49 protein-coding genes and 1 pseudogene are annotated in these 57,106 nt (G+C 72.1%); 32 read left to right on the top strand and 18 right to left on the bottom strand.

Annotated features, from left to right (window positions below):
• Positions 1–22 precede the first annotated feature (22 nt).
• The gene (locus ABD714_RS03860) at positions 23–1,024 is read right to left on the bottom strand and encodes a DUF4192 domain-containing protein (RefSeq protein ID WP_344810945.1); all 1,002 of its coding nucleotides are present in this window, start codon (positions 1,022–1,024) and stop codon (positions 23–25) included.
• A gap of 150 nt (positions 1,025–1,174) precedes the next feature.
• Here ABD714_RS03860 and ABD714_RS03855 point away from each other — a divergent pair, with 150 nt between their 5' ends.
• Positions 1,175–1,855 carry a DUF4352 domain-containing protein gene (locus tag ABD714_RS03855; protein ID WP_344810944.1) on the top strand — a complete coding sequence of 227 codons (681 nt, stop codon included), beginning with the start codon at positions 1,175–1,177 and terminating at the stop codon, positions 1,853–1,855.
• A 56-nt stretch (positions 1,856–1,911) separates the two neighbouring features.
• A complete protein-coding gene (locus ABD714_RS03850; RefSeq protein WP_344810943.1) occupies positions 1,912–2,883 on the top strand; it encodes an aldose epimerase family protein in 972 nt (323 codons plus the stop codon).
• Between the two features lie 36 nt (positions 2,884–2,919).
• On the opposite strand, the gene ABD714_RS03845 is transcribed toward ABD714_RS03850, so the two are convergent.
• From ABD714_RS03845 to ABD714_RS03835, 3 genes are all read right to left on the bottom strand, one after another.
• Positions 2,920–3,936: a Gfo/Idh/MocA family protein gene (locus ABD714_RS03845; RefSeq protein WP_344810942.1), complete on the bottom strand. Its 1,017-nt coding sequence runs from the start codon at positions 3,934–3,936 to the stop codon at positions 2,920–2,922.
• 11 nt (positions 3,937–3,947) lie between these two features.
• Positions 3,948–5,090 (bottom strand): Gfo/Idh/MocA family protein, encoded by a 1,143-nt coding sequence (locus ABD714_RS03840; RefSeq protein ID WP_344810941.1) that lies wholly within the window; start codon positions 5,088–5,090, stop codon positions 3,948–3,950.
• 84 nt (positions 5,091–5,174) lie between these two features.
• The gene (locus ABD714_RS03835) at positions 5,175–6,260 is read right to left on the bottom strand and encodes a hypothetical protein (protein ID WP_344810940.1); all 1,086 of its coding nucleotides are present in this window, start codon (positions 6,258–6,260) and stop codon (positions 5,175–5,177) included.
• 145 nt (positions 6,261–6,405) lie between these two features.
• Between ABD714_RS03835 and ABD714_RS03830 the strand changes: the two genes are divergently transcribed.
• Positions 6,406–7,035, top strand: coding sequence for a rhomboid family intramembrane serine protease (locus tag ABD714_RS03830; RefSeq protein ID WP_344810939.1), 630 nt, complete (start codon positions 6,406–6,408; stop codon positions 7,033–7,035).
• On the opposite strand, the gene ABD714_RS03825 is transcribed toward ABD714_RS03830, so the two are convergent.
• The gene (locus tag ABD714_RS03825; RefSeq protein ID WP_344810938.1) at positions 7,032–7,412 is read right to left on the bottom strand and encodes an Hpt domain-containing protein; all 381 of its coding nucleotides are present in this window, start codon (positions 7,410–7,412) and stop codon (positions 7,032–7,034) included. The two genes, ABD714_RS03830 and ABD714_RS03825, sit on opposite strands and share 4 nt — an antisense overlap.
• The gene (locus tag ABD714_RS03820) at positions 7,409–7,789 is read right to left on the bottom strand and encodes a response regulator (protein ID WP_344810937.1); all 381 of its coding nucleotides are present in this window, start codon (positions 7,787–7,789) and stop codon (positions 7,409–7,411) included. Before ABD714_RS03820 ends, ABD714_RS03825 begins: the two co-directional genes overlap by 4 nt.
• Positions 7,790–7,874: 85 nt before the next feature.
• Here ABD714_RS03820 and ABD714_RS03815 point away from each other — a divergent pair, with 85 nt between their 5' ends.
• Both ABD714_RS03815 and ABD714_RS03810 read left to right on the top strand, forming a co-directional pair.
• The gene (locus tag ABD714_RS03815; RefSeq protein WP_344810936.1) at positions 7,875–10,028 is read left to right on the top strand and encodes a sensor histidine kinase; all 2,154 of its coding nucleotides are present in this window, start codon (positions 7,875–7,877) and stop codon (positions 10,026–10,028) included.
• A gap of 68 nt (positions 10,029–10,096) precedes the next feature.
• Positions 10,097–10,882 (top strand): response regulator transcription factor, encoded by a 786-nt coding sequence (locus tag ABD714_RS03810; protein ID WP_344810935.1) that lies wholly within the window; start codon positions 10,097–10,099, stop codon positions 10,880–10,882.
• Positions 10,883–10,939: 57 nt separating this feature from the next.
• Here the strand turns inward: ABD714_RS03810 and ABD714_RS03805 are convergent, their stop codons facing one another.
• Positions 10,940–11,359 carry a hypothetical protein gene (locus ABD714_RS03805; protein ID WP_344810934.1) on the bottom strand — a complete coding sequence of 140 codons (420 nt, stop codon included), beginning with the start codon at positions 11,357–11,359 and terminating at the stop codon, positions 10,940–10,942.
• A gap of 361 nt (positions 11,360–11,720) precedes the next feature.
• On the opposite strand from ABD714_RS03805, the gene ABD714_RS03800 reads away from it, so the two are divergent.
• Positions 11,721–12,254 carry a Dps family protein gene (locus ABD714_RS03800; RefSeq protein WP_344810933.1) on the top strand — a complete coding sequence of 178 codons (534 nt, stop codon included), beginning with the start codon at positions 11,721–11,723 and terminating at the stop codon, positions 12,252–12,254.
• A 72-nt stretch (positions 12,255–12,326) separates the two neighbouring features.
• Positions 12,327–13,700: an MFS transporter gene (locus ABD714_RS03795; protein WP_344810932.1), complete on the top strand. Its 1,374-nt coding sequence runs from the start codon at positions 12,327–12,329 to the stop codon at positions 13,698–13,700.
• Positions 13,701–13,721: 21 nt separating this feature from the next.
• Here the strand turns inward: ABD714_RS03795 and ABD714_RS03790 are convergent, their stop codons facing one another.
• Complete coding sequence (locus ABD714_RS03790; protein WP_344810931.1) at positions 13,722–14,555, bottom strand: pentapeptide repeat-containing protein; 834 nt, start codon at positions 14,553–14,555, stop codon at positions 13,722–13,724.
• A 165-nt stretch (positions 14,556–14,720) separates the two neighbouring features.
• On the opposite strand from ABD714_RS03790, the gene ABD714_RS03785 reads away from it, so the two are divergent.
• From ABD714_RS03785 to ABD714_RS03760, 6 genes are all read left to right on the top strand, one after another.
• The gene (locus ABD714_RS03785) at positions 14,721–16,265 is read left to right on the top strand and encodes a S8 family peptidase (protein WP_344810930.1); all 1,545 of its coding nucleotides are present in this window, start codon (positions 14,721–14,723) and stop codon (positions 16,263–16,265) included.
• The gene (locus tag ABD714_RS03780; protein ID WP_344810929.1) at positions 16,240–18,858 is read left to right on the top strand and encodes a CHAT domain-containing protein; all 2,619 of its coding nucleotides are present in this window, start codon (positions 16,240–16,242) and stop codon (positions 18,856–18,858) included. The genes ABD714_RS03785 and ABD714_RS03780 overlap by 26 nt, the downstream gene beginning before the upstream one ends.
• A 133-nt stretch (positions 18,859–18,991) precedes the next feature.
• Positions 18,992–19,987 carry a Gfo/Idh/MocA family protein gene (locus tag ABD714_RS03775; protein ID WP_344810928.1) on the top strand — a complete coding sequence of 332 codons (996 nt, stop codon included), beginning with the start codon at positions 18,992–18,994 and terminating at the stop codon, positions 19,985–19,987.
• 60 nt (positions 19,988–20,047) lie between these two features.
• On the top strand, positions 20,048–21,091 hold the full coding sequence (locus ABD714_RS03770; RefSeq protein WP_344810927.1) for a Gfo/Idh/MocA family protein: 1,044 nt from the start codon (positions 20,048–20,050) through the stop codon (positions 21,089–21,091).
• On the top strand, positions 21,088–21,612 hold the full coding sequence (locus ABD714_RS03765; protein ID WP_344810926.1) for a gamma carbonic anhydrase family protein: 525 nt from the start codon (positions 21,088–21,090) through the stop codon (positions 21,610–21,612). Before ABD714_RS03770 ends, ABD714_RS03765 begins: the two co-directional genes overlap by 4 nt.
• 51 nt (positions 21,613–21,663) lie before the next feature.
• Positions 21,664–22,635 carry an aldo/keto reductase gene (locus tag ABD714_RS03760; RefSeq protein ID WP_344810925.1) on the top strand — a complete coding sequence of 324 codons (972 nt, stop codon included), beginning with the start codon at positions 21,664–21,666 and terminating at the stop codon, positions 22,633–22,635.
• Positions 22,636–23,018: 383 nt separating this feature from the next.
• On the opposite strand, the gene ABD714_RS03755 is transcribed toward ABD714_RS03760, so the two are convergent.
• Both ABD714_RS03755 and ABD714_RS03750 read right to left on the bottom strand, forming a co-directional pair.
• Complete coding sequence (locus tag ABD714_RS03755; protein WP_344810924.1) at positions 23,019–26,432, bottom strand: DEAD/DEAH box helicase; 3,414 nt, start codon at positions 26,430–26,432, stop codon at positions 23,019–23,021.
• 51 nt (positions 26,433–26,483) lie between these two features.
• Entirely contained in the window at positions 26,484–27,953 is a 1,470-nt protein-coding gene (locus ABD714_RS03750) for a mannitol dehydrogenase family protein (protein WP_344810923.1), read from the bottom strand.
• 165 nt (positions 27,954–28,118) lie between these two features.
• On the opposite strand from ABD714_RS03750, the gene ABD714_RS03745 reads away from it, so the two are divergent.
• From ABD714_RS03745 to ABD714_RS03720, 6 genes are all read left to right on the top strand, one after another.
• Complete coding sequence (locus tag ABD714_RS03745; RefSeq protein WP_344810922.1) at positions 28,119–28,442, top strand: hypothetical protein; 324 nt, start codon at positions 28,119–28,121, stop codon at positions 28,440–28,442.
• Positions 28,381–29,652, top strand: a complete 1,272-nt coding sequence (locus ABD714_RS03740) for a cupin domain-containing protein (protein ID WP_344810921.1) — start codon at positions 28,381–28,383, stop codon at positions 29,650–29,652. The genes ABD714_RS03745 and ABD714_RS03740 overlap by 62 nt, the downstream gene beginning before the upstream one ends.
• Positions 29,649–30,554 carry a ferredoxin family protein gene (locus tag ABD714_RS03735; RefSeq protein ID WP_344810920.1) on the top strand — a complete coding sequence of 302 codons (906 nt, stop codon included), beginning with the start codon at positions 29,649–29,651 and terminating at the stop codon, positions 30,552–30,554. The genes ABD714_RS03740 and ABD714_RS03735 overlap by 4 nt, the downstream gene beginning before the upstream one ends.
• Before the next feature lie 366 nt (positions 30,555–30,920).
• Positions 30,921–32,267: a phospholipase D-like domain-containing protein gene (locus ABD714_RS03730; protein WP_344810919.1), complete on the top strand. Its 1,347-nt coding sequence runs from the start codon at positions 30,921–30,923 to the stop codon at positions 32,265–32,267.
• Positions 32,268–32,390: 123 nt separating this feature from the next.
• The gene (locus tag ABD714_RS03725) at positions 32,391–33,413 is read left to right on the top strand and encodes an Rv2578c family radical SAM protein (RefSeq protein ID WP_344810918.1); all 1,023 of its coding nucleotides are present in this window, start codon (positions 32,391–32,393) and stop codon (positions 33,411–33,413) included.
• Positions 33,414–33,456: 43 nt separating this feature from the next.
• A complete protein-coding gene (locus tag ABD714_RS03720; protein WP_344810917.1) occupies positions 33,457–33,738 on the top strand; it encodes a hypothetical protein in 282 nt (93 codons plus the stop codon).
• Here the strand turns inward: ABD714_RS03720 and ABD714_RS03715 are convergent.
• Genes ABD714_RS03715 through ABD714_RS03700 form a run of 4 tightly spaced genes read right to left on the bottom strand, consistent with a single transcriptional unit; the run spans position 33,729 to position 38,729 of the window.
• The gene (locus ABD714_RS03715) at positions 33,729–35,705 is read right to left on the bottom strand and encodes an acetyl/propionyl/methylcrotonyl-CoA carboxylase subunit alpha (protein ID WP_344810916.1); all 1,977 of its coding nucleotides are present in this window, start codon (positions 35,703–35,705) and stop codon (positions 33,729–33,731) included. The genes ABD714_RS03720 and ABD714_RS03715 overlap by 10 nt on opposite strands.
• A gap of 2 nt (positions 35,706–35,707) precedes the next feature.
• Positions 35,708–37,312 carry a carboxyl transferase domain-containing protein gene (locus ABD714_RS03710; RefSeq protein WP_344810915.1) on the bottom strand — a complete coding sequence of 535 codons (1,605 nt, stop codon included), beginning with the start codon at positions 37,310–37,312 and terminating at the stop codon, positions 35,708–35,710.
• Positions 37,309–37,947: a CoA transferase subunit B gene (locus ABD714_RS03705; protein WP_344810914.1), complete on the bottom strand. Its 639-nt coding sequence runs from the start codon at positions 37,945–37,947 to the stop codon at positions 37,309–37,311. Before ABD714_RS03705 ends, ABD714_RS03710 begins: the two co-directional genes overlap by 4 nt.
• Positions 37,944–38,729 carry a CoA transferase subunit A gene (locus ABD714_RS03700; protein ID WP_344810913.1) on the bottom strand — a complete coding sequence of 262 codons (786 nt, stop codon included), beginning with the start codon at positions 38,727–38,729 and terminating at the stop codon, positions 37,944–37,946. Before ABD714_RS03700 ends, ABD714_RS03705 begins: the two co-directional genes overlap by 4 nt.
• Positions 38,730–38,900: 171 nt before the next feature.
• Between ABD714_RS03700 and ABD714_RS03695 the strand changes: the two genes are divergently transcribed.
• The 3 genes and pseudogenes from ABD714_RS03695 to ABD714_RS03690 all read left to right on the top strand — a co-directional run bounded on the left by ABD714_RS03695 (position 38,901) and on the right by ABD714_RS03690 (position 42,809).
• Positions 38,901–41,954, top strand: coding sequence for an SNF2-related protein (locus ABD714_RS03695; RefSeq protein ID WP_344810912.1), 3,054 nt, complete (start codon positions 38,901–38,903; stop codon positions 41,952–41,954).
• Positions 41,951–42,394, top strand: a pseudogene (locus ABD714_RS23035) (SWIM zinc finger family protein); the annotation flags it as partial. The gene ABD714_RS03695 and the pseudogene ABD714_RS23035, both read left to right, overlap by 4 nt.
• 7 nt (positions 42,395–42,401) lie before the next feature.
• Positions 42,402–42,809, top strand: coding sequence for a hypothetical protein (locus ABD714_RS03690; protein ID WP_344810911.1), 408 nt, complete (start codon positions 42,402–42,404; stop codon positions 42,807–42,809).
• A 169-nt stretch (positions 42,810–42,978) separates the two neighbouring features.
• Here the strand turns inward: ABD714_RS03690 and ABD714_RS03685 are convergent, their stop codons facing one another.
• Both ABD714_RS03685 and ABD714_RS03680 read right to left on the bottom strand, forming a co-directional pair.
• The gene (locus tag ABD714_RS03685) at positions 42,979–44,841 is read right to left on the bottom strand and encodes a hypothetical protein (protein WP_344810910.1); all 1,863 of its coding nucleotides are present in this window, start codon (positions 44,839–44,841) and stop codon (positions 42,979–42,981) included.
• A 135-nt stretch (positions 44,842–44,976) separates the two neighbouring features.
• Positions 44,977–45,465: a glutathione peroxidase gene (locus ABD714_RS03680; protein ID WP_344810909.1), complete on the bottom strand. Its 489-nt coding sequence runs from the start codon at positions 45,463–45,465 to the stop codon at positions 44,977–44,979.
• A gap of 148 nt (positions 45,466–45,613) precedes the next feature.
• Here ABD714_RS03680 and ABD714_RS03675 point away from each other — a divergent pair, with 148 nt between their 5' ends.
• The 6 genes from ABD714_RS03675 to ABD714_RS03650 all read left to right on the top strand — a co-directional run bounded on the left by ABD714_RS03675 (position 45,614) and on the right by ABD714_RS03650 (position 51,575).
• Positions 45,614–47,215, top strand: a complete 1,602-nt coding sequence (locus ABD714_RS03675; RefSeq protein WP_344810908.1) for a xylulokinase — start codon at positions 45,614–45,616, stop codon at positions 47,213–47,215.
• A 17-nt stretch (positions 47,216–47,232) separates the two neighbouring features.
• Positions 47,233–48,030 carry an SDR family NAD(P)-dependent oxidoreductase gene (locus ABD714_RS03670; RefSeq protein WP_344810907.1) on the top strand — a complete coding sequence of 266 codons (798 nt, stop codon included), beginning with the start codon at positions 47,233–47,235 and terminating at the stop codon, positions 48,028–48,030.
• A complete protein-coding gene (locus ABD714_RS03665) occupies positions 48,027–48,773 on the top strand; it encodes an SDR family oxidoreductase (protein WP_344810906.1) in 747 nt (248 codons plus the stop codon). Before ABD714_RS03670 ends, ABD714_RS03665 begins: the two co-directional genes overlap by 4 nt.
• 152 nt (positions 48,774–48,925) lie before the next feature.
• Entirely contained in the window at positions 48,926–49,489 is a 564-nt protein-coding gene (locus ABD714_RS03660; RefSeq protein ID WP_344810905.1) for a hemerythrin domain-containing protein, read from the top strand.
• 138 nt (positions 49,490–49,627) lie between these two features.
• Entirely contained in the window at positions 49,628–50,611 is a 984-nt protein-coding gene (locus tag ABD714_RS03655; protein WP_344810904.1) for a carbohydrate ABC transporter permease, read from the top strand.
• 1 nt (position 50,612) lies between these two features.
• Complete coding sequence (locus tag ABD714_RS03650; RefSeq protein WP_344810903.1) at positions 50,613–51,575, top strand: carbohydrate ABC transporter permease; 963 nt, start codon at positions 50,613–50,615, stop codon at positions 51,573–51,575.
• Positions 51,576–51,778: 203 nt separating this feature from the next.
• On the opposite strand, the gene ABD714_RS03645 is transcribed toward ABD714_RS03650, so the two are convergent.
• Positions 51,779–53,143, bottom strand: coding sequence for an extracellular solute-binding protein (locus ABD714_RS03645; protein ID WP_344810902.1), 1,365 nt, complete (start codon positions 53,141–53,143; stop codon positions 51,779–51,781).
• A gap of 318 nt (positions 53,144–53,461) precedes the next feature.
• Between ABD714_RS03645 and ABD714_RS03640 the strand changes: the two genes are divergently transcribed.
• Positions 53,462–54,262, top strand: a complete 801-nt coding sequence (locus ABD714_RS03640) for a GAF and ANTAR domain-containing protein (RefSeq protein ID WP_344810901.1) — start codon at positions 53,462–53,464, stop codon at positions 54,260–54,262.
• Here ABD714_RS03640 and ABD714_RS03635 read toward each other — a convergent pair.
• Positions 54,192–54,707, bottom strand: coding sequence for a DUF6328 family protein (locus tag ABD714_RS03635; protein ID WP_344810900.1), 516 nt, complete (start codon positions 54,705–54,707; stop codon positions 54,192–54,194). The genes ABD714_RS03640 and ABD714_RS03635 overlap by 71 nt on opposite strands.
• A gap of 182 nt (positions 54,708–54,889) precedes the next feature.
• Between ABD714_RS03635 and ABD714_RS03630 the strand changes: the two genes are divergently transcribed.
• From ABD714_RS03630 to ABD714_RS03620, 3 genes are read left to right on the top strand one after another with little or no spacing between them, the layout of a single operon-like run.
• Positions 54,890–55,873 (top strand): hypothetical protein, encoded by a 984-nt coding sequence (locus ABD714_RS03630; protein ID WP_344810899.1) that lies wholly within the window; start codon positions 54,890–54,892, stop codon positions 55,871–55,873.
• Positions 55,870–56,346, top strand: coding sequence for a phage holin family protein (locus ABD714_RS03625; protein ID WP_344810898.1), 477 nt, complete (start codon positions 55,870–55,872; stop codon positions 56,344–56,346). The genes ABD714_RS03630 and ABD714_RS03625 overlap by 4 nt, the downstream gene beginning before the upstream one ends.
• Positions 56,343–56,978 (top strand): DUF3618 domain-containing protein, encoded by a 636-nt coding sequence (locus tag ABD714_RS03620; protein ID WP_344810897.1) that lies wholly within the window; start codon positions 56,343–56,345, stop codon positions 56,976–56,978. The genes ABD714_RS03625 and ABD714_RS03620 overlap by 4 nt, the downstream gene beginning before the upstream one ends.
• Positions 56,979–57,106: the final 128 nt, after the last annotated feature.

The following is a 57,106-nucleotide window of genomic DNA, read 5'->3' as shown; positions in this document are numbered from 1 at the left end:
CGGCGAGCGGCGCCGACCCCGCTCAGTGCACCTGGCTGCGCAGCTCCGCGGCGATGGCGTCGAACTGCCGCGGCGGGATCGCCTGCTCGCTGATGTCCCGGCACAGCCACAGCAGGGAGTAGTCCGGATCGACCTCCTCCAGCCGGTCGATGCAGCAGTTGAGCAGCGCACCGTTGCCGCTGAGCCAGCCGGCGATCGCCAGCAGCCCCAGCGGGGCGGCCTCGTACGGCGGGACCGCGACCGCGACCACCCGACGCCACAGCTGCAGGTGCTCGTCCGCCCGCGGTCGCGTCATCAGCGCCCACGCCACGTCCCGGACGGCGACGTCCTGGGCGAGCACCGCCAGCTCGATCGCCTGCACCTCGTCGGTGGTCCCGGTGTGCAGCGAGCTCTCGACGAGCCGCTTCATCAGCTGCCGGCGGCGGCGGCCACCGCTGCCGGCCACCCGTGCGGCGACCTCGCTCGTCGCCCGGCCCAGACGGTCTCGCTCGGAGGCCGGCGGCGGAGCGGTCAGCGCGGCGATCTCCTCGCGGGTGGCCGTGGCCGAGATGCCCGCCAGGACCGCCTGCGCGGCGAGCGGGTGCGCGCCGACGTCGTACGGTCGGCCCTCGGGCGTGCAGCACCCCTCGGCGCAGCGTCCCTCCTCACAGCACACCGACCACCAGCGCCCGCCCGACACCGCGAGCACGTCCAGCAGGTCCCAGGGAACCTGGTCGGCGAGGTCCCGCATCACGCCGCGGACGCTGTCGTCGGCGCTGTAGCCGATCATCACCAACGAGCGGCTGCCGACCCGCGATCCCACCTGCTCGAGCTGGTCGAGCAGACCTTCGATGTCAGCCACGGCGGCCAGGTCGATCCGGGCGGTCACCGCGATCCGCCGGTCGCGGACGAACGCGACGACCAGCGACTCGACCGGGTGGAAGCCCAGCAGGTACGGGACGATGCCGAGGATGTCGCCGGGCTCGCGGACCCGCAGGACGGTCGGACGGGGGGTCGGGGCGGGAGCAGGTGCGCGTCGTGTCATACCTGCACACAAAGGACGCGGAGCGGATCCGACCGGGGGCGACGGCGATCTGTGGACAGGGCTCGAGGCGGTGATCGGCCTGTGGACGACGAGGACCCCGGCCTGGCCTCGCGAGGGCCTGGGCACCGGGTCGCGGGGTAGCGTGGCGGCGTGAGCGAGCCGACCGGTCCCGGCATGGGCCGACCCAGCGGACCCGGGTTCACCGGACCGCCGCTGACCGGCCCCGGTCCGCTCGGTGGTACGCCCGCTCGTCCCCTTCTCTCGCCCGGAGCCCCTCCGCCGACACGCCCGCGGCGGCCCGCCGGCCCGCCCGGGTCCCCGTGGCCGACCGTCCTCACCGTGCTGGCCCTGGCTCTGGTGGCGGTGATCGTGGTCGTGGCGAGCGTCGTCGCCGGTCGGGAGGACGTCCGCCGGGCAACCCCTCGGCCGGTCCCTCCGCCGGCCGCCACGGCCACCCCGCCGGCCGGGGACAGGATCGAGTTCACCACCAGCACGGGCAGCGGTGTGCTGGAGATCGTGGACCACGGCTGGAACTCCGACGGCAGCGACATCGACACCCCGGGCTCGCTGCTGACCGTCAACGTGCGGATCAGCGCCTCGAGCGGGCTGCTGCTCTACGGTCCGGACTCCTTCCAGGCCTTCGACCGGTCCGGCGACCTGTTCGACCCCGAGGTGCTGGCCGACTCCTCGACCGCGCTGGAGACCGGCACCCTGTCCGCCGGTCAGCAGGTGACGGGGACGGTGGCCTTCGACATCCCGCGGGGTGGCGTGACGCTGCTGATGAGTGACGAGAGCTCACGGACGGTCACCGCACTCAAGGTGCCTGACTGACGCTCAAGGTGCCGGACCCACCGGGTGAGGGCGCTCCGTCGCTCTATCCTGTCCGGGTGCCTGACCCCGAAGTGCTCGTCGTCCGCGGCTGGGAGGTCCTGCGTCTGACCTCGGAGGGCCTGGTCGTCGATCTCGTGCCGGCCCTGGGCGGCACCGTCATCTCCCTGCGCCGCCGCCGAGACGAGCTGGAGCTGCTGTGGCAGACCCCGTGGGGGCTGCGTCACCGGGGCTCGGTCGACCTGCCGGGGTCGGCGGAGGCGGCGATGTACGACAGCTCTCCGGGTGGCTGGCACTCCGTCTTCCCCAACGGCGGCGACAGCGCCACCGCCCACGGCGCCGAGTGGGGCTTCGACGGCGAGGCGCGGCTCACCTGGCTGGACTGGCGGTTGGAGGGCACGAAGCTGGTCCTCAGCGGGCGCCTGGTCCGCTCGCCCTTCGAGATCGTCCGCACCGTCGTGCTGCGGGACGACCAGCTCACCATCACCGACACGGTGACCAACGTGGGCGCCGAGCACGTCGACGTCATGTGGGGTCAGCAGATCGCCCTCGGCGGTGCCCTGATCGGTCCCGACACCGTGGTGCACGCCGGTTCGACGACAGTCCGGTCCGATCCGCGGCTGGCCTCGTCCGCGTCCTACGACGACTTGATGCCCTGGCCGCGGGCGTACGGGCAGCGCGGCCTGGTGAACCTGCGCGGGGTCGGCCGTGAGGACACGCCCGAGAGCCGACTGGCCTACCTGTCGGACTTCACCGAGGCCGTGATCCGGGTCCGTCGGCCCAGTCAGGACCTGACCGTCGAGCTGAGCTGGGACGAGCTGCTCTGGCCACACGTCTGGTACGCCCTGGAGACCGGGGCCAGCAAGGGGTTCCCCTGGTTCGGCACAGGTCGCTACCTGGCTTTCGCCCCCGGCACGAGCTGGCCGGCGCACGGGCTGCACGACGCGCGCCGGATCTCCAGCACGCTGCTGCGGATCCACCCCAAGGGCACCCGGAGCGCCTCCCTGGCGGTTCGCGTGACCGGCGCCTAGGCCTCGCGGACGGACCCGGGACCTGACCCGCCGTCGTCACCCGCGAAGCGTCTCCGGCTGCCCGGAGGCGGCCGACGCGTAGGCAGCCAGGACCACCGCGAGCCCGCGGGTGCCGGCCGCACCGTCCGGCGCGGCGGTCGAGCGACCGGCCACCACGTCGAGGAACGAGGTCAGCAGCAGGGCGTCGAGATCGGGACCGTACGGGATCCAGGCCGCGTTACCCGCTGCTTCCAGGTGGCCACCGACGCGCAGGGCGAACGGGTCCAGGTCGGTGATGCCGCCCGTGCCGGTGAGGCGCAGGGTCAGCCCACCCCAGGTGGCGTAGCTGTCCGGTCGCGACCAGCTGGCGTCGATGACGACGGGGACCTGCACCGGACCGGAGGCCGACGTCAGCTCCAGCCGCAGGGCCGCCAGGCCCCCGGTCTCGACGGCGGCATCGGGGTGCAGCAGGCGGTTCGCCACCGCGTACACGCTGCTCACCCGGCCGTCGGGCCACAGGGCGTCCAACAGGTCGAGCACGTGGACCAGGTGGTCGGTGAGTGCGCCGCCGCCGGCCGCGGCGGGATCCACGAACCAGGCCCGGTCGCCGCGTGGGATCCGCCCGTTGTTGGTCCCCGCGATGCTCACCACCTGGCCGAGCGTCCCGGCCGCCACCAGCTCGCGCAGTCCCGCGAACGCCGGCGCGAACCGGACGGGATGGGCGATCATCAGCTGGACGCCGGCGTCCGCGCAGGCCGTCGTCATCGCCTCGGCGTCGTCCAGGGTGGTGGCGATCGGCTTCTCGCACAGGACATGGGCACCGGCGGCGGCGGCCAGCTCGACCAGCCGGCGGTGCTCCACGTTCTCGGCACAGACGATCACCCCGTCGGGGTGGGTGGCCAGCAGCGCCGCGTAGTCCTCGACGTAGGCGACGCCGAGTTCGGCGGCCATCTCCGCGCCGCCGGTCTCCCCGGGACGCCGCCCGTGGTCGGGATCGGTGGCCACCACCTCGATCCCCGGCCAGGCTGCGAGCAGCCTGGCGTACGACACGGCGTGCACGTGCGCGAACGACATCAGGCCGATCCTCATCGCGCCGCCCCCGTGGTCTCGGTCTGTGCCGTGGTCTCGGTCTGTGCCCTGGTCTCGGTCTGTGCCCTGGTCTCGGTCTGTGCCCTGGTCTCGGTCTGTGCCGTGGGCTGCGGGCCTCCGGCGTCGACCGGCTCGGCCCGGCCGGTGGCCAGGGAGCGCTGGGCGGCCTCGGCGATCCGGATGGCGGCCAGCCCGTCGCGCGCCGTCACCCGCGGCGGCGGCCCACCCCGCAACGCCGCCAGGAACTCCCCCAGCTCGGTCGCGAACGGGCTCTCGTACGGCATCGCGGGCAGCAGCCCCTGGCCGTCCGCCCCCGTGCCGGCCGGTGGCCGGGTGCCGAGGTCGGTGCTCAGCGGCGGGTGCTGGGCCGAGTCGTGCGAGAGGACCCCGCCGGTCCCGGCGATGTCGAAGGTCGTCCGGAACGTGGTGCCCGGCCGCGCCCAGGTGCCGTGGACGTAGCTCAGGGCACCGCCGACGTGGCTCAGCACGACCTGCACGCTGCGCACCCCGCCGGCGGCGGCCTCCAGCGCGTACGCCGTGGCGATCTCGCCGGCGTTCCACCGGGCGAAGTCGAGGTCGTGCAGGCTCTGGTCGAGCACCAGACCGCCGGAGAGCGCGTCGTCGTGGAACCAGCCGGCCGCCGGGGCGGACCCGGTGCGGGTGAACCGCTGGACGGCCACCACCCCGATCGCACCGGCCGCGACCGCGGCGTGCATCGCCGCGTACTCACCGAAGTAGCGCACCACGTGCCCCGGGTAGAGCGGCAGCCCGGCCGCCTCGAACGCCTCGATGACCCGCTGGGCCTCCGCGGCCGTCCGGGCCAGCGGCTTCTCGCACACCACCGGGCGCCCTGCCGCCAGGGCGGCCATCGCGAGCCCGGCGTGACTCGGGGTCGGGGTGGCGATGTCGACGGCGTCGCAGCCGGTCAGCAGCTCCTCCAGCGAGTCCACGGCCCGGCCCCCGAAGCGCGCCACCAGCGCCGCGGCTCCGGCCTCGGAGAAGACGGTCACGTCGGCGCCCAGCGAGAGCCAGGCCGGTAGGTGCTCGTGAGCGATCCCACCGGCGCCGATCAGCCCGATCCGGTACCGTCCGCGCTCAGTCGCGGGTCCGTTCGTGCGGTGCCGGGGTCTGTCGGTCATGGGATGAATCTGCCCTACCGTCGCCCGGGATCCGCGCCCCCACGCAGGCTCCGGGCCGTTCCGGCCGGTTTTCTCGCCGGGATCTCAGGCGGCGACCAGTCCGCCCCGGGCACTCCGCGCGGCCAGCTCACGGGCCAGCGCGAGTCGCTCGGTCAGCCGGGAGGCCTCGGACCAGTGACCGGCGGCCGGGTGCAGCGAGGCCGGGTGACCGGACCGCGCGTCCACGTCGTCGGCCAGCGACCACGCCCGGGCGACCATCCGCAGGGCGCGGGTGGACCCGTCCACCGAGGCCGCTCCGCCGGACCGGCGGTAGCCCTGCATCAGGTAGTCGGCCAGGCACGCTCCGCTGGCGCTCCCCCAGGGCGCCCGGGGACCTGCCGTCAGCTCGGCCACCGTCTCCAGCGCACCGGCCAGATCCCACCCCTGGTCGCCCCGTCCGGACTCGCGCAGGTCGACGAAGCGGACCTGCAGCTCCGGTCCCCGCCGCACCAGGACCCTCGCCCCCGTCAGGTCCCCGTGGATCCAGTGGTCGACGGTCCACCGGTCGGCGACACGAGCGGCCGCCCGTCGCAGCCCGCGGTCCCCGCGGAGGATCCGCAGCACGTACGCCCGGGCGCTTCCGGGCGCCGGCGGACGGGCGGTCCGTGGTGGCCGGTCCGGGTCGAGCACCCACGGCCGCGGCGCCTCCGGTGCGGCCGTCCCCCCGTCGGTCGCCCGTGAGAACCCGGTTCCGTGCAGGTTCGCGATCGCCGCCCCCCATCCCTGGCAGACCTCGGCCAGGTCGGCCATCGTCCCCCGGGTCGCGGTCAGCGACTCCCCCGGGATCGCCGACGTCCAGACCACCTCCCCGGTCCCGTCCCCGTGCACCTCGGCCACCAGCCCGGTCTCGGCCAGCAGCCGCAGGCAGGTCGGCTCGTGGCTCGGGGGGCGGCGCTCCCCCGCAGCGCTCCCTCCCGCCGCCGACGCCGCTCCCCTGGCGTACCCGATCGGGCGTCCGTGCAGCAGCAGAGCCGACCCCCGCAGCTCCACCACCCCGTCCGCCAGCTCCCGTGCGGTGACCAGCCCGGCACGCACGGCGCCGGCCAGCACGCCCCCGTCCCCCTGGCGGGTGCTCGGTCCGGCGTTCCCCGGCCGGTCGCTGGTCTGCGGTGTGCTCGTCATGGTGGACATCCGGTGCTCGTACGCCCGGTCCGTCCGGGTCGATGTCAGCAAGAGCGGTCGACCCTGGACCGAGATACCCCGGGATCGGTTCGTGGACTGTGCTCTGGGTGACAGCACCGAACCTGCGCTTGTCCGGTTCGGGCACCCTGGAAGCATGAGCCAGCTGCACCCGAGCGCACCGCCCGTCCGTCGGACCCGGCCCTCACCGGGGGCCGCCGTGGTGCTGATGACGGCCCTGCTGGCCGTCCTTTGGCTGCTCGAGGCGGTCGACCAGCTGAGTGGCGAGCGACTCGACCTGTACGGGATCCGCGCGCGCGAGATCGACGGTCTCGGCGGGATCGCCACGGCGCCGTTCCTGCACGCGGGCTGGGACCACCTGATCAGCAACTCCCTGCCGTTCTGGGTGCTCGGCTTCCTGGTCCTGCTCGGCGGGCTGGCCAGGTGGGTCCTGTCGTCGCTGATCAGCATCGTGGGCAGCGGTCTGGCCGCGTGGGCTCTGACGCCCGCCGACACGATCATCGTCGGCGCGAGCGGCCTCGTCTTCGGCTGGCTGACCTACCTGCTGGCCCGCGGGCTGTGGTCCCGCTCCGTCGCCCAGATAGCGGTGGCGGTGGCGGTGCTGGTGGTCTACGGCGGTCTGATCTGGGGTGTGCTGCCCGGTGCGGCCGGCGTGTCCTGGCAGGCCCACCTGGGTGGGGCGGTGGGTGGCGTCGTCGCAGCCTGGCTGCTGCACCGGCGCGCGACGGCAGCACCGACCCCCACGACGTACGGGTGGCGTAGCTAGTCCGGCGCAGGACCGGCGGCGAGCTGCTCGCCGGCCCGGTCCAGCTGTCGGCGCGCCGCCGCGAGGCGATCGGGCTCCGCCGCACCGGCCGTCCGGGTCTCGGCCAGGAAGCGCTCCAGGGACCGGGCGAGCACGGTGACACCGTCGAAGCCGAAGGTCCCGGCCGATCCGGCCAGCTGGTGGGCGGTGCGCTCCGCCGCCGCCCAGCCCGCGGGATCCAGCTGTTCGTCGGCCACCCGGTCGAGCGCGGCCGTGAGCTCCAGGACCCGGACCAGATTGGTCCGGCGGGCCTGGCTCGCGATCGTGGACAGGACCGCGGCGAAGTCGTCGGACGGAACGGGTCGCGAGCCAGCGCCGGTGGAGCCGTGGTCGGTCACGCGGACCACCCGGTGAGGCGGTTGATCTCCGCGGCCAGCACCATCGGGTCGAACGGTTTGCTGATCACCCCGACCGCGTTCGGGACGGACTCCAGGCCCGTGTCCGCGAGCGCCGTCTTCGCGGTCATGAAGATGACGGGGACCTCGCGCGTGACCCTGTTCGCCTGCAGCAGCGCCGCCGTGCCCGGCCCGTCGAGACCGGGCATCATCACGTCCAGCAGCACCACGTCGGGCGGGTCCAGCTCGGCGGCGTGACCGGCGTCGACCCCGTTGGCGGCGGTGCTGACCTGCCAGCCGCCGACCACCTCCAGGGCGAGCTTCGCCACCTCCCTGATGACGTCGTCGTCGTCGACGACCAGCACCTTGCGTGACAACACCCCGACCCCTTCGTCATCGCACCCCCGAGCGGCCATCGTAAGTGAGCCGGTGCCGTCACGTCACCGCCTGCTAGCGTCACCCGACATGGCGGGGCCCTCCCGGCCCCACGACGGGGCCGCCACCACGGCGCGCGACGCCGATGCCGCCGCCCTGCTCGCCGCCCACGGGGAACCGCCCTTCCGTACGATCGCCGTCGCCGCTGTCGTGGTCCTCGGGCTGATCGGTCTGGTGCTGGCGAGCGACCTGCCGGAAGGGGTGCGGCGCTCGGTCGGCGGCGCGGGTTTGGTGCTCAGCGAGCTCGCTCTGGCCGCCTCCTGCCGCTACCGGTTCCGCCGGAGCGCCGGTCGCCGACGCCGCGCCTGGCTGCTGTTCGGGTGGGCCGCCCTGGGAGCGGCCGCCCGCAACCTGTGGCTCACCCTGACCGAGCTCCGGGGCGGCTTCCGGTTGCCCCTGGTGGGCGACGCCCTGCACCTCGCCAGCCTGATCGTGGTCATCGTCGGGTTGGCCAGCTACCCGTCGGGCCGTCGGCGCCCCATCGACTTGCTGCGGATCGCGCTGGACGGCGTGGTGCTCGCCGGGTCCCTGCTGCTGATCCTCGGTCAGACCCTGGTCCCCCGGCTCGCCGAGCAACCCTCGGTCGAAGGTCTGGCGGTCGTGCTGATCCCGGTGATCGACATCGTGCTGGTGACCGTGGCCTGGCTGCTCTTCCTGCGCAGCGACCGCCGCCACCTCCCGTCGCTGGCCCTGGCCGCCGCCGGCTTCGCCCTGTTTGCGGTGGCCGACATCAGCGCCGCGGTCCGGCGGTCCGAGGGCGTCTTCACCTTCGGCACGCTGATCGACCTGGGCTGGATGGCGGGCTACGTCCTGCTCGCCGTCGCCGTCCGCTGGCCACGACCCACTCCGGACAGCCCGCCGCTCGCGGTCGTACGCCGGCGGTCCCCCATCGCCGGCACGCTGCTCATGTTCGCCGTGTTCTTCGTCGCGGGGTCACTCACCCTGGTGGGGACCTCCGACGGCGCGGTCAGCGCACCGGTGGCGATCCTGCTCGGCGCCGTCCTGATCGCGATCACCGCGCGACAGGTGCTGTTGCTCACCGACAACGAACGGCTGCGGGCCAGTCTGGAGCAGCGCGTCATCGAGCGCTCGACCGAGCTCGCCGCGGTCACCCAGCGGACCGACCTGCTCATCGACTCGGTGGGCGACGGCGTCTACGGTGTCGACAACCAGGGCCGGGTGACCTTCCTCAACCCGGCCGGCGCCCGGCTGCTCGGTGCCCGCCGGACCGAGCTGCTCGGGGCCGACGCCCACGAGGTGTTCCACTCCCACCCCTCAGCGGACTGCTACCTGCGCACCATCCAGCGCAACGGGCTGGCGATCACCGGGATCGACGACGCCTACCGGTCCGTCGACGGACGCCTGGTGCCGGTCGAGGTCAGCGCCAGCCCGCTGGCCGACCCGTCGGGCGAGTCCACCAGCGTGCGCGGAGTGGTGGTGGTCTTCCGCGACATGACGCGCCGGCGAGAGGTCGACCGCTTGAAGAACGAGTTCGTCTCCCTGGTCAGCCACGAGCTGAAGACCCCGCTGACGGCCATCCGGGGTTCGCTCGGGCTGCTGGCCGGCGGCGCGCTCGGGGAGCTGAGCCCCGCGGCGACCCGGATGGTCGAGATCGCCCTGGAGAGCAGCGAGCGCCTGACCCGGTTGATCAACGAGATCCTCGACATGGAGAGGATCGAGTCCGGTTCGATGCCGATGCAGGTCGGTAGCCACGACGTGGCGAGCCTGCTGGCGGTGGTCGAGGACCAGGTCCGGGTGCTGGCCGGCGAGGCGGGGGTCACGGTCCAGGTCGACGAGGCCTCCGGTCTGGTGCTGGCCGACGCCGACCGGGTGGTGCAGACCTTGATCAACCTGATCGGCAACGCCATCAAGTTCTCCGCCCCGGGCAGCGAGGTGCACCTCACCGCCGCGCCCGATGGCACCAACGTCACCTTCACCGTGCGGGACCAGGGCCGGGGGGTCCCGGAGAACCGTCTGGAGCTCATCTTCGAGCGCTTCGAGCAGGTGGACTCCTCCGACGCCCGCGAGAAGGGTGGGACCGGGCTCGGTCTGTCAATCTCCCGCAGCATCGTCGAGCGCCTGGGCGGCCGCATCTGGGCCGTCAACAACCCCGACCGCGGCTCGACGTTCGCCTTCACACTGCCCGAGGGTGCCGCGGAGATCCCGGAGGAGTCGGGGGCGTGAGCCGCGGGGTGCCGGGCCGGGGTCGGTCACCGCGCCGGGGCGCGACCGGACGCCGTTACGGTAACTCCATGGCAACGGGCCAGGACCGCACCGCGGTGGTGATCGAGGACGATGCCGACGTGCGCAACCTGCTGGCAGCGATCCTGGACGAGGCGGGTTTCACCTGCATCCCGGCGGCGACCGGGATCGAGGGCATCAACGCGGTCCGCGAGCACCAGCCCATCCTCACCACCCTGGACGTCAGCCTGCCCGGCATCGACGGCTTCGAGGTGGCCCGCCGGATCCGCGCCTTCTCCAACACGTACGTGATCATGCTGTCGGCCCGCGACGAGGAGATCGACACCCTGATGGGCCTGGACGCCGGCGCCGACGACTACCTGACCAAGCCGTTCCGCCCCCGCGAGCTGCGCGCCCGGATCGAGGCGATGCTCCGCCGCTACCGGGCCACCTGGCTCACCGAGCTGGGCCCTGCCGGCGCGGCAGAGGCGACGGGGCCCCCGACCGGAGTCGAGCCACGTGGTGTGGGGGGTTGGCTGCGCCACAACGGTCTGCGCATCAACGGCGACATGTGGCTCTGCGACCTGGACGGGGCGCCCGTGGAGCTGACCCGCAGCGAGTTCGACCTGCTGCTGGCGCTGATGGCAGGTAACCGCCGGGTGATCACCAAGGACTCGCTCGCGCTGGAGCTCCGGGGCGAGTCGCCGGGTGGGTACGTCTCCGAGTCCGACCGGCGGGCCGTGGAGGTCCACATCGCCAACCTGCGCCGCAAGCTCAACGACTCGGTCGGCTCACCGCGCTACATCGAGACCGTCCGCGGCGTGGGCTACCGGCTGGCCGAGCACCGGGGCGACTGAGACGCGAGCGGAAGCGGCGGCGGCACAAGGCGTTGCCCGGGGCCGCAGGGGCGGATCTCAGCGGTGGGCGGCGGACTGCAGCCGGCGACGGAAGGCCTCCGCGGCAACCTCGACCAGCGCGAGCAGCGCGTTGCGCTGGGGCGTCGGACCCAGGTGGTCCAGCTGGGAGCGCAGCTCGGTGAGACGTCCGGCCAGCACCGTGGCCCCCAGCATCTTGCTGCTGGACTCCAGGCTGAGCACCGCGACCCGGGCACCCTCGATGTCGCTGTCGATCATGCACCGGCCGATGGCGTCCAGCCGCCCGTCGAGCAGATCGAGGTAGTCGGCCACGAAGCGGTCCATGGCACCGTCCCCGGGGTCGAAGGCGTCGAACCTGTCCTGCGGTTCGGTCGTGACGGCCGCCGCTGGAGCCGGTGCGGGACGCCCCCCGACGATCCCGACCGGCTCCGCGGCAGGCAGCGGTTCGTCCGTCCCCACGGACTCCGCTGCATCAAGACGGCCGGCGTCATCTCCTCGCACGCAAGCGAAAGGATCAGTCAGCACAGCAGTCCCTACTTTCTCTCCCGGGTCCCCGACCCGGCGCCGAGTCGTCCCCCACGACTCGATGTCGGAAGACTGTCCGGGCCGGCGCACCGCTGCCCGGGGCGGCGCACAAGAGCCGCTCAGGTTTGCCTCAGGATTCCCCCCGTCCGATTGCCGGACCGATCGCCGGTTCGTTCACCGGTCCGATCGGCGGACCGACGCGGGCCGGGGAGGACTGAGGGGAGCCTTCCTTTACTGGAATGATTCCAGATTGACTGGCAGACTCCTGCTCATCTCCAGAGGAAAGGCACCAACCATGACCAGCACGCTCTCCCCGTCCGATACCGCCATCCACGAGGCCCGCCCGCCGTTCCGGGCCAGCCAGCAGCTCGCCGACAACCTGCAGCAGATCCACGTCGACCTGATCGACCTGCACCTGGTGGGCAAGCAGCTGCACTGGAACGTGGTCGGCAAGAACTTCCGCGACACCCACCTGGTGCTGGACGAGGTCGTCGACGCGGCCCGCGAGTTCTCCGACACGGTCGCGGAGCGGATGCGCGCCATCTACATCACCCCCGACGGCCGCGCGGCCACGGTGGCCGCGAAGTCCTCGCTGCCCGCGGTCCCCTCCGAGGAGGTGGACACCGCCGAGACGGTCGACCTGATCACCGCAGCGCTGTACGCCACGGCCGGCACCGCCCGCCGCATCCACGACGAGGTCGACGGCGAGGATCCCACCTCGGCCGACATCCTGCACACCGTGCTGGAGCGCCTGGAGCAGCTGGCCTGGATGATCGACTCCGAGAACCGGATCGCCAACCGCAGCATCCCCCGCCCGATCCACGAGTGATCTGATCTCACGCCGGTGGCGTGATCCCACCGCAGCACCGACCTCCATCCACCCGGGTGCCACAATCCCCGGGTGGATGAGTCGTCTCTGGCCCCGAACGCCACGCCGGTCGGACTGAGCAGGTCCCAGCGGCTGGACCGGCTGCCGTTCACCCGGCAGCACGGGCGCCTGCTGGCCGGGTCCGGCGTCGGCTGGGCGCTGGACGCCATGGACGTCGGCCTGGTCTCGTTCATCCTCGCCGCTCTCGCGGCCCAGTGGTCGCTCTCACCGGGTGAGCTGTCGGCCATCGCCTCGATCGGCTTCGTCGGGATGGCTGTCGGAGCCAGCCTGGGTGGTCTGCTCGCCGACCGGATCGGTCGCCGCCAGGTGTTCGCCCTGACGCTGCTGATCTACGGCGTGGCGACCGGTGCGTCAGCCCTGGTCACCGGGATCGGTCTCCTGCTGGTGCTGCGCTTCCTGGTGGGACTCGGTCTCGGTGCCGAGCTCCCGGTGGCCTCCACGCTGGTCAGCGAGTACGCCCCCGCCCGGATCCGCGGTCGGGTCGTCGTCGCCCTGGAGGCCTTCTGGGCGCTCGGCTGGCTGCTCGCCGCCGTGATCGGCTACCTGGTGGTGCCGGCCTCGGCCGACGGCTGGCGCTGGGCGTTCGTCCTCGGCATGGTTCCGGCGGTGTACGCCGTCGTGATCCGGTGGGGTCTGCCCGAATCCGTACGCTTCCTGGAGCGCCAGGGGCGGGACGTGGAGGCGGAGTCGGCCGTCCGCCGGTTCGAGGCGTCGGCCGGGATCGAGGCTCCGGCGGCCGAGGCCGTGGCACCGGCCCCGACGGCGGCGCCGCCGGGGCCGCCAGGCTCGGCGCCGCGCCTGACCACGCTGTGGTCGCCGCGCTACCGGCGCCGCACGCTCGCACTGTGGCTGACCTGGTTCGGGACCAACTTCTCCTACTACGGCGCGTTCATCTGGCTGCCGTCGCTGCTGGTGTCGTCGGGCTTCACCCTCGTCAAGTCGTTCGAGTACACCTTGATCATCACGGTGGCCCAGCTGCCGGGCTACGCCGTGTCCGCCATCCTGATCGAGCGCTGGGGACGCCGTCCGACGCTGGCTACGTTCCTGGCCGGGTCCGCGCTGAGCGCCGTCGCGTTCGGGTTGGCCGACTCCGTGCCGGCGGTGCTGGCCGCCGGGATGGCCCTCTCGTTCTTCAACCTCGGCGCGTGGGGTGCGCTCTACGCGGTCACCCCCGAGGTTTATCCGACCGACCTGCGGGCCACGGGCGCCGGCAGCGCGGCGGCCTTCGGTCGGATCGCGTCGATCATCGCTCCCCTGCTGGTGCCCCTGCTGCGATCCACGACGGGGCTGACCGGGCTCTTCGTGGTCTTCGCCGTGGCTTTCGCGGTCGCAGCGGTGGCAGCCCTGGGGTTGCCGGAACGGCGCGGCCGAGCACTGGAGGACTGACCGGGAGAGTCCCCGGGACGCTCAGCGCCGGAGCTGCCAGCCCGCGGGACGGCGGATCCCGGCCGGCAGCCTGGTCTGGTCGTCCCCCCGCGCGGCCGCGAGCTGGGGCTCGGTCAGGTAGAGAGCGGTGGACAGGTCGGCGCCGCTCAGGTCGGCCGCCCGCAGATCGGCCCCGATCAGGTCGGCACCGCGCAGGTCGCAACGGCGCAGGTCGGCGCCCAGCAGCAGTGCTCCCCGGAGATCGCACCCACGCAGGTCGACCTCGGCGAGCTTGACCCCGATCAGGTCGGCGCGCCGGGTGCTGCGTGGTCGTTCGCTCAGATCGGCCACCGCACGCACGGCACTGCGCCGGACCCGTCGGCTCACTTCGCTGAGCACCACGTCCACCGCGGCCCGGTGGCCGGCGACGTCGCACCGCAGCAGCTCCTCCGGTCCCAGCAGGGTCAGCGCCGCCGTCTCGGTGGCCAGTGCGCGGACCCGATCGCGTACCGCGGCAGGCTGGTCACCCCGGTCGGCCTGGCGCAGGTACCAGCGGAGCTCGTGCAGCTGCCTCATGATCAGGAAGGCGGCGAACACGTCGCCCGCCTGCTCCGGGCGGTCACGCCAGGTCACCCCGCCGAACGTGTGCTGGGTGACCTGCTGGCCCGCGCCGAGGCAGTCGAAGACCGTGCAGCCGGCGAACCCACGTTCGGGCAGCTGCGCGTGGATGGAGCACGAGAACACCTCCAGGTGACGGCAGGGCCGCCCCGAGGGCTTGTCGTAGGCGAAGTCGGCGGAGGCCGCGTACGGCAGTGCCACGCAGCACAAGCCGGAACAGCGGGCGCAGTCGGCTCGGAGCTCGGCGACCTCGTCCATCACCATCTCTCCGTCGGGGCAGCAGCCGCCCCTGTCGGTGTGAGGTGGCCGCCGGTGTGAGGTGACTGTACGCCCGTTGTCCGGGTCGCAGCCCGTCAAAGTCGTTGAGCGCTGGACCGCCGACGCCCTACTCTGAAACGAACGGCGGAACAATCAGGGGGAACCATGAGCCCAGCGGACGGCGGTGCTGACCCTCCACAGCCCTATGAGGGGATGTACGACCCCCTGGTCGCCTGGAACGCCCGGATCCTGGATCCCGCCCGCGTCGTCAGACGGGAGGGTGACCGTCTCGACACCACCCTCTACGTCGCCGACAGCCTGCTGGTCGTCGGCGACCCGACCGGCGCCGAGGTCACGGACATCATCGGCTGGCTCCGGGAGGACAAGCACCTGGCCGCCCGACCCGACGAGGTGAATGCCCGCAACTTCGAGGCCGGGGCCGGGACCGACCGCTCGACCCCATGGGTCACCCCGCTCCGGCTCACCCCGGAGCCGGGTTTCGCCGTCGTGGTCGACGCCTGGGGTCTCCTCCAGGAGTACCGCTCGCTCATCGACGACCGCCGCCAGGCGGACGCCGCCGGGGCTGATGGCGGCAGGGAGCCACGACGGATCGACAACCCCACCGAGGTCGGCCTGGACCACCTGATGTACGCAGACATCCTGGGGCAGACCAAGACCGTCGGCGGCACCAAGACCGTCGGGGGGACCAAGACCGTCGGCGGCACGAAGACCGTGGGGGGAGGCGTCGTCGACGAGTACGCCTCCGCCGGGCTCGGCGGCCGGACACCCGTGGCCTACCTCGGGCCGGCCCCGCTGCGCTCTCCCGACGTCGCCGACCGGCCCACGGTGGTCCTGCTGGACACCGGCATCGGTGAGCACCCCTGGCTGGTGGACGGCGTGGAGGTGCGACCGGGGACGGCGGTCGAGCCGGAGAAGACCGGCATCATCCACCACCGACTCGTGGGCGTGATCGACGACTTCTCCGGCCACGGCACCTTCGTCGCCGGTCTCGTCCGACAGGCCTGCCCGGACGCCGACCTGCTGATGATCCAGGTGATGGGCGCCGACGGGTTCGTCTCCGAGACGATGATGATCAACGAGCTCGACCGACTCGCCATCGACCACGTCACCGGCGCCCGCCCGGTCGCCGCGGTCTCGCTCTCGTTCGGCTACTACCTGGAGAGCGAGGACGCGAGCAAGACCGCGTCACTGGCCGCCGCCCTGCAGAACCTCTCCGACCACGAGGTCGTGGTGATCGTGTCGGCGGGCAACGACGCCACGACCCGTCCGATGTACCCGGCCGCCTTCAGCACGACCATCGAGAACGTGGTCAGCGTCGGCGCTCGCAACCCGAACGGCTCGGTGGCGTTGTTCAGCAACGCGGGCGACTGGGTGGACACCTACTGGCCCGGGGCCCAGGTGCTGAGCACGGCGCCGCGGACCTTCGACGGCTCCGTCCAACCGAGCGCACGGACGCGCTGGGCCGGTCAGCACCGGGAGAGCCTCGACCCCGACGACTTCTCTGCGCAGTACCTCCCTGCTCCGGCCGAGGAGGCCGATGTGTCGCCGGCCGGTTTCGCCCTGTGGTCCGGCACGTCGTTCGCGGCCCCCGCGTTCCTCGGCTTCTGCCTGCAGCGGCACCTGGCGGGACAGCGGGCGGTGCGTCTGCGGGAGGTCGTCGGGGATGTCGCCGCACGCTACCGTCGCTGACGCCGGATCAGACCCCTCGCTGATCCGGGCGACGGCTCTGCACCAGCGAGCCGTCCAGGAGAACGCGGGCGGCCACGCGGCCCGCGCCGAGCAGCTCCTCCGGCGTGGTCTCGAGGCGACGAACGCCGCCGGCGACCACACCGTGGACGGGTGCCGGGACGAGCGCTGTCGGACGGTCTCGCGGCTGCTGGCGACGCTGGCCAAGTCGACTGTCGAGATCCACGGGCTCGAGCCCGCGTTGGTGATCATGAACCGGGCGCTCGAGTGGTCGGAGTGCCTCGGCGACCCGGAGCTGACCGCGTTCCTGGTCAGCCAGCGCGCGTTGATCCTGTTCCGGGGTGGCCGCCTCGCCGAGGCGGAGCTCGACTTCGCCGCGGCCATCGAGAACATCCACGCCTCCGGGCGTGACCTGGTGCGCCTCCTGCTGAACCGGGGTGCGCTGTTCGTGGAGATCGGTAACCTGCCGGGCGCCCGCGCCGACCTGTCCCGGGCCGCCTCGCTCTCGCGCCAGCTCGAGTACCGCCTGTTCGAGCACGTCGCGCTGCACAACCTGGGCTGCCTGGAGTTCACCGCCGGCGACCTGCCCCGGGCGCTGCGCCTGATGCACGAGGGCATGGAGCTGGACGGAGAGACCCAGCAGGGCATCGCCCACCTCGACCGGTCCCGGGTGCTGCTGGCCGCCGGGCTGCCCGAGGAGGCGGACGCGGCCCTGGCCGAGGCCGCGGACCTGTTCCGCCGGGACCGGTGCTGGCAGGACCTCGGGGAGGTGGACCTGACGCGGGCGGAGGTGGCGCTGCTGACCGGCCACGTCGACGACGCCCGGAAGCTGGCCGGCCGGGCGCGGGACCGCTTCCGCCGGCACGGCAACGACCGCTGGCGGCGGGCCGCGGAGCTGGTCCTGCTGCACGCCGACCTGGCCGGCGGTCGACCGGCCGCCCGCCTGCTGCCACACGCCTCCCGGTTGGCCGCCGAGTTCGCCGCCGAAGGGTTCGCGGGGCAGGCCAGGACGGCCCTGCTCCTCGCCGCCGAGCTCGAGCTCGATCTGGACCGTCCGTCCGCGGCGGACGAGATGCTGCACCGGGTGGGCCCGGTCGGCGAGGGTGACCCCATCGCCGTCCGGCTGCACAGCCGCCTGGTCCGGGCCGAGCTCCTCGAACGCGGCCACCGGTTGCCGCAGGCCCGGCGTCAGGTCGCCCACGGGCTCCGGGAGCTCGCGGCCTACCAGGCCCAGTTCGGCGGCGTCGACCTGCAGAGTGCCAGTGCCGTCCACGGCCGCCGACTCGCCACCCACGACCTCGACCTGGCGGTGCGGTCGGGCCGCCCGGGATCGGTGCTGGCCGCCGTCGAACGGTCCCGAGCGGTCTCCGGTCGCATCCGTCCCGTCACCCCGCCCGCCGACGACCGCGCCGCCGAGCTGCTGGCCGAGCTCCGGCGGAAGGTCGAGGCGGCCTCCGCGACCACGACGACCGACCCGGCGTCGGCGGCCGCGGACACCGGGCCGACGATCGCCGACCTGCAGACCGAGCTCCGCTCCCGGGCCTGGCTCACCAGCGGCAGCCGTGCCTGGCAGCCGCCGGCCCGCCTCCGTGATCTCCGGACCGCGGCCGCCGACCTCGACGTCGACCTGGTCACCATCACCCAGCTCCGGGGGAGGCTGGGTGCGGTGCTGCTGCCGGCCGAGGGTCCACTGCGTCTGGTCGAGCTGGGCGACGCGGAGACCGTACGCGGCTGGCACCGACGGGTGTCAGCCGATCTGGACGTGCTCGCCAACGCGGGTCTGCCGCCGGCGATGACGGCGACCGTCACCCGGTCTCTCCGGCACGGTGCCGCCGAGCTCGGGCGGCTGCTGGCCCCTGCGCTGCCGACCGGCGACCGACCCGTCGTGATCAGCCCGCCCAGCACGCTGCTGGCGCTGCCGTGGCCCCTGCTGCCGGCGCTGGCGGGGCGGCCGGTGTCGATCACGCCGTCGCTGAGCGGCTGGTACAGGGCCCACCTGTCCCTCCGCCCCCGGGCACCCGCTCCCGGCGGCCGGTCCGCGGTCATCGAGGGGTGGTCGGTGACGGCCGTGGCCGGCCCGGGGCTGCCCCGCGCCCGGACCGAGGCGGCGACGGTCGCCGGCACCTGGTCCCCGTACGCCGACGCGGTCCACCTCGCCACGGCGAGCTCGGCGGACCTGCTCGAGGCGATGGGCACCGGGCGCCTGGTCCACGTGGCCGCGCACGGCGTCCATCGCGGCCAGAACCCGATGTTCTCCTCCCTGTCGCTGACCGGCGGACCGGTCTTCGCCTACGAGCTGGACCAGCGGGGCCGAGCCCCCGAGCACGTGGTGCTGTCGGCCTGCGACGTCGGCCGCAGCACCGTGCGGGCGGGCGAGGAGGCGCTGGGCCTGACCAGCGTGCTGCTGCAGCTCGGCACGGCCGCCGTGGTGGCCGGGGTCGCCCGGGTGCACGACGACGCGGCGGCCGACGTGATGCAGCGCTACCACGCGGAGCTGGCCCGCGGCCGGGACGCCGCCGAGGCCCTCGCTCTGGTCACCGACCAGGTCGACCACCCGAGCCCGTTCGTCTGCTTCGGGACGGCGTGGTCCGCCTGAGCCGGACACGGCGATTCGACGAAAGGCCGTCTCACGTGGGAAGACGCACCCCTGGAGGCCTCGCGCACCTCGGATCGGACGGTGCGAGGATGGTGGTACTAAGTAACCCAACCCACACCGAGGTGGAAACTTCGTGCCTGACCCGACGCCCAGCCCCCTACGTGTCGCCGTCGTCGGCGCCTGGCACGTGCACGCCGGCGACTACGCCCGCCGAACCCTGGAGCACCCCCACGCCGAGCTGGTCGCCGTCTGGGACGACGACCCCGAGCGGGGTGCTGCCCTGGCCGGCGACACCGGCGCGCCCTTCACCCAGGACCTCGCCGGCCTGCTGGCCCGGTCCGACGTCGACGCGGTGACCATCACCACCGAGACGGTGGCCCACCGCGAGGTGATCGGCCAGGCGATCGCGGCCGGCAAGCACGTCTTCACCGAGAAGCTGCTCGCCCCCACGGTGGCCGAAGCCGACGAGATCCTGACCGCCGCCCGCGCCGCCGGACGCCAGGTCGTCGTCTCCCTCCCCCGGCTCTACCACGGGTACGCGACAGCGGTCACCGAGGTCGTCGACGGTGGCACCCTCGGGCGCCTGACCTACGCCCGGGTCCGGCTCTCCCACGACGGGGCCACCGCGGGCTGGTTGCCGGAACGGTTCTTCGACCCCGCCACCGCGATCGGCGGCGCGCTGACCGATCTCGGCTGCCACCCGGTGTACCTGGTGCAGCGGATCCTGGGCAGCACGCCGCAGACCGTCTCGGCCACCTATCGCTCGCTCACCGGACGGGACGTGGACGACCACGCCGTCGTCACGGTCGGGTACGCCGACGGCGCCATCGGGGTGATCGAGGCCGGCTTCGTCAGCGCCAACCCGTTCACCATCGAGGTCTTCGGCACCGAGGGCAGCCTCACCTACTCCGACGCCACCGGCGAGCTGCTGCTCAGCGACGCCAAGGGTCGCAGCTGGCACGCCGCACCGGTCCCCGCCGATGCCCCGGACGCGTACGACCGGTGGCTGACCGCCATCGCCACCGAGACCGAGGACACCGACAACCTCGAGCGGGCCGTCGAGCTGACCCGGCTGGTGGTGGCGGCCAACGAGGCGGCCCGCACCGGCACCGCGGTCGACTACGCCTGATCCCTGTCTCGTCTCGGCTGACCTCCTCACCGAACCCACTCCCAGGAGCTGCACCGCACCATGATCAGAGTCGGACTCATCGGCGGGGGCGGCATCGCCTCCGCCCACATCCGGGGCTACACCGCCCACGCCGACCGCATCGCCGTGACCGCGATCGCCGATGCGGTGCCGGAGACCGTCGAGCGGCGGGCCGCCGAGCTGGGCGCCCGTGGCTTCGCGGACTACCGGGAGATGATCGCCGCGGGTGAGCTCGACGCGGTCGACATCTGCCTCCCCCACCACCTGCACGCCGACGCGGTCGTGGCCGCGGCCGAAGCCGGTCTGCACGTCCTGTGCGAGAAGCCGCTCTGTCTCCGCCCGGTCGAGGCCGGGCGGGTGCAGCACGCGGTGGCGGCGTCGGGGGTGACGTTGATGTGCGCCCACAACCAGCTGTTCCTGCCCGCGGTGGCCGCGGCGAAGGAGGTGCTCGACTCGGGTCGTCTGGGCCGCGTGTACGAGGTGCGCACCACCGACTGCTTCCACAACGACTTCGACCCCGCGAACATGGGTTGGCGGGCGAGCGCGGCCACCAGCGGCGGCGGTGAGCTGATCGACACCGGCTACCACCCCACCTACCTGATGCTGCACCTGGCCGGCTCCGTGCCGGTCGAGGCCGTGGCGATGCTGTCCACCCACCGGCTGACCTTCGCCGAGGGCGAGGACTCGGCGCAGGTCATCGTCCGCTTCGAGAACGGGGCCGTCGGCACGCTCTGGACCAGCTGGGCCTACGACCCACCCGAGATCACCGAGCGGTTCTCCGTGGTGGCCGAGCACGGCACCCTGCACAGCGACGGCACCAGCCTGCACGTCCACCTCCGGGGCGGCGGGACGACCTCGACCACGTACGAGCCGGTGGACACCTTCGTCGCCGAGATCGGTCACTTCGCCGACGCCTTGACTACTGCCAGCCGGCCGCTGCACACCGAGAAGGAGGGCATCGAGGCCCTCGGCATGATCCTGGCGGGCTACGAGTCGGCCCGGACCCGGACCATCGCCCCCGTTCTCCGGGCGGCCGACACCGTCCTCCGGCCCGCCGAGGCCGGCTCCACGGGGGCCCCGCAGTGACCGGGCCGCTGGTGCTGCCCTACGACGGCTCCGTGCCGACCATCCACCCCGACGCCTGGCTGGCCCCGACGGCGGCGGTGATCGGGAACGCGACCATCGAGGCCGGGGCCAGCCTGTTCTACGGCGCGGTCGTCCGCGCCGACATGGACACCGTCGTCCTCGGAGCGGGCAGCAACCTGCAGGACAACGTGGTGGTGCACACCGACTACGGCTTCCCGACCGTGATCGGTGCCGGGGTGTCGGTCGGTCACGCAGCGGTCGTGCACGGCTGCACGATCGAGGACGACTGCCTGATCGGCATGAACGCCACGGTGCTCAACGGAGCCGTGATCGGGGCCGGCTCGCTGGTCGCCGCGGGCACCGTGGTGCTGGAGGGCACTGTCGTGCCGCCCGGATCCCTGGTCGCCGGGGTGCCGGGCAAGGTCCGCCGGACCCTCACCGACGACGAGCGCGACAAGGTCGTGATCAACGCTCGGATCTACCTCGAGCTGTCCGCCCGGCACCGGGACGTCACCGGCTGACCCCCAGGGGCGGTGACGAACCGTTTCAACTGCGGTGGTAGGCAGGGAGGCATGGAGTTCACCCACCTCGGCCGCACCGGCCTGACCGTCTCACGTCTCTGCCTCGGCACCATGAACTTCGGGCCGCAGACCACCGAACCCGACTCGCACGCGATCATGGACAGCGCGCACGACGTCGGCATCAACTTCTTCGACACCGCCAACGGCTACGGCGGGCCCGACCACAAGGGCCGTACCGAGGAGATCGTCGGCAGCTGGTTCGCCTCGGGCGGCGGGCGTCGAGAGCGCACCGTGCTGGCCACCAAGGTCTACGGCGACATGGATCCCTGGCCCAACAACGGCAAGCTGTCCGCCCTCAACATCCGACGGGCTCTGGACGCCAGCCTGAAGCGGCTGCAGACGGACTACATCGACCTCTACCAGTTCCACCACGTCGACCGGGCCACCCCGTGGGACGAGATCTGGCAGGCCATCGACGTCGCCGTGGCGCAGGGCAAGATCCTCTACGCGGGCAGCAGCAACTTCGCGGGCTGGCACATCGCCCAGGCGCAGGAGGCAGCCGCCCGCCGCCACTCGTTCGGTCTGGTCAGCGAGCAGTCGCTCTACAACCTGATGGCCCGCACCATCGAGCTCGAGGTCATTCCCGCCGCCGAGCACTACGGCCTCGGCATCATCCCGTGGTCGCCGCTGCACGGCGGTCTGCTGGGTGGCGTGATCCGCAAGCAGAACGAGGGAGTGCGCCGTCTCGAGGGTCGGTCCGCGCAGACCCTGGCGGACCACCGTGACCAGGTCCAGGCGTACGAGGACCTGGCGGCCGACCTCGGCACCGAGCCCGCCGAGCTCGGTCTGGCCTGGCTGCTGAGCCGTCCCGCGGTCACCGCCCCGATCATCGGCCCCCGGACGGCCGATCAGCTCGACGGCGCCGTGCGGGCCGTGGAGCTGACGGTGGACCAGGCGACGCTGGACAAGCTGGACGAGATCTTCCCGGGGCACAAGACGGCCCCGGAGGACTACGCCTGGTGATCCCGGCCGGGAGCATCGCGGCCTAGCCGACGCGGAACGGATGCCTGTGCCCCCGACAGCGGGGACGGAGGCATCCGTTCCGGCGTCAGGAGGTCACGACCCCGAGGTAGGTCGGGCCCGCCGCTCGCGCGGCGGGCCCAGACGCAACTCCCCGATACTCACCGGCTCCCCAACCGGTGGGAGTACTGGACCGCTACCACGAGGACCCGTGGATCCTCATCGTCTCGATGCGCACTCCGCCTGAGACCGGCGGTACCACTCCCCCTGGATCGGCACGTCAGCACTGGCTCGGCAGTACGTTAGCCACCCAATCGTTCGGGTGTCGACAGAGAACGAGCCGATTGTCATTCATCGGCCATGGCATAAAGCGGACATAGCCCATGTCATGAAGCGGACACCGTCGTCGCCGGGCTCGGGATCGCCTTCTCCAGGCCCAGCAGCTCGCGGATCTCGTCGGCTCCGAACGCGGTGGACGCCAGTGAGTCACCGCCGAGCACGGCGTCGAAGAGGGCGCTCTTGCGCTGCTTCAGCGCCATCACCTTCTCCTCGATCGTGTCCTTGGCGACGAGCCGGTAGACCATCACCGGGCGGGTCTGCCCGATCCGGTGGGCCCGGTCCACAGCCTGCTGCTCCGCGGCCGGGTTCCACCACGGATCGAGGACGAAGCAGTAGTCGGCCTCGGTCAGGTTCAACCCGAAACCCCCCGCCCGCAGGCTGATCAGGAAGACTCCTGCGTCCCCCCGCCGGAAGCCGTCGATCACCGCCTGCCGGTCCGCCGTGCTCCCGTCCAGGTACGCGGTCGTCAGGCCGGCGGCGGTCAGCCGGTCCCGAACCCGGCGCAGGTAGCCGGTGAACTGGCTGAAGACCAGGGCCCGGTGCCCTTCCTGCACCACCTCACCGAGCATCTCCACCAAGGTCTCGGTCTTGCTGGCGGCCACCCCCTCGTGCTGGTCGTCGACCAGCACCGGGTCCAGGGCCAGCTGCCGCAGCAGGGTGAGGGAGCGCAGGATGGTGAACCGGTTGTCGTCCAGGTCGTCGATCAGGCCGAGCACCTTCTGCCGCTCACGCTGCAGATGCGTCTGGTAGACCCTGGCGTGCTTCGGCTGGAGGGTCACCTCGAGGACCTGCTCCTGCTTGGGGGGGAGCTCGGCGGCGACGAGGTCCTTGGTCCGGCGCAGCACCAGCGGCGCGATCCGACGGCGCAGCTGAGCCAGTCGGAGCCCGTCCCCGTCCCGCTCGATCGGTCGCAGGTAGTACTCGGTGAACCGCTCGGCGCTGGGGAACAGACCGGGGGCGGTGAGCGAGAGCATCGACCACAGGTCCATCAGGCTGTTCTCCACCGGGGTGCCGGTGATGGCCAGCTTCATCCGCGCCGGCACCAGCCGCGCCGCCTGGTAGGTCTTCGCCCGGTGGTTCTTGACGAACTGCGCCTCGTCCAGGATCAGGCCGCTCCAGGTCTGCTCCGCGTACGCCGTCTGATCGATCCGCAGCAGGGCGTACGACGTGACCACGAGGTCGGCACCGGTGGCCTCCTCGACGAGAGGTCGACGCCGCTTCGCCTGCGAGCGGGTCACTGCGTGCACCCGGAGCCCAGGGGTGAACCGTGCCGCCTCGGTCGCCCAGGTCGTCACCACGCTCGTCGGAGCAACCACCAGGAACGGCGGCGCGGCGGGCTCCTCCGCACGGGCCGCCGCGATCATGGCCAGGGTCTGGACCGTCTTCCCGAGTCCCATGTCATCGGCCAGGACGCCACCCAGCCGGTGGCGCCACAGCCCGGTCAGCCAGCGGAACCCGTCCCGCTGGTAGGGCCGCAGCTCCGCGCGCAGTCCCGCGGGCACGGCCTCCGCACGCCGCTCCGGCTCCGGTTGCGACGCGGCCGGGTCGAGCGGTGAGGCCGTCCCGCCCGGGGGCCACGGGGTCCCGCCCGGCGGGCTCGGGTGGGGCTCGGGATCAGCGACGTCCGGCCTCGCCAGCGCGCGCACCGCCGCCTGCCAGGCGTCGGCCTGCTCCAGCACGACCGCCACCTGGCTCAGCTCGTCCCACAGGGCAGTCTGCACCCGGCTCAGCCGCAGCTCCTCCGGGCGGTCGCGATCCTGCAAGGACCGGGCCTCCTCGATCAGCTCCCGCAGCCGGTCCAGGGCCGGGTTGTCCAACGGGACGTACACGCCGGTCTCCAGCACCAGGAACTCCGCCCCCTGGCTGAGCGCGACGAACAGCTCCTCGAAGCCGACCAGCTCGCCGTCGACCCGGACCTGGATGTGCAGGTCGAACCAGTCGCTGGTCTCGGTCGCGGTGGTCGAGACCGTCACCTCCGGGTCCTGCTGGGCCGGCCGGTAGTCGACGACGTCACCGGTGGTCTCGACCACCACCCCCTGATCGACCAGACGGGGCAGCACGTCGTGCACGAACCGGGCGGCGTGGGCGTCGCCGAGCAGGGCGTGCGCCGCCGGCCGACGGGGCCGGTCCGGGTCAGCCAGCTGCGGGAGCTCGTCGTAGGGGAGCTCGAGACCGGCCAGCAGCTCCCGCTCGACCACCACGTCCCGCAGCTCACCCGAGAGCAGCGGGGACTCGTCGACCCCGACCCGCCGCCACCCGTCGCCCTGGCGGTAGCGCACCGACCAGTCAAGCCGGACCCGGTGCTCGGCCCGGAAGCCGACCGCGAGCACGATCTGCGGCACCGCGGCGCTCGGGAGCTCGAGACCCTCGTCTCGGGTCACCACCGGCACGGCACGTCGCAGCACGGGCAGGAAGTCGGTGAGGAACCGCTGCCTGTCCGACGCCGGTACGTCCAGCGTGGCGCGCTGCTCGACGAGTCGGCGCAGCTCGGTGGGCAGGGAGCGGTCCAGCCGGGCCAGCACGATGTCGCGGGGGCCGCCGGGCACCCCGGGCGCCGCCAGCCAGTACGCCCCGTGGGCGGGATCGCCGAGCAACCCGAAGGTGGGGTCGCCGGTCGCGGTGGCCTCGAACAGCTCGGCCGGCGCCCACGCCTCGCTCGGCAGCGCGACAGCGCCCGTGAGACCGCCGTCCGTGGTCGACCGCAGCTCCAGGCGAACACCCACCCGCTCGTCCAGCAGGACCGGGGGTCCCGACTTCTCCGTGACCAGCGTCAGTCCCACGCGCCCGGCCTGGTCGATCAGCCCCCAGAAGGAGGTCGACACCTCACCCAGCGTCAGCCAGGCCGACCGCGGACTGGCGTACCGGGCCGCCGAACCGGCAGCGGCCCGGAACTGCCGGAGCAGGTCCTGCACGTCCGGCGACAGCTCGTCGGAGGGGTAGTCCAGGTCGGACCAGGACACCCCCGAGTAGACCCAGCGGTTCCGCTGCCCCCGGCGTACCGGCCGCATCACCAGCCGGGCCGGCGGCTGGAACCCCCCGTACGCACGACCGACGTCGACGGCGAGCTCCAACCCGACCTCGACCGGCTCGACCGGGACCGGGGGGACCTCACGGACCAGCCGGGTGACCAGGCCCTCCCAGGCCGGCCGGGCGGAACGGGCATCGGCCGCCAGCTGCGCCCGGGCCGTGAACATGACCGCCGCCGCGTGCTTGCAGTCGCGGACCACCGGACAGGTGCAGGTGGCGCGATGGCCCGTGGCGTCGGCGGCCTCCACCAGCTCGACGAGCACCAGATACCGCTTCCGGTCGCTGCCCACGATCTGGCCGCTCACGGTCAGCTGCTCGGCGTCGACCCGGACGTCCTGGACGTGGCCGTTGCGGGCGTACACCATCCCGCGCGCGAACGCCTCGTGACCGACCATCGCGATGATGGCGTCGTTGGAGAGGAGCCGGACCCACATGGGCCGGATGCTAGCTCCGGCCTACGACAGTCGTCGGTCGTCGCTCGACTCCTACCCGTCAGCGAGGTCGGCGACGGTGGCGGCGGCGCCGCGGGTGTGGAGGGAGTCGAGGGCGCGGAGATAGGCCTCGGCGAAGCGCGGTTGGTCCGCGAGGTCGCCGAAGAGGTCGGGGTCGCGGACGAAGGCGAGGGGGTCCTCGCCGTGACGGTTGGCGGCGGCGGTCCTGTCGTCGGCGATCCGGTCGACCACGGTGATGGGCTGCCCGGTCTCGTCGACGCCCTCGGCGTAGCGGGCCCAGCCGGCCACGATCGCGGCGGACACGTCGATCTCCCCGCCCGAGGCGAGGTTGGCCCTGATCACCGGCACCAGCCACTTGGGGATGCGGTCGGACGACTCGGCCGCGAGCCGGGCGACGGTGTCCCGCACCTCGGCGTTGCCGAACCGCTCGATCAAGGTGTCGGTGTAGGCCGTCAGGTCGATGCCGGGCACCGGGGGCAGTGTCGGGATCCCCTCCCGTCGCATGTAGCGCCGCAGGTAGGAGGCGAAGACCGGGTCACGGGCGGCGTCGTGGACGTAGCGGTACCCCATCAGGTAGCCGAGGTAGGCGACAGCCTGGTGACCCGCGTTGAGCAGCCGGAGCTTCATCAGCTCGTACGGCTCCACCTCCGGCACCAGCTGCACGCCCGCGTCCTGCCACGCCGGACGACCTGCGACGAACTCGTCCTCCAGCACCCACTGGAAGAACGGCTCGGCGACCACCGGCCACGCATCAGCCACCCCGAACCGCTCGCCGATCTGCGCCACGTCCTCGGCGGTGGTGGCGGGGGTGATCCGGTCGACCATCCCGTTGGGGAAGGCCACCTCGGTCTCGATCCAGGCGGCCAGACCCGGGTCCAGTGCGCGGGCGTAGGAGGTGAGGGCCCGCCGGGCCACCTCGCCGTTGCCCGGGATGTTGTCGCAGGACATCAGGGTGAAGGCCCCGACGCCGCGGTCGCGGCGGCGGCGCAGTCCCTCCACCACCAACCCGAACGTGGTGGCCGGCGGCGCCTCGCCGGTGAGGTCGGCGGCCACCGCCGGGTTGGTGAGATCGAACGCCCCCGTCGTGGGCGAGAAGTTGTAGCCCCCCTCGGTCACCGTCAGCGACACGATCCGGGTCGCCGGGTCGGCCAGGCGCTCGAGCACCGCCTCCGGATCGTCCGGGGCGAACAGGTACGCCGCGATGGAGCCGATCACCCGAGCCGACCAGGACCCGTCGGGCGACTTCTCGACCAGGGTGTAGCAGCCGTCCTGGGCGGCCATCACCTGCTGCATCCGACGGTCGCCCGGCAGCAGACCGATGCCGCAGATCCCCCACTCGTACGCCTGCCCCTGCCGCAGCAACCGGTCGACCGCCAGCGCCTGGTGAGCCCGGTGGAAGCCGCCCACGCCGATGTGCACGATGCCGATCTCGATCCGCGAGCGGTCGTAGTCGGGCAGCTGCACGTCGGGGGTGGCGGTGGCGAACGCGTCATCAGCACTCATCCACGGCACGGTAGTCCTCCGCCTTCGGGTGCCCGCACTCCCCCAGGACCCGCACTCCCCCACGTCCGGGGGTGCCGGGGCCCGTGGCAGAGTGGGAGCCGACGTCGGCGGGACGCCATCTTCGGCCTCTGTTCCCGGGGCCGTCCCACTCAACGAGGAGGATCGATGACTGAATCGACGCAGCCCAGCGAGGGCACCGACGAGCTCGAGGGTCCGGCCGACGGCGGCGCCAACGGCGTGCCCGGCATGCACGACGGCGGAGCCGACGGTGGCGCCGACAGCGGAGCCGAAGGCCCGGCCGACGGTGGCGCCGGCGGCGTGCCCGGCCAGCACGACGGCGGAGCCGATGGCGGCGCCGACAGCGGAGCCGAAGGCCCGGCCGACGGTGGCGCCAGCGGTGTCCCCGGCCAGCACGACGGCGGAGCCGATGGTGGCGCTGACGGTGGCGCCGACGGCGGGGCTGATGGCGGCGCAGACGGCAGCGTCTAGCCCGCAGACCCCGGCGCTCGCGCGCCTGATCGGGATCGACGTCGAGGAGTTCGCCCGGGAGTACTGGGGCCGGCAGGCCCTGCTGACCCCGGCCGGAGCCGCCACCACCGGCTCCGGGTTCGCCGATCTCCTCGACGCCGATGCCGTCGACGAGCTGGTCTCGGAGCGGGGGCTGCGGACACCGTTCCTGCGGGTCGCCCGCGACGGCTCGACGCTGGCCGATGCCAGCTTCACCGCGCCGGGCGGCGTGGGTGCGTCCATCGGCGACCAGGTGAGCGACGACCAGCTCGTCCGCCTGTTCGCCGACGGGGCGACCATGGTTCTGCAGGCCCTGCACCGCGTCTGGCCCCCGGTGCTCGCGTTCACCCAGCAGCTGGCCGCCGACCTCGGCCATCCTGTCCAGGCGAACGCCTACGTGACGCCGCCGCAGAACCAGGGGTTCAGCAACCACTACGACGTGCACGACGTCTTCGTGCTGCAGGTCACCGGCGAGAAGCGCTGGGTCATCCACGCCCCGGTGCACGCTTCGCCGCTCCGGCACCAGCCCTGGACCGATCGGCGCCGCTCGGTGGAGCGCCGTGCCGCCGAGACTCCCCTGATCGACACGGTCCTGCGGCCGGGCGACGTGCTCTATCTCCCGCGCGGCTTCCTGCACGCCGCGACCGCGCTCGGCGGGGTCAGCACCCACCTCACGCTGGGCGTGCACACCTGGACCCGCTACGGCGTGGCCGAGCAGCTGATCCAGCACGCGTTGCGGACGGTGGCGGGCGACCCGGAGGCCCGCAGCTCACTCCCGCTCGGCGTCGACGTGGCCGACCCCACCGCGCTGGTCGCCGAGGTCGAGCTGGTGCGCGAGAAGCTCGTCGACGCGCTCGAGAACACCGAGATCGACGCCGTCGCCGCCGCCTTCGCGCCGCTGGCCCGCGCGGGCCAGCGAGCCGCACCGGTGGGCCCCCTGCGTCAGCTGCGCGCCGCCGACGAGCTCACCGACGACACCCCCGTGACGGTGCGGGCTCATCTGGCCGGCACGCTGCACGAACGACCCGACGGCGGGCTCACGATCTCCGGCCGCGGGGGGCAGACCACCGTGACCGCCGCCGAGCGCGAAGCGTTCCTCGACTGGTGGAAGATCGGCAGTGGCACGGCCGGCGAGCTCGGGATCGGTTTGGCGCGCCGTCTGCTCCTGACCGGGCTGGCCGTCGCCGGGTGACGACGCCGACCTTCCGCTGCGCCGACGCTGCCCGGGAACGTCGCGACCCTCCGGTGGGCACCGCTCCCCTCGCGTCGTCCTTCCTGCTGATCGAGCATCCCGGACCGTGGCGCTTCGACGCACTGACCGGCGCCGGCTGGTCGACCGAGGTGGTGGCCGCGTTGACCGCGGCCATTCGCGCGAGCCGGAGCCGGCTGCTCCTCATCCGTCGGCCGGGTCGGCGGGTTCCCTCCGACCGCCGGAGCTGGGCCGTCACCCGGGTCGGTGGGACGACCACCTGGGGCAGCTGGCGACGGGAGGATGACCTGCTCGTCGCCGCAGACACCCTGGCGGGCGCGAGTTCTGCGGCTGGCGCGGTGTCCGAGGACCCGCTGCTGCTGGTCTGCGCGCACGGTCAGCACGACACCTGCTGCGCGCTCCGAGGTCGTCCGGTGGCCGCCGCCCTCGCCGCTCACTGGCCCGAGGCCACCTGGGAGTGCAGCCACGTCGGCGGTGACCGCTTCGCCGCGAACCTGGTGACGCTGCCGGACGGCACCTACTACGGCGATCTCGACGCCGGGTCCGCCGTCGACGTGGTGCGCGGCCACCTCGACGGGCGGCTCGCTGCGAACCATCTCCGGGGGTCGGTCCGCTGGCCCCCGCCGGCCCAGGCCGCCATCGGTGAGATCCACCGCCGGCACGGTCCGTACGGTCCCGGTGACGTGCGCGCCGACGGCTGGTCGACCCCTGAGCCGGGCCGCTGGCGGGTCGCAGCCTCGGCCTCGGATGGACGTCGCTGGCAGGTGGAGGTGTGGTCCCGCCGCCGCGAGGCCGCCCGGCTCACCTGCGCGGCCACGCAGGACACCTTCGCCATGACGTACGAGGTCGCTGGCGTCGAGGCGATGGATCCCGTGGGTAGGTGAGATCACGATTGTGTGAGATCACGATTGCGTAACGCCTCCGGGAGGCCGGAAGTCGAATCGTTGCGGGCCTCCGCAACTCCGCACAACGGTTTGCGCCTCAGATAGCCGGGGTATGCGCTTGCCGACTGTGCCGCGCCTGTGAACAGGCTTGCCGAGAGATTTGTGCGCGACGGACCGGAAACCCAGAAGACCTGCGCGAATCGACCCTCCGTGTGGCACGCTTAGCCCTGGCTGCTTGTCCCGGGGGCACGACGGCCACACCACCTGACGACACACCCGCCTCACCCGCTGGACTGTTGTCATCCACCACGCGGGTCAGGGGCGCCACCGGCACCCCGGGGGAGAAGTGAAGTGAGGAACGGGGCCATGAAGCGACTGCTGACCACCCTGCTGGTCGCGATCTGCGGCGCAGGATTGATGGGCACCTATCTGGTGCCGACGGCGCAGGCCGCGCCCTACACACCCAAGACCGGGGTGGTGTTCAACAACGCCGCGGGGAACAAGACCGCCGAGCGTCGGGCCCAGACGGTCTTGGACAAGACCATCTCCGCTGTCCCGGGCTGCAACCCGGCGGCCGGTTGCAAGCAACGACAGACGATCACCATGGCGATGTACCTGTTCAGCCAGAAGTCGACAGCTGACCGCCTCATCGCCGCCCACAAGCGAGGCGTCAACGTGCACTTCCTGGTAGACAACGGCGCCGAAGGCGCCCAGCTCAAGCGCCTGAGGAAGGCCCTGGGCACCAGCAAGAAGAACCGCAGTTACGTGGTGACCTGCAGCCGCGGTGGCTGCATGTCGAACTACCCGTACGCCACCATCCACGGCAAGTACTACTTGTTCTCCCAGGTGGGCGCAGCCAAGAACGTGTCGATCATCAGCTCGGCCAACCCCCACCGAGTCAACATCTACAACAGCTTCAACAACTCGCACACGATCGTCGAGGGAAGCAAGCCCGACCTCTACAACCGGCTGATGACCTACTTCAACGACATGACGACAAACCGTCAGGACCACCTCTACGGAAACAACAAGAACACGACGAACGGTCCGTTCACGCTGTACATCTACCCGCAGAGGCGCATCGTGGGCGGAAAGCAGTATCCGATCATCCAGTACCTGGACGTACTCAACACGGTGCAGTGCAGGACCACGCTGGGCAGCGGCGGTCGAACGGTGGTGCGGATGAACATGTGGGGCTTCACCAACCCGCGGATGGACGTGGCCAAGAAGCTGTGGTCGCTGCACAACGCCGGCTGCAAGGTCGACGTCACCCTCAACCGGGGCCGCGCGAGCCGGACGATCATGCGCCAGCTGCTCGCGAAATCCTCGCGCTACGGCCAGATGGTGGTCGAGGACGCCTGGCGGGACACCAACCGCAACGACTACGGCGAGCAGTACACCCACCACAAGTCCCTCATCATCAACGGCCGCTTGAAGCTCGACGGCAAGGTCGTGGATCAGCGCGTGGTCTGGACCGGGTCGCAGAACCTGACCAGCAACGGCTCGCTGTACAACGACGACATGGTCCTGCGGGTCGTCGGCACCGGCTACTACAACGCTTACAGCGCGAACTTCAGCTACATCCAGAAGAAGTCGAAGCGGCTGCGCTCCACCCCGCCGCCGATCGTGCTGAAGAGCAAGCGTGAGGACGCACGCTCGCTGACGCCCGACCAGAACGTCGAGCGCCAGGCCGAGCTCAACGAAGGCGGTTAGGCCTTCCCAGCTCCACACCTCACCGACGCCCGGTGACCCCTCGCGGGTCGCCGGGCGTTCGTGCGTCACCGACCGGAGCCAGGACACTCGCCCAGGTAATCGCTCATGTGTTTGAATGCACGCATGCGCTGGGATGCCCAACGACTCGAGAACGTGGACGATGCCGCCTCACCCCTGCCCGGCCTGCCGTCGGTGGCTAACCTCGTGCGGTCCGTCCAGACTCCCGAGTTCGCCGGTCTGACGTTCCACGAGGTGCTCGCCAAGTCCGCGCTCAACCAGGTCCCGTCCGCTGCTGCGGTGCCGTTCTCGTGGACCGTCAACCCGTACCGCGGTTGCAGCCACGCCTGCACCTACTGCTTCGCCCGGCGCACCCACAGCTATCTTCAGCTGGGCACCGGCACCGACTTCGACACCCAGATCGTGGTCAAGATCAACGTCGTCGAGCGGTTGCGCCAGGAGCTGGCCCGGGCATCCTGGCGCCACGAACCCGTGGCGCTGGGCACCAACACCGATCCCTACCAGCGGGCCGAGGGTCGCTACCGGCTGATGCCGGGGATCGTCCGCGCGCTGGCGGACTCCGGGACCCCGTTCTCCATCCTGACCAAGGGCACCACCCTGCGGCGCGACCTGTCGCTGCTGACAGCCCTGGCCGACCGGGTGCCGATCGGGATCGGGATCTCGCTGGCCCTGCTCGACGACGAGCTCCACGACGTCATCGAGGCGGGGACCCCGGGCCCGCGCGCTCGACTCTCTCTGATCCGGGCGATCGCCGACGCCGGACTCCCCTGCCAGGTCCTGGTCGCCCCGGTGCTCCCCCTGCTCACCGACAGCGACGCACAGCTCGACGCGCTGCTGGGACGGATCGCGAGCGCCGGCGCCACCAGCGCCACCGTCTTCGCCCTGCATCTGCGACCGGGCGCGCGGGAGTGGTTCTGGGCGTTCCTGGGACGTCACCGGCCCGCGCTGATCGAGCCGTACCAGGAGCTCTACGGTCAGGGCAGCTACGTGCTGCGGTCGTACGCCTCCTATCTCGCCCGCCGAGCAGCACCGCTGCTGCGCCGCCACGGACTGGCCGGACCGCAGGTGCTGCGGCTGCCGACGCCACCGCCGACTGCGACACAGCCCGCGCAGGCGACCCTCTTCTGACCGCGGGCGACGACGTGTCGGCGCCGGGACGTAGGGTCAGGGGGTGAGCAAGCTGGACGCCCAGAGGGCGATGCGCGAAGCCCGGTACGCCGCCCGGAACAGCAGCGGTCCGACCCGCCGGGAGGCAGCCGCGGGCGAGGCCGGAACTGCATCGCCGGCACGCGAGCCCGAGACCTCGACGAAGCACAAGCGGACCCCGAAGGCGGCGTCGGAGGCGGCAACAGCGCCCACCGACCAGGGTCAGCTGTGCGGTCACACCTCCATGAACGGCCGCAGCTGCACCCGGCCGGCCGGGCACAGCGAGAAGAGCCACCGCTATGGCTGAGGGGTGCGCGTCGGGTCGGGATCGGCGGTGACCGACGACCCGGCCCCTGCGACATCAGCTGTGTGCTGCTCCACGGTGAGCAGGGCAGCTCCCAACGCGACCCGCTGACCGGCGGAGACGGCCACGGCACTGACCACCCCGGCGAAGGGCGCGCGCACCGCGAGCTCCATCTTCATCGCCTCCACCGTGGCCAGGATCTGGTCGGCTGCCACCTCCTCCCCCACCGTCACCCGGACGTCGACGACGACACTCGGCATCGGCGCCGTCAGCAGCCCGTCCGCCCGGGTCGCGGCGTCCTCGCCGTCCGGGCGCGGGCGGGAGAACACGAATCGCTGGCCGTGCCAGGCGACCTCGACGTCATCGGGGCCGACCAGGACGGCCGCCGCCCCGTCCGACACGGCCCCGTCCGAAACGGCCGCTTCCGCCCCGGTCCGGCCCGCCCCGGCCCCGCGATGATCCGGCGGCACCTCGACGCGCACGTCCGCCGCCGGGTCGTGCGGGTCGGCCAGCGCCACGATGGTCGGGGCGGGCGGAGCGCCGAGACGCCAGCCGTCCGCCCGGAAGGCCCCGGCGCCGGCCCGCTCCCCGATCTGCGCGGCGAGGGCCCCGGCCGCAACCCGGCGGGCGTCGCCGCCGTCCGGGCGGGTCAACGGGGTCCGGTCCAGCCAGGCGACGTCGATCGAGGCGTCGACGTAGCGGGGATGACTCGCCAGCTCGCGCAGGAACCCGGCGTTGGTGGTCAGCCCGAGGATGGCGGTGTCGTCCAGAGCCGCCACCAGCCGACGCCGGGCCGTCTCCCGGTCCGGCCCGACGGCGATGATCTTGCCGAGCATCGGGTCGAAGTCGGTGGTGACGCTTTGCCCGCTGTCCAGGGCCTGGTCGACCCGGATCCCCGGTCCCGAGGGCCATCGGACCAGGCCGGCGGTGCCGGCCTGCGGCAGGAAGCCCCCGTACGGGTCCTCCGCGTAGACCCGGGCCTCGATGGCGTGCCCGTGCGGGCCGAGGTCGCCGACGTCGAGAGTCAGCGGCTGACCGGCCGCCACCCGCAGCTGCTGCTCCACCAGGTCGAGGTCGCCGCAGATGGCCTCGGTGACGGGGTGCTCGACCTGCAGACGGGTGTTCATCTCCAGCAGGGAGAAGGCCCCGATGTCGGCATCCAGCAGGAACTCGACGGTGCCGGCGTTGACGTAGCCGACTGCCGCGGCCAGGGCGATCGCAGCGTCGGTGATCGCGGTCCGGGTGCCGGCCGGCAGGCCGGGCGCGGGGGCTTCCTCCATCACCTTCTGGTGTCGACGCTGGGCTGAGCAGTCCCGCTCGTGCAGAGCCAGCACCCGTCCGTGGGCATCGGCCAGGATCTGCACCTCGATGTGCCGACCGCGCTCGACGTAGCGCTCGATCAGCAGGGTGTCATCGCCGAAGGCGGCGGCCGCCTCCCGGCCGGCGGCCGCGAGCGCCTCGGGCAGCTCGGCCGCGGACCGGACGATCCGCATGCCCTTGCCCCCGCCCCCGGCAGCCGCCTTGACCAGCACCGGGAACACCAGCCGGTCCGGCGGGGTGTCCAGCGCGTACGCCGGCAGCACCGGCACCCCGGCCGCCACCGCCACCTCCCGGGCGGCGTCCTTGCGACCCATCTGCTCCATCGCGCTCGCCGGCGGCCCGATCCAGACCAGACCCGCCCGCTCGACGGCCCGGGCGAAGTCGGCCCGCTCAGAGAGGAAGCCGTAGCCGGGGTGCACGGCGTCCGCCCCGCTGGCCCGGGCGGCGGCCACCACCGCGTCGACGTCCAAGTAGCCCGGGATGCGGACCGCCTGGTCGGCAGTACGGACGTGCGGCGCACCGGTGTCGGGGTCGGCGAAGACGGCGACACCGCGGATCCCCAGCCGACGGCAGGTCCGCAGCACCCGGACGGCGATCTCGCCCCGGTTGGCGACCAGCACGGAGCCGATCACAGCGGTCAGATCGTCCATGATCACATCCGGAAGACACCGTAGGCGGGTGCCGGGATCTCCACCCCGGCAGCGATCTCGAGCCCCATACCCAGCACCCGGCGGGTGTCGCGCGGATCGATCACGCCGTCGTCCCACAGCCGGGCGGTCGAGTAGTAGGGGGAGCCCTGGCGCTCGTACTGCTCCTTGATGGGCGTGGTGAACGCCTGCTCCTCGACGTCGGACCACGACTGGCCGGCGGCCTCCAGACCGTCGCGGCGCACCGTGGCCAGCACCGCGGCGGCCTGCTCGCCGCCCATCACCGAGATCCGGGCGTTGGGCCACAACCAGAGGAACCGGGGGTCGTACGCCCGTCCGCACATGGCGTAGTTGCCCGCACCGAAGGAGCCGCCGATCACCACGGTGAGCTTGGGCACCACGGAGCAGGCGACGGCGGTGACGAGCTTGGCGCCGTCCTTGGCGATGCCCGCGGCCTCGTACTCGCGACCGACCATGAACCCGGAGATGTTCTGCAGGAAGACCAGGGGGATGCCGCGCTGGTTGCACAGCTCGACGAAGTGCGCCCCCTTCAACGCCGACGCGGAGAACAGGATGCCGTTGTTGGCCACGATGCCCACCCGATGGCCCCAGATCGAGGCGAAGGCGCACACCAGGGTCTCGCCGTAGAGTCGCTTGAACTCGTGCCACCGGCTGCCGTCGACGATCCGTCGGATCACCTCACGGACGTCGTACGGGGTTCGTGAGCTCACCGGCACCACGTCCAGCAGGCCGGCCGGGTCCTCGCGCGGCTCCTCGACGGTGGCGTGATCACGATCCTGGTCCCGGCCGGCGACCGGGGGCTCGGGCAGCGTGGCGATGATCGAGCGGACGATGTCCAGCGCGTGGGCGTCGTCGGTGGCGAGGTGGTCGACCACCCCGGAGGTCCGAGCGTGCACGTCCCCGCCGCCGAGCTCCTCGGCCGACACCACCTCCCCCGTGGCGGCCTTCACCAGCGGGGGCCCGCCCAGGAAGATCGTGCCCTGCCCCCGGACGATCACCGACTCGTCGGACATCGCCGGGACGTACGCCCCTCCGGCCGTGCAGGAACCCATCACCGCAGCGATCTGCGGGATGCCACGGGCCGACAGGTTGGCCTGGTGGAAGAAGATCCGGCCGAAGTGGTCACGGTCGGGGAAGACCTCGTCCTGCAGGGTCAGGAAGGCCCCGCCGGAGTCGACCAGGTAGACGCAGGGCAGCCGGTTGGCCGCTGCGATCTCCTGGGCCCGTAGGTGCTTCTTCACCGTCAGCGGGTAGTAGGTGCCGCCCTTGACGGTGGCGTCGTTGGCCACGACCAGGCACAGCCGGCCCTCGATCCGGCCGACACCGGTGACGATGCCGGCGCTCGGCACGGCGTACTCGCCGCCGTAGAGGTCGTAGGCCGCCAGGGCCCCCACTTCCAGGAAGGGGCTGCCCGGGTCGAGCAGCCGGTCGACCCGGTCCCGGACCAGCAGCTTGCCCCGCCCGGTGTGCTTGGCCCGGGCTGCTTCGGTGCCGCCGCGACGGACCTCGGCGAGTCGCTCGCGCAGCTCGGAGACCAGCGCCACCATCGACGCGGGCGCCGACCGCTCGCCGGTGGGCTCCGACGTCATCCGGTCACCAGGGCGGGTTCGGTCTTGCTCCGGACCTCGTCCGCGCTGACCCCGGGGGCCAGCTCGACGATGATCAACGGGCCGCCGTCGGCCGGGATGTCGATCACCGCCAGGTCGGTGATGATCCGCTGCACGACGGCGCGACCCGTCAGCGGCAGCGAGCACGACTCGACGATCTTGAACGACCCGTCCTTGGCCACGTGCTCCATCAGCACGACCACCTTCTTCGCGCCGTGCACGAGGTCCATCGCGCCGCCCATGCCCTTGATCATCTTGCCGGGGATCATCCAGTTCGCGATGTCGCCGACGCGGGAGACCTGCATGGCGCCGAGGATGGCGGCGTCGATCTTGCCGCCCCTGATCATCCCGAAGGACAGCGCCGAGTCGAAGAACGACGCCCCGCGCCGGACGGTGACGGTCTCCTTGCCGGCGTTGATCAGGTCGGCGTCCTCCTCACCCTCGTACGGGTACGGCCCGACCCCGAGGATGCCGTTCTCCGACTGGAGCACCAGCTCGACGTCGTCGGGCACGAAGTTGGGCACCAGCGTCGGCAACCCGATGCCGAGGTTGACGTAGTCGCCGTCGACGAGCTCGGCCGCCGCCCGCGCGGCCATCTGCTCCCGCGTCCAGCTCATCGCGCCACCCCGGAGCGCGGCCGGACCGTCCGTCTCTCGATCCGCTTGTCCGACACCTGCGCCGGCGTCAGGGCGACCACCCGGTGCACGAAGACCCCGGGGGTGTGCACCTGGTTCGGATCGAGGGCACCGGGCTCCACCAGCTCCTCCACCTCGGCCACCGTGATCCGACCGCACATGGCGGCCAGCGGGTTGAAGTTGCGGGCGGAGTCGCGGAACACCAGGTTGCCGTGCCGGTCCCCTCGCCAGGCCCGCACGAGACCGAAGTCGGCGATGATCGCCCGCTCGAGCACGAACTCCTTCGCCCCCTCGGGGGTCTCGAAGGTCTGGGTCTGCTTGGCCGGGGAGGCGATCGCGATCGAGCCGTCGGCGGCGTACCGCCACGGCAGTCCCCCCTCCGCGACCTGGGTGCCGACCCCGCTGGCGGTGAAGAAGGCGGGGATGCCGGAGCCGCCTGCGCGCATCCGCTCGGCCAGGGTCCCCTGTGGCGTGAGCTCGACCTCCAGCTCGCCGGACAGGTACTGCCGGGCGAACTCCTTGTTCTCGCCGACGTAGCTGGCCACCACGCGTCGCAGTCGGCCCGCGCCGAGCAGCAGTCCGAGGCCCCAGTCGTCCACCCCGGCGTTGTTGGAGATGACCTCCAGCCGGTCGGTGCCCGCCTGGAAGACGGCGTCGATGAGGGTCGAGGGGATGCCGCAGAGTCCGAACCCACCGACGGCCAGCGACGAACCCGGCGCGATGTCGGCGACAGCCTCCGCGGCGGAGTCGACCACCTTGTCCACGCTGCTCCCGTCGTCGATGACCCGTATCGGCAGTCAACCCGCCCATCCCGGCCGGGTCAACCGACCCCGTCGGCGGGGCGCGGCATACTCGCCCGAGCGGCAGGACCGGCAGGACCGGCAGGATCGGCAGGACCGGCGGCAGCAGCGGCACGGCGGAGGAGGTGGGTCGGGATGCAGGTGGTGCACGCGTCCTGGTGGATCGACGTCCACGCGCCCTCGCCCGCGCTGGCCCTGTGGGCCGAGGACTCGGCCACGACTCTCACCCCCGGGCGGCGGGGCCGGCCGACCGGGAGCTCACCCCACCCGTACGCCGTCGACCAGCCAGCTCTGCTCGCCCTGCTGGGGGTGACGTCAGCCGTCGGGGCACCGGACGCGGTCGAGCTGCGGCTGCCCACCCGGGGAGCCGCGCCCCTGCCCTCGCCCGAGCTCGTCCGCGACGACGACCCGCCGTCGCGCGGTGCGGTCCGACCGGGCCGTTGGCGCGTACCTGCCCTGGTCATCGGGCCCGAGCGGGCCCACGCGGTGCTGTCGCAGCTGGATCCGGTCGCCGTCACGTGCGGCGCCTCCGTTCAGCATCTGCTCGACCTGCTCGCGTTCGCCGACGACCTGGTGGGCCGGGGTCGGTTCCTGCCGACCGTGCGGGTCGAGGGACCGTACGCCGTCTGGCGCCCGGTGCTCACCGGACCGGACACCGCGTGGGCGCGGGCCCTGGCCGCCGCCCTCCCGCCCTCGCTGCTCGCCGCCACCGTGGACCAGGACCCCCTCCCCCTCTGGTCGACCGCCGTGGACGACCTGGTCGACGGCGCCGTGCGGGCCGCGGTCGGGTCGCGCCGACCCACCCTGGGCCGACGCGGCACCGCGACCACCCGGGCGTGGTGGGCCGCTCTGACCGGTCCCGCCCGGCCGTTCGTCGCCGACGAGGGCGCCGTCACCGAGCTCGCTGCGTCCCTGGAGCGCTGGCAGCGGGACGCCCTGGCCGGACCCGTCCGGGCGTTCTTCCGACTCAACGAGCCACCACCCGACACCGACGACGACCGGTGGCAGCTCCGCTTCGGTCTGCAGACCAGCGACGAGCAGAGCCTGGTCGCCGAGGCCGAGGACGTCTGGCGGGCCGCCGGGGCCCTGCCGGGACTCGGCCGCACCGTCAGCGAGCCGCAGGAGACCTTCCTGGCCGAGCTGGGCAAGGCGGCCCGCCTCTACCCGGCTCTGGACGGCGCACTGCGGACTGCGCGGCCGGAGGCACTTGCTCTCGACGCCCAGGGGGCGCACGGTTTCCTGCGGGACGCCGCACCCACCCTGGCCACAGCCGGGTTCGGGGTCCAGCTGCCCGGCTGGTGGTCGAGACCGGCGGCGCGGGTCGGGCTGAAGGTGACCGCCACCCCCCGCGCCCAGCCGGGGGCGGTGGGCACCGCGGGTCGAGTGGGGCTCGGCGCCATCGCGGACTTCCGCTACGACGTGGCGATCGGCGACGACACCCTGACCGTCGACGAGCTCAGCGCCCTCGCCGAGCTGAAGTCGCCGCTGGTGCGCCTGCGCGGGCAGTGGGTCGAGCTCGACCCCCGGCGCTGGGAGGCGGCCCTGCGGATGGCCGGTCGGCGCGGCGAGCTCAGCGTGGCCGAGCTGGTCCGGCTCGGACTCGGGCTGGACACGGAGGACGGGGAGCTCCCGGTGACCGCGGTCGCGGCCGAGGGGTGGCTCGGCGACCTGCTGGCGGGGCAGGCGCCGGAGCGGCTGGAGGCCGGCTCCGCACCGGCGGACTTCCAGGGGACGTTGCGGCCGTACCAGCTCCGCGGCCTGTCCTGGCTGGACTTCCTCGGACGGGTCGGGATCGGCGGTGTGCTGGCCGACGACATGGGTCTGGGCAAGACGGTCCAGCTGCTGGCCTGGCTGGCGGGGAGCGCGGGCGCGTCCGCCACCGAGGGTGACGGCCGCAGCGCCGTCGGTCCGACCCTGCTCATCTGCCCGATGTCGCTGGTCGGCAACTGGCAGCGCGAGGCGGAGCGCTTCACCCCGACGCTGCGGGTGCACGTCCACCACGGAGCGGAGCGGGCCCGCGGCGACGCCTTCGCGGCGGCGGTCGCGGCCACCGACCTCGTGATCACGACCTACGCCATCGCCGCCCGCGACGCTGCCGCCCTGCGCCGGATCGACTGGGCGCGGGTGGTCGTCGACGAGGCCCAGGCGATCAAGAACGCGGCCACCCGACAGGCCACCGCCATCCGGTCGATCCCGGCCCGGGTGCGGATCGCGGTCACCGGCACCCCGGTGGAGAACCGGCTCGCGGACCTGTGGTCCATCCTGGAGTTCGCCAACCCGGGGCTGCTGGGCAGTGCCGCCACCTTCAAGAAGCGGTACGCCGAGCCGATCGAGCGTCACGGTGACGACGAGGCCGCGGCCCGACTCCGCCGGTTCACGGGACCGTTCGTGCTGCGCCGGCTGAAGACCGACCGGTCGATCATCACCGAGCTGCCGGAGAAGCTGGAGATGGAGGTGCTGACCAACCTGACGGCCGAGCAGGCCTCGCTCTACCAGGCCGTCGTGGACGACATGCTGGCCAAGATCGACGCGTCCGACGGCATCGAACGACGCGGGCTGGTGCTGGCGACGATGACCAAGCTCAAGCAGGTCTGCAACCACCCGGCGCACTTCCTGCGCGACGGCAGTCCCCTGCCGGGTCGCTCCGGCAAGCTGGAACGGCTGGACGAGATCGTGGCCGAGGTGCTGGAGGCCGGTGAGCGGGCGCTGCTGTTCACGCAGTACGCGGAGTTCGGGGCGCTGCTGCGCAGCCACCTGGCCGGTCGGTTCGGTCGGGAGGTCCTCTACCTGCACGGCGGCGTGACCAAGTCGGCCCGCGAGGCGATGGTGGCCCGCTTCCAGTCCGAGGGGGCCTGGGCGCCGCCGCTGTTCGTGCTGTCGTTGAGGGCCGGCGGCACCGGGCTGACCCTGACCGCGGCCAACCACGTCGTGCACGTCGACCGCTGGTGGAACCCGGCCGTCGAGGACCAGGCCACCGACCGGGCGTTCCGGATCGGGCAGCGACGCGCCGTCCAGGTCCGCAAGCTGGTCAGCGCCGGGACCGTGGAGGAGAAGATCGCGGCCATGATCAACAGCAAGCGCGGTCTGGCCGCCAGGATCGTCGGCACCGGCGAGTCCTGGCTGACCGAGCTGTCGACCGACGACCTGGCTGATCTGCTGCGCCTCGAGGCGGGGGCGGTGGTCGAGTGAGCGACTGGTTCCCGACCTCGCGCCCACGGGCTGTCGAGGACGGTCTGAAGGCGCGGAGTACCCGGGGCGACATCGGGACCTCGTGGTGGTCCCGACGCTTCCTGGACGTGCTCGAGTCGTTCGCCGTGGGCGGCCGCCTGGCCCGCGGCAAGGCGTACGCCCGCAAGGGACAGGTGATCTCCATCGACATCGGCGTCGGTGAGGTGCGGGCGCGGGTGCAGGGATCCCGGCCGCAGCCGTACGAGGTGACGATCGCTTTCGCCCCGCTGGAGGAGGCTGACTGGGAGCGGGTGGAGGTCGCGCTGTCCGAGCAGGCGCTGCCGTGCGCGAAGCTGCTGGCCGGCGAGGTGCCGCCGGAGCTCGAGCAGGTGTTCGCCGACGCCGGGTCGCCCCTGTTCCCGGCCGCCGCCCGCGAGCTGCAGCAGACGTGCAGCTGCCCCGACTGGGGTGTGCCGTGCAAGCACCTGGCGGCCGGCCACCTCCTACCTGCTGGCCGAGGCGTTCGACACCGACCCGTTCCTGATCCTGCGCTGGCGCGGACGCGAGCGCGACGCGCTGCTGGCCAGGCTGCGACTGCTCCGGTCCGGCGACGACACCGAGGACCCTGGCACCGCGGCCACGAGCTCCTCGGTGGTGGTCCCGATCGGCGGCACCTGGGCCGCCGTGGCCGATCTGACCTGGCCCGGGGATCGCGACGAGCGGTTCTGGCAGCCCCCGCCCCCGTTGCCGGCCCGACCGCCGGTGCTCAGCGCGGACCCCGATGTCGTCCTCCGCCAGCTGCCCGAGCCCGAGACCGCGCTCGGCGGGGCCACGCTGGCGAGCGTGCTGCGCGAGCTCTACCGTCGCGACGGCTGAGCTCTCCGACCCGGGGTGGATCCCGCGCCGCGCGGTCCCTGGCTGCGTGACGGTGGTGATCGCGCTCGTCTGCAGGAACAGCGGGATGGAGAACAGTGTCGCGACGGTGTCCGTGTCGGGCCGGGTGCCGCCTCGAACACACCCAGCCCGGTCGACCTCCTGAGGTCGGTCAGCGCAGCTGCAGCGTGGAGCGGAACGGCACCAGACCCGTCAGGTACACGCGCTGCCCGGCCGGAGTCAGGTTGCCGCCGAGGTAGGTGTACTTCTCGCCGGCATCCATCGCGATCGGTTGGCGGATCCCGCTACCGGTGCCCGGACCGAACGTGATCGTGTCGCCTCCGACGGTGTAGCTGCCCTCCCCCTCCACGAGCTGGAAGTTGTCGGCACCGGTCGCCGGCACGACGCCGGAGAGGGTGCCACCCGCCCGGAAGCAGAGCTCGATGGTCAGCGAGGTGGGTGGTCCGTCGAGATCGAAGGCGAGGTCGAAGCCGCCGGTGCCGACCTCGGTGATCGTGATGGTCGTCGCCAGCACCTTCTCGTCCTTCGGCCGGTGCGGGAAGTCCATCTTCGAGTAGAACCGTCCCTCCGACCCGAGCACGTAGGCGCCGTCCGAGCGGCGGCGCCGTTGCGGCAGCGGCAGGTGGTAGGCAACCGCCACCTCGTCCTCCAGCCGCCAGCCCCCACGCGTGCCGGTCACCCCGTCGCTGCGGAAGTGGCCGGTGCTGAAGAAGCGCGGGGACAGCCGGACGGAGTCCAGGATGGCCGCACCCGTGCGCAGCCTGAAGAACGTCGGGTTGGTGGACAGACCGGAGGCGATCTCCCGGATGCTCGTCGTCCGACCCTCGGAGTCGACCCGCCTGTCGTGCCAGTCCGTGCCGCCGAAGATCGTGGCCGTGGTGGAGCCGCGGCGCAGGGTGACCAGCTGGGACCCCGTGCTCACCTTGGTGTAGGAGGTGGGCACCGGTGTCGAGGTCGGCAGCGCGGCGGTGATGTCGGGGTACGCCAGCGCCTCGGCCAGGAACTCCCCGACCGAGTAGCCGGTGGTGGCGAAACCGGGCAGGTCCGCGGCGACCCGGTCGATGATCTGCGTGGCCACCGCGGCGAACTGGCCGTTGCGATCCCGGATGGCCAGCTCGCGGTAGTGGGTCAGGTACTTCCAGACGTGCTGGACCCCGGTCTGGTCCTGCCGCCGGGACTGGACGGTCTCCACCTCGCCGTTCGGCTGGATCCGGTAGAGGGTCAGCTGCAGGTTGCGGCGGACATCGTCGCGCAGCCGGGGCTTGTCGGCATAGCGGGCGATCGTGAGGAGGGACTTGTTGGTGACCTCGGAGGCGTAGTTGGGGCTGCGCTCGCTGTACTCGCCCTCGCTGTCGATGTCGATGCCCTCCCCCAGCCAGTCGTTGATCCGGGCCTTCAGCAGGCGGCTCGGCCACAGGTGCTGCAGATGCGCGAGCGCCTTGCAGATCTCCCAGCGGTGGTTCGGGGTGTGGACGCCTCCCTCGGCCAGGGCGGTGCCGGACTTCCGCATGATCGCGGCGTACCGGGCGCGGATCGCGGTCGTCTCCGACTGGTCGTCGTCAGCCAGGAGCACGTAGCTCAGACCCAGATCACTGATCACGAACGAGGTGTCGGGCGGGCTGTCCAGGTTGCCGACGTCGTAGAGCCCGCTGGGGTTCTGGCGTTCGGCGAGCGCACCCAGGAGGGCGTTGATCGGCCCGAGCAGGCTCGCGGCGTGGTGGTTCGCACCGCGCGGGTTCACGTACGCGCTCACCAGTCGCATCGCACTCTGGGCCAGGGCCCGGGGGCTGGCGAGCGTGTCGATCTGCGCCGCGTAGCCGGCCAGCGTGGTCGGCACCTGACGATCGTTGACCGCCGTCAGCACGTCCAGGAAACGCTCGTCGACCACCGCCGGCGGACGTTTGCCCGGGTCCCGTCGCGGTTCGGCGTGGGCCCAGTTCTCCTCGAGCACGGCACTGGCGGCGACGGCGGCCGAAGCCACCCCCACGGTGGTGATGAAATGACGGCGATCCATCCGGTTCGGCTCCTTCGAGTGTGTCCACACGGTGACGACGTGACCCCCCCGAGGAGCCGAACGACCCTGTCCGTCGACGGTCAGCGTAACCGATTGCGCGAACGGCGACCCGGCACCACACCGCTCAGAAAAGGCTTACTGCTGAGGAAGCCACTGCTCGATGGCGCCCACGACCACAGGATCCTGGGGCTCGGTGCGCGGGCGGAACCGCTTGACCTCGCCGCTCGGGCTGACCAGGAACTTCTCGAAGTTCCAGCTGATCCGGCCGGCCTTGCCGTCGGCGTCGGGGGTCTGCTTGAGCTCGGCGAACAGGGGGTGCGCCTTCTTGCCGTTGACCCGCACCCTCTCCGACATCGGGAAGGTGACCCCCCAGGTCAGGGAGCAGTACTCGGCGATGTCGGACTCCGAGCCGAGCTCCTGGAGGAACTGGTTGCTGGGGAAGCCGAGCACGACGAACCCCCGGTCGCCGTACGCCTGCTGCAGCGACTCCAGCTGCTCGTACTGCGGACTGAGCCCACAGCGGGAGGCGACGTTGACCACCAGGGCCACCCGCCCCTCGGTCAGGGCGCCGAAGGTGGTGTCCTCACCGGCGAGGGTGGTGATGGGGATGTCGGCCAGAGCCATGGGTGAAGCCTTTCGTCGTGGACGTCACCCCCACCGTAGGCGCGGGTCGGTGAGCCCGGACCCGCGCGGGCGTCGGGCCTGGACGTGGCCCGCCGACGGCACGTGTGAGAACGTTAACCAGACCATCGACGAGGAGGGCCAGCACAAGATGAGCGACGCCGCGAGCATCCGGCAGGCGATCACCGAGGGCCGCACCGCGCTCGGTCTCGAGCTCGGCTCGACCAGGATCAAGGCCGTCCTGATCGGAGCCGACCACGCCCCGCTGGCCACCGGCGGGCACGCCTGGGAGAACCAGTTCGTGGACCGGCGCTGGACCTACTCGCTGGAGACGGTGCGCACCGGGATCCGGGCGGCGTACGCCGCACTGGCCGCGGACGTCGCCGAGCAGCACGGCGTCACGCTGGAGACGGTGGGCGCGATCGGGGTCTCGGCGATGATGCACGGCTATCTCGCGCTCGATGCCGACGGTGAGCTGCTCACGCCCTTCCGGACCTGGCGCAACACCAGCACCGGTCCCGCGGTGGAGGCGCTCAGCGAGGCGTTCGCGTTCAACATCCCCCACCGCTGGAGCATCGCCCACCTCTACCAGGCGGTGCTGGACGACGAGGAGCACGTGGGCTCCGTCGCCCACCTGACCACCCTCGCGGGGTGGGTGCACGAGCAGCTGACCGGTGAGCGGGTGCTCGGGGTGGGGGACGCCAGCGGCATGTTCCCGATCGATCCCGACACCCGCGGCTTCGACGCGGCGATGATCGCCACCTTCGACGACCTGGTCGCCGATCGCGAGCTGCCGTGGCGGGTGGCCGACCTGCTGCCCACGATCAAGGCGGCGGGCGACCCGGCCGGGGAGCTGACCGAGTCGGGGGCCCGGCTCCTCGACCCGACCGGGGTGCTGCGGGCCGGTCCCCCGCTGTGCCCGCCGGAAGGGGACGCCGGGACGGGCATGGTCGCCACCAACTCCGTGGCTCCGCGGACGGGCAACGTCAGCGCCGGCACCAGCATCTTCGCCATGGTGGTGCTCGAGCACCCCCTGTCCCGGGTGCACCACGAGCTCGACCTGGTGACCACCCCGGCCGGCGACCCGGTCGCGATGGTGCACTGCAACAACGGCGCGAGCGAGCTGAACGCGTGGGTCGGGCTGTTCGTCGAGTTCGCCCGGGCGATCGGCGCCGATGCGGACACCTCGTTGGTCTTCGAGACGCTGTTCCGCGCCAGCCTGTGGGGTGAACCCGACGGCGGCGGGCTGCTGGCCTACAACTACCTGTCCGGGGAGCCGATCACCGGGCTCGAGGAGGGTCGGCCACTGTTCCTGCGCACCCCCGACAGCACCTTCGACCTGGCCACGTTCATGCGCACCCAGCTCTTCGCGGCGCTGGCCACCCTGCGGATCGGGATGGACGTGCTGACCGAGGACGAGGCGGTGGGGCTGGACCTGATGTACGCGCACGGCGGGCTGTTCACGACCAAGGGCGTCGCCCAGAAGTACCTGGCCGCCGCTCTCGACACCCCGGTGTCGGTCGGCGACACCGCCTCCGAGGGCGGGGCCTGGGGCATCGCGGTGCTGGCCGCCTTCCTGGCCCGGCGGACCCCGGAGCAGAGCCTCATCGACTACCTGTCCGAGGTGGTCTTCGCCGACGCCGACCTGGTCACCGAGCGACCGCAGGCCGGCGACGTCGCCGGCTTCGACGCGTTCCTGCGGCGCTATCTGGCGGCCCTCCCGGTCCAGCGGGCCGCCGTCGAGTGCAGCTGACCTGACAGACTCTGATCATGCTGCTCGAGCTCACCGACAGGGTCGTCGTCATCACCGGCGCCGGCCGCGGCATCGGCCGCACCATCGCGGAAGCCTTTCTCCGGGAGCGTTCCCGGGTGGTCGCCCTCGACGTCAGCACCGAGGCGCTGACCTGGTTCGAGGATGCGCGCGAGCAGGCGGGACTGAGCGGCGGAGCGTACGCCTGCGACGTGTCCGACACGGCCTCGGTGACCAGCGTGATCACGGAGGTGGTCACCGAGCACGGCCGGATCGACGTGCTGATCAACAACGCCGGCGTGATGGGCGAGGGTCTCGTCTCCGAGATCGACGACGCGACCTGGGACCGCTGCTTCGACGTCAACGTCGGCGGTGTCTTCCGGATGTGCCGCGCCGTCGCCCCGGTCATGAAGAGCCAGCGCTCGGGGCGCATCATCAACGCCGCCTCGTTCGCCGCCATCGTGCCGAGTATCGGCAGTGCCGCGTACGCAGCCTCCAAGGCGGCCGTGGTGCAGCTGACCCGCACCCTGGCCGGCGAGCTCGGACCGTGGAACATCACCGCGAACGCGTACGCGCCGGGGATGATCCCGAGCGGCATCAACACGTTCGCCGAGATGGACCCGCAGGCGCAGGGACGGCTGCTGGACACCCTCACCCTGCGGCGCTGGGGCGAGGCCGAGGAGGTCGCCGACCTGATCTGCTTCCTGGCCAGCGACGCGTCCCGCTACATCACCGGCACCCTGGTCGACGTGAGCGGCGGGAAGCTCGCCACCCAGCTCCCCCAGCGGGGCTACGAGATCGCCGGCCTCGACGCGTGACCGGCGAACGGTCGGAGCCGGCCGCCGCCGGCAGGGTGCTCTGGGTCACCGGCGCGGGCAGCGGGATGGGCCGCGCCGCCGCTGTCGCGGCGGCCCCCGGTCGCCGGGTGGCGCTCAGCGGCCGCCGACCCGAGCCGCTGGCCGAGACCGCTGCCCTGGTGGAGCGGGCCGGCGGAGAGGCGTTGGTGCTGCCCCTGGACGCGCGCGAACCGACGGCGGTGGCCGACGCCGCCCGGACCATCCGCACCGACTTCGGCGGGGTCGACGGCCTGGTCCTCGCGGCCGGGCTGAACACGCCGAAGCGGACCTGGGCCGACCAGTCGATGACGGAGCTCGAAGACGTCGTCGCCACCAACCTCACCGCGGTGGCTCGGCTCGTGCACGAGGTGCTGCCGGACCTGCGGTCCCGCAGCGGTGGTCAGGTCGTGGTCGTCTCCTCGTACTCGGCCTGGCGGTTCACGCCGTACGCCGGAGTCGCCTACAGCGCGAGCAAGTCGGCGCTGGCGGCGCTGTGCCAGACGATCAACGCCCAGGAGGCCGGCTCCGGCGTCCGCGCCTGCCACCTCTGCCCGGGTGACGTGAACACCGACTTCCTCCGGCTCCGTCCCGTGGTGCCCGGAGCGGCCGCACGCGAGGTGATGCTGAGTCCGGAGGACGTGGGTCGCGCGGTCCGGTTCGTGCTCGACTCACCCCCGCACGTCCGCATCGACGAGCTGGTCATCAGCCCGGTCACCCAGACCTGAGGCGGCGGCGCGAGTCGGTCCGCGCCCCCGGGTCCGGTTTCAGGCCCCCGGTCCGCGTTCCGGGCCCCGGTCCGCGTTTCAGGCCCCCGGTCCGGGGTACGGAGCCACCGGCGTCGGCCCGGCGCTGGGATGCGCCATCCCAGGAGCTGACAGTGACCGAACCCACCCGTGACTCCGACGTCATCGACCTGCTGACCACCGACCACCACGAGGTGCTGGGTCTGTTGACCGAGATCAGGACGTCCACCTCGCCCGAGCGACGCCGGGAGCTGGCCGACGTGGTGATCGGTGAGCTGGTCCGGCACTCGGTCGCCGAGGAGATGTTCGTCTACCCGGCGATGCGCCGGCACCTGCCCGACGGGGACGCGGCGGTGGACCACGACGTCGCCGAGCACCAGCAGCTGGAGAAGCTGATGAAGGACTGGGAGGCGGCCGACGACGCGGAGTTCGACCGGGTTCTGGACGAGCTGGAGGCGGTGCTGCGCGACCACGTCGACGACGAGGAGAGCGAGCAGTTCCCGCAGCTGCGGGACCACATCCCGCACCGCGAGCTGGTCGGCCTGGCCGCGAAGGTCGAGGCGGCCAAGAACGTGGCGCCGACCCGCCCGCACCCGCTGGCGCCCAACAACGCCCTCTTCCACTTCGTCGTCGGTCCGGGCGTCGGGCTGGTCGACCGGCTGCGGGACGCGTGGTCCGGTCGATCCGACCGCGCGTAGCGGGCACCGGCCCACCCTCCGATCGCCTGTTTGATCTCCGCGGCTCGGGGTACACGGTCGACGGTCGGTGACCCGACCCTCGTGTCGTCGCGCCCTCGCGCCGGTGACCACGAGCTCCGTTCGATCAGGAGGGTGTGGATGGCCCAGGCCGGCAGCTCCACCGCGACAGAACCCGTCCGGGGTCGACCCGCCGACCCGGGACCGGGTGCCCGACGACCGCGGCGCCTGACGGCGTCGCGGCGCGAGGCGATCGCCGGCCTGCTGTTCATCTCCCCCTGGATCGTCGGCTTCTGCGTCTTCACCCTGGGCGCGATGATCTACAGCCTGGTGATCTCCTTCAGCACCTACAACCTGGCCCGCAACCGGATCCGCCCGGCCGGCCTCGACAACTACGCGAACCTGTTCGCCGATCCCAAGGTCGCGATCTCGCTCAAGAACACCCTGTTCTACGCGGTGATGGCGGTGCCGCTGGAGATCGTCTTCGCCCTGTGTCTGGCGCTGCTGCTGAACCAGGTGGGTCGCGGAGCCGGTCTCTTCCGCACCATCTACTACCTGCCCAAGATGACCCCGGCGGTCGCCACCGCCTCGATCTTCCTGCTGCTGCTCAACGGCAACACCGGTGCGGTGAACAGCTTCCTCGGCGTGTTCGGGATCGAGGGACCGCAGTGGCTGGTCGACCCCGCGTGGGTCAAGCCGTCGATCGTGCTGATGACGCTGTGGGGGGTGAGCGGCACCATGGTGATCTTCCTGGCCGCCCTGAAGAACGTGCCGCAGGAGCTCTACGAGGTCGCCTCCCTCGACGGCGCCGGACCGTGGCGGCGCTTCCGCCACGTGACCCTGCCGATGATCAGCAGCGCGGTGTTCTTCAACGTCATCGTGCTGACCATCGCGGCCCTGCAGGTCTTCGACCAGGCCTATCTGCTGTTCTGGCGGGACCAGAGCAACGCGTCGCCGGAGGCCTCGCTGTTCTACGGCGTCTACCTCTACCTCCAGGCGTTCCGTGAGTTCGACTTCGGTTTCGCCTCGGCCATGGCCTGGTTGCTGTTCGTGATCATCATGGCCATCAGCGTCGTGCAGATGCGGGTCGGCAACCGGTTCGTCTACTACGAAGGGGGTCGGTGACGTGTCCACCGCCAGCTCATCCGCGGCCGCCCAGGCCGCCGGCCTGGGCTCTGTCGTCGAGCCCGGGACCGTCGAGCGGGTCGCGGGCGACCGGCCCCGGAAGCCCCGCACCTCCCGACGCTGGCCCCGCACCGTCGGCTCGGTGATCATCGGCGCGCTGCTGATCGGCTTCTCGTTGCTTTTCCTGTATCCCCTGGTGTGGTTGCTGGCGGCCAGCTTCAAGCCGCGCGGTGAGGTCTTCGACAACCGCCTGATCCCCGAGACGTTCACCCCACAGAACTACATCGAGGTCTGGGACCAGCTGCCGCTGCTCAGCTGGGCGGCCAACAGCCTCGCGATCGCCCTGCTGGCGGCGACCCTGGTGGTGCTCTCCAGCGCGCTCGTCGCCTTCGGTTTCGCCTACTTCCGCTTCCCCGGCCGCAAGGTCCTCTTCGGGCTGGTGCTGGCCACGATGATGCTGCCGGGCGCGGTGACGATGGTGCCGCAGTACCTGATCTGGCTGAATCTCGGGCTGGTCGGGACCTGGGTCCCGCTGTTCGGAGCCAACCTGTTCGGCTCGGCGTTCTACATCTTCCTGCAGCGACAGTTCTTCCTCGGTCTGCCCCGCGAGCTGTTCGAGGCGGCCCGGGTGGACGGGGCCAGCTATGTCGGCATGTTCCGCCGGATCGCTCTGCCGCTGTCGGTCCCGTCCCTGGTGATCATCTTCCTGTTCGAGTTCCAGGCCAGCTGGAACAGCCTGCAGGCGGCGCTGATCTACCTGAACGCGGGCTCCGTCGAGGGCTTCACGGTGCCGCTCGGGATCTCGTACGCGATGACGAAGTACAGCCCGACGGCCGGCGGCCAGGGCGACTACCAGTACGTGATGGTGGCGGCCCTGCTCGTCACGCTGCCGATGCTGGTGATGTTCGCCTTCGGCCAGCGCTACTTCGTCGAGGGCGTGGCCACCCAGGGGCGGAAAGGCTAGCGGTCGACGTCGGCTGCACCCCCTCCGCCCGGCTGCACCCCCTCCGCCGGGCTGCACCCTCTCGCCGCAGCCGCACCCGCTGCTGAGGGTGCACAGACGGCTGGCGGGTGCAGCTGCCACGTCCGGGAGTCGCCGCCCGGCCGCAGGCGCAGGAAGGCCCGGTCCCCCGAGGAGAACCGGGCCCCCTTGGGCGCTCGCCGCGCTCAGCCGACGATCTTGTCGTACGCCCGCGTCGAGGCCGCCTGCGCATCGGCCAGCGCCTGCTCGGGCGACTTCTGGCCGAGCAGCGCCGAGCTGACCGCGTTGTTCAGCTCGCTCTGGATCGTCTGCCCCGCCGGCGAGGTCCCCAGCGACTTCCCGGCGGCCACCACGTCGTAGTAGGTCTGGATGGTCGCGTCGATGCCGGCGTTGCCGGTCGGCTTGACGAACTTCGCCTTGATCGCCTGATCGGCGGCGGGCGACCCGGTGAACAGCCCCGCGTTCACCCCGCCCTCCTTCTTCAGCGTCGCGGCGCGGGCATCCCCGGCAGCCATCCAGGCGTCCTCGGTGACCAGGTTGACCATCCAGGCGCATGCGGCGTCAGGGTTCTTCGCCTTGGCCGGGATGACGAACGACGAGCCACCGCTGACGGCGAACGGCTGGCCGTCCTGGTCCTTGAAGGGCGTCGCCCCGAGCTCGACCTGCTCGGCGTACGGGCTCAGCACGTTGACGTACCACTGGGCGTCGACCTGGGCCGCCACCTGGTCCTTGACGAACTGGTTGCCCTTGCCGAAGAAGTCGAACGAGTCCGAGAAGCTCTTCACCTTGGCGAAGCCCCCCTGGGCGTCGGTCAGCTGCTTGAGGAAGGCGAGGGCCTTGACGTTGGCCGGGTCGTCGAGCGCCGGCTTTCCCTGGTCGTCGACGAGGCGCCCGCCGGAACCCAGCACCCACAACGGTGCCTGTCCGGTCGCCACCGGATCGAAGCCCAACCGGGTTGGCTTGCCGCCGTCTTCGCGGTAGAGCTTCTTCGTCGTGGCCACCAGCTCGTCGGGCTTGGACGTGTCGATCTGCGCGGCGTCGACCCCCGCGGCCTTCAACGCCCGCTGATTGAGCATGATCGCGGCGGGCTGGAAGAACTGAGGCGCGGCCCAGAGCTTGCCGTCGTAGGTGACGTCAGCGGTCACCGACGGGTAGAACTGCGTCGCCGGGTCCATCCCCCACGCGCTGAAGCACGCGTCCACCGGCAGGATCAGGTCCTGCGCGGCGTACGTCGCGACGAACTGACGGTCCATCTGGACCACGTCCGGGACGTCACCGCTGGCCAGGCGGGTGGTGAGCTTCTGGGCGTCGAAGCCGGTGGCGTCGAGCTTCACCGTCACGTCCGCGAGCGTGGACGCGGCGTGGTCGAGGCGGGCCTGACCCACGTCATCGGCGTTGTCGAACCCCCACGCGTTCAGCTCCCCGCTCGGGTTGGTGGTGAACTGCGGCTGGTCCTCGGACTGGCTGTCGGGATCGGCCCCGCCGCCGCAGCCGGCCACCATCACGAGGGCGGCCACTGCTCCGGCCGCCACCCCCCATCGTCGCTTCATGTCGTCTCCACGGTCAGGCCCCGGACGCGCCGGGTCACGAACGGAGTCTGCGGCCGCAGCTCCGTGTCGTCCGTACCCGAAGCTCCGCCGGCCAAACCGCGGGCGAGAGACGGTCCGGGTCGATCGACTGACCAGGGCCGGCCGGTCCGGAACCTCGCACAGCCGAATCCGGCCACCCGGTCGTGCGAGCGCCGGCCGACCCGGGTGCTCCTCGACGGCGACCTCCCCGCGTCAGCGCCTTCCCCGACGACCCAGCGCCGACGCGGCTGCAGCAGTAGCCTGAGCCCGTTCCGCGTGTCGCGCAGAGAGGCGGGTCCCGTGACATCCGACGATGCTCGACTCGCGGACGTGATGGCCGCCGCCGCGCGCGAGATGCACGCTCCGACCACCACGTCCGAGGTCTTGAACCGCCTGGTCCACGTAGCGGTGCGCGCAGTTCCCGGCACCGAGTTCGCCGGGGTCTCGGTCGCCGATCGCTCCGGTGTCCATACGCTCGCGTCCACGGGGCCCGTGGTCGACGAGCTGGACCGTGCCCAGTACGAGCTGAACGAGGGACCGTGTCTCGACGCCATGCGCCAGGGCGGCGCGGTGGCGGTCGCCGACATGCGGGTGGAGGGGCGGTGGCCGCGCTTCGCCCGGCGAGCTGTCGGGCAGGGCGTCCTGTCCCAGCTCGGCATCGAGATCTACCGAGACCGCTCGGGTGTGGGTGGACTCAACCTGTACGCGAGCTCACCCTTCGCCTTCGACGAGGGAACCCGACACGCGGCTGAGGTGTTCGTCGTCCACGCAGCTCTCGCCCTGGACAAGGTCAGGACCACCTCCGACCTCACCACCGCCCTCCAGCACCGGCAGACCATCGGTCAGGCCGTCGGCATCACGATGCAGCGGTACGGCATCGACGAACACGCAGCCTTCGACTACCTCGCTCGGATCTCGCAGAACAGCAACATCAAGCTGCGTGACGTCGCCCGCCGGGTCGTCGACGACCTCACCGGCGCCGTCCGCTCGGGCCATCCGTGCCGACCCGCGGGCACCCTCGTCCGGCGGGTCACCGTCGACGCTCCCCACCCGCCCCCAGCCGCCGAATCAGGACCGGCACCGCGGCGGCCAGCACGATGAGGACCATAAGCGCAGCAGCCGAGATCACCCCGACCGTCCGACCGACGGCCACGTCCAGGACGAACAGCACCGTTCCCACCACGATCAGCGCGACCCCGGCCAGCTGCAGCCGCAGGGCGTAGTGACCCACCGTCACCACCGAGACCTTCAGGTGGAGTCGGAAGAGTGAGCGGTGGAGGTTCACCGGGGTGAGACCGAGGACGATGGTCACCCCGGCCAGGATCACCAGCCCGACGTAGACCCCCCGCTGGAAGGTGTCGAGGGACGCGAACCGCGGCTGGAACGCCAGGGTGAGGAGGAATCCGCTGAGGATCTGGGTGCCGGTCTGCGTCACCCGGAGCTCTTGCAGGATGTCGTTCCAGTTGCGATCCATCCGTTCGTTCTCGGTCTCGTCGCGACCGTCCCGCGGGTCCACGTCCATCATCTCCACCTCCAGTCCGATCATGCTCCAGATCCACCCCGGTCGGGCGCGTTCGCGACTCCTCACCACGGCCGGAGGCGGCCGTGCGATCGAGCAGAACCCGAAGATCCGTGGGTGCCGATGTTTACCTTCGCCGTAACGGGTTACCAGTGAGCAGCACCACATCGACAGAGCTGCGCCGCAGTTCTCAGCAGAAGGAGAAGCCGATGACTCAGTCCCCTCTGGGCCACGATCCGAGCCAACCGGGCCCCTTCGACGGCCCCGGGCCCGGTGAGCCCGACCTGCCCACCACCCAGCAGGACCTGACCACGACACAGGGTGCCTCCGTGCCCGACGACCCGGCGGTGACCGGGACGAGCTCGTCGTACGCCGACGAGAGCTTCTCGAGCGAGCCCACCTTCGCGGGCGGGTCCTTCGACGACAGATCGACAGGCCTCGGCGGGACGACCGCTGGCGGCATCGGCGGACCTGGTTCGTCCTCGTCGGACTCGAAGACCGACACCGCCAAGAGCGAGGCGAAGCAGGTCGCCGGCACGGCGGTCGACTCCGGCAAGCAGGTGGCCCAGACGGCCAAGGAGGAGGTCGCGAACGTGGCGGCCGAGACCAAGCAGCAGGCCGCGTCGCTGTTCGACACGGTGCGCACCGAGGCGAGTCAGCAGGTGTCGACCTCGCAGGGCATGATCGCCGAGGCGCTGCACGGTCTGGCGAGAGAGCTCGGCAGCATGGCGTCGGCGAGCGAGGAGTCGGGACCGCTGACCGACCTGGCCCACGAGGCCTCCCGCCGGGGCGGCGAGGTCGCGCACTGGCTGCAGGACCGCGAGCCGGCCGACGTGCTGGACTCGGTCCGGACCTACGGCCGCCAGCACCCGGTGGCGTTCCTGGCACTCTGCGGACTCGCCGGCGTGGTGGCGGGGCGGCTCACCCGGAGCGCGGTCGCCACCCGCACGAGCCTGGACTCCAAGGACGACAGCCGTACGGGGCACTCCGACCAGCTCCGGAGCAGCTACGTCACCACCCCGGTCACCCGGCCCGTCGCCGACCCGGTGTCGGCACCGGTCTCGACCGGGGTCTACGGCGGCTCCCTGGAGACCACCGCTCCGGCCGACCCGTACGACCGTCCCCCGGCCGGCCCCGGCTACGTGGGCCCGGCCGGCTCGCTCGACGACCCGAACGGTGATCTGACCCGATGACCACCACACCGCATCCGGATCGCGCCGACTCCGTGGCCGCGGCGGCCCGCGAGGGCTACGCCGCTCCCCGTTCGCCGCTGGCGGCCGAGGACGGTCGCAGCCTGGGCTCCGTGCTCGGTGACATCACCGCCAACATCTCCACGCTGCTGCAGCAGGAGGTGGCCCTGGCCAAGGCGGAGCTGCGCCAGTCCGGCACCCAGGCGGGCAAGGGCCTCGGCCTGTTCGTCGGCGCCGGCGTGGCAGGTCTCCTGCTGCTGGTGTTCATCTCGGTGAGCGCCTGGTGGGGCCTGGGGCAGTACATCGAGAACCAGTGGTCGGCCCTGGTGGTCGCCGCGGTCTGGGCGATCATCGCCCTGATCCTGTTCACGGCCGGCAAGGCCGAGCTGAAGCGTGTCCGTGGTCTTCCGACCACGGCCGAAACCCTGGGCAAAGTCCCGCCGGCCCTCAAGGGCCATGAGGAGGAGAACCGATGAGCCAGAACGATCCCGAGGTGCTGCGGGCTGAGATCGAGCGGACCCGCGCCGAGCTGAGCAACAACGTGGACACCCTGACCGACACGGCCAACCCGAAGAACATCGCGCACCGCCAGGCCGACAAGGTCAAGAGCGCGGCTCGTGGAGTGCGTGAGCACCTCATGGGCGCTCCGGACGACCCCTACGACGCAGGCACCCTGGGCGACCGGCGCGACGCCGTCCAGGACAAGGTGGGCGCCGTCCAGGACCGAGCGGCCGGAGCCCTCGACACCGTGGCCGACGCACCGGCGCAGGCCAAGCGCAAGACGCGGGGGAACCCGCTCGCGGCTGGTCTGATCGCCTTCGGCGTCGGCTACCTGATCTCCTCGGCCATCCCGAGCAGCGAGCGGGAGCAGGAGGCGGCGAGCCGCCTCCAGGAGAAGGCCGCTCCGCTCAAGGAGAAGGTCAGCGAGGCCGCGGGTGAGGTGGCCGAGCGGCTGCGGGAGCCTGCCCAGGCGGCCGCCGCGTCGGTCAAGGACGCGGCCACCGAGGCCGTCTCGAACGTCAAGGACGAGGGCGTCTCGGCCAAGGACGACGTCCAGGGTCAGGTCCGCGACTCGGCCGACACGGTCAAGGGAAGCGCCACCTCCTGACCCCGATCAGCGCCGGTGGGTCCGTGGCCCGCCGCCTCGGGTCCACCGGCGCACTCAGGGTGGTCGACGACGACGTCGGGAGATTCGTCTCGATCACCCGATGATGTCGCCTGACACCAGAGCGCCGC

The organism is Microlunatus aurantiacus (genome assembly GCF_039536605.1).
Taxonomy (GTDB): Bacteria; Actinomycetota; Actinomycetes; order Propionibacteriales; family Propionibacteriaceae; genus Microlunatus; species Microlunatus aurantiacus.
The sequence above is the reverse complement of the archived record's forward strand: the minus strand, read 5'-3'. Positions and strand labels throughout refer to the sequence as shown.

Excerpts from the sequence above, each read along its gene's own strand:
- ABD714_RS03860 (WP_344810945.1), bottom strand. The coding sequence starts at position 1,024 with ATGACACGACGCGCACCTGCTCCCGCCCCGACCCCCCGTCCGACCGTC.
- ABD714_RS03845 (WP_344810942.1), bottom strand. The coding sequence starts at position 3,936 with ATGTCGTTCGCGCACGTGCACGCCGTGTCGTACGCCAGGCTGCTCGCA.
- ABD714_RS03840 (WP_344810941.1), bottom strand. The coding sequence starts at position 5,090 with ATGACCGACAGACCCCGGCACCGCACGAACGGACCCGCGACTGAGCGC.
- ABD714_RS03835 (WP_344810940.1), bottom strand. The coding sequence starts at position 6,260 with ATGTCCACCATGACGAGCACACCGCAGACCAGCGACCGGCCGGGGAAC.
- ABD714_RS03830 (WP_344810939.1), top strand. The coding sequence starts at position 6,406 with ATGAGCCAGCTGCACCCGAGCGCACCGCCCGTCCGTCGGACCCGGCCC.
- ABD714_RS03815 (WP_344810936.1), top strand. The coding sequence starts at position 7,875 with ATGGCGGGGCCCTCCCGGCCCCACGACGGGGCCGCCACCACGGCGCGC.
- ABD714_RS03810 (WP_344810935.1), top strand. The coding sequence starts at position 10,097 with ATGGCAACGGGCCAGGACCGCACCGCGGTGGTGATCGAGGACGATGCC.
- ABD714_RS03800 (WP_344810933.1), top strand. The coding sequence starts at position 11,721 with ATGACCAGCACGCTCTCCCCGTCCGATACCGCCATCCACGAGGCCCGC.
- ABD714_RS03790 (WP_344810931.1), bottom strand. The coding sequence starts at position 14,555 with ATGGACGAGGTCGCCGAGCTCCGAGCCGACTGCGCCCGCTGTTCCGGC.
- ABD714_RS03785 (WP_344810930.1), top strand. The coding sequence starts at position 14,721 with ATGAGCCCAGCGGACGGCGGTGCTGACCCTCCACAGCCCTATGAGGGG.
- ABD714_RS03780 (WP_344810929.1), top strand. The coding sequence starts at position 16,240 with ATGTCGCCGCACGCTACCGTCGCTGACGCCGGATCAGACCCCTCGCTG.
- ABD714_RS03770 (WP_344810927.1), top strand. The coding sequence starts at position 20,048 with ATGATCAGAGTCGGACTCATCGGCGGGGGCGGCATCGCCTCCGCCCAC.
- ABD714_RS03760 (WP_344810925.1), top strand. The coding sequence starts at position 21,664 with ATGGAGTTCACCCACCTCGGCCGCACCGGCCTGACCGTCTCACGTCTC.
- ABD714_RS03755 (WP_344810924.1), bottom strand. The coding sequence starts at position 26,432 with ATGTGGGTCCGGCTCCTCTCCAACGACGCCATCATCGCGATGGTCGGT.
- ABD714_RS03750 (WP_344810923.1), bottom strand. The coding sequence starts at position 27,953 with ATGAGTGCTGATGACGCGTTCGCCACCGCCACCCCCGACGTGCAGCTG.
- ABD714_RS03745 (WP_344810922.1), top strand. The coding sequence starts at position 28,119 with ATGACTGAATCGACGCAGCCCAGCGAGGGCACCGACGAGCTCGAGGGT.
- ABD714_RS03740 (WP_344810921.1), top strand. The coding sequence starts at position 28,381 with ATGGTGGCGCTGACGGTGGCGCCGACGGCGGGGCTGATGGCGGCGCAG.
- ABD714_RS03730 (WP_344810919.1), top strand. The coding sequence starts at position 30,921 with ATGAAGCGACTGCTGACCACCCTGCTGGTCGCGATCTGCGGCGCAGGA.
- ABD714_RS03725 (WP_344810918.1), top strand. The coding sequence starts at position 32,391 with ATGCGCTGGGATGCCCAACGACTCGAGAACGTGGACGATGCCGCCTCA.
- ABD714_RS03715 (WP_344810916.1), bottom strand. The coding sequence starts at position 35,705 with ATGGACGATCTGACCGCTGTGATCGGCTCCGTGCTGGTCGCCAACCGG.
- ABD714_RS03710 (WP_344810915.1), bottom strand. The coding sequence starts at position 37,312 with ATGACGTCGGAGCCCACCGGCGAGCGGTCGGCGCCCGCGTCGATGGTG.
- ABD714_RS03705 (WP_344810914.1), bottom strand. The coding sequence starts at position 37,947 with ATGAGCTGGACGCGGGAGCAGATGGCCGCGCGGGCGGCGGCCGAGCTC.
- ABD714_RS03695 (WP_344810912.1), top strand. The coding sequence starts at position 38,901 with ATGCAGGTGGTGCACGCGTCCTGGTGGATCGACGTCCACGCGCCCTCG.
- ABD714_RS03685 (WP_344810910.1), bottom strand. The coding sequence starts at position 44,841 with ATGGATCGCCGTCATTTCATCACCACCGTGGGGGTGGCTTCGGCCGCC.
- ABD714_RS03680 (WP_344810909.1), bottom strand. The coding sequence starts at position 45,465 with ATGGCTCTGGCCGACATCCCCATCACCACCCTCGCCGGTGAGGACACC.
- ABD714_RS03675 (WP_344810908.1), top strand. The coding sequence starts at position 45,614 with ATGAGCGACGCCGCGAGCATCCGGCAGGCGATCACCGAGGGCCGCACC.
- ABD714_RS03670 (WP_344810907.1), top strand. The coding sequence starts at position 47,233 with ATGCTGCTCGAGCTCACCGACAGGGTCGTCGTCATCACCGGCGCCGGC.
- ABD714_RS03655 (WP_344810904.1), top strand. The coding sequence starts at position 49,628 with ATGGCCCAGGCCGGCAGCTCCACCGCGACAGAACCCGTCCGGGGTCGA.
- ABD714_RS03645 (WP_344810902.1), bottom strand. The coding sequence starts at position 53,143 with ATGAAGCGACGATGGGGGGTGGCGGCCGGAGCAGTGGCCGCCCTCGTG.
- ABD714_RS03635 (WP_344810900.1), bottom strand. The coding sequence starts at position 54,707 with ATGATCGGACTGGAGGTGGAGATGATGGACGTGGACCCGCGGGACGGT.
- ABD714_RS03630 (WP_344810899.1), top strand. The coding sequence starts at position 54,890 with ATGACTCAGTCCCCTCTGGGCCACGATCCGAGCCAACCGGGCCCCTTC.
- ABD714_RS03625 (WP_344810898.1), top strand. The coding sequence starts at position 55,870 with ATGACCACCACACCGCATCCGGATCGCGCCGACTCCGTGGCCGCGGCG.
- ABD714_RS03620 (WP_344810897.1), top strand. The coding sequence starts at position 56,343 with ATGAGCCAGAACGATCCCGAGGTGCTGCGGGCTGAGATCGAGCGGACC.